The following is a 48,254-nucleotide window of genomic DNA, read 5'->3' on the forward strand; positions in this document are numbered from 1 at the left end:
ACAAAAACAACCCGAAAGCATACACCATCACCAAGAAAAAGGTAGATGCCAACACTTCGCTAACCATCGTAGCCAAAGAAGGCGGCGGATACGCAGTGAGCATCAAAGAAGTGAAGTAGGGGGGAAAGTACCCAATAAAAAAGCTGACTTTTTGGAGTCAGCTTTTTTGTATATTTCTTTAATGAGAAAATTAGACTTCACGTTCCATATTCCATTTTTCGAGATATTCGGCAACGCGTTGTACGAACATTCCTCCCAAAGCTCCATTAACTACTCGATGGTCGTAACTATGCGAAAGAATGAGTTTGTAACGAATACCCAATACATCTCCTTCGGGAGTTTCAATAACAGCAGGTACTTTCTGAATAGCTCCAATCGCCAGAATCCCGACTTCGGGTTGGTTTATTATCGGAGTTCCAAATATATTTCCAAACGAACCGATATTGGTAACAGTATAGGTGCCTCCTTTTATCTCATCAGGTTTAAGTTTGTTTTCGCGTGCTCGTTTTGCTAAGTCATTCACACTTTTGGCAAGTCCCAATAGGCTTAATTGGTCAGCATTCTTTATAACAGGGACAATCAGGTCTCCGTTAGGCAATGCTGTTGCCATTCCTATATTGATATGTTTCTTCTTGAAAATGCGCTCACCATCAGTCGAAACGTTCATCATTGGGAAATCTCTAAGCGCTTTGGCCACCGCTTCAATGAATATTGGAGTGAAAGTAAATTTTTCTCCTTCGCGCGTTTCAAATTGTTTTTTAACTTTGTTTCGCCAGTTCCAAATACGTGTTACATCAACTTCTGTAAAACTCTGTACGTGAGCAGAGATACGTTTGCTATCTACCATATATTTGGAAATAAGTTTTCCCATACGAGTCATTTCTATAACCTCTACATCGTCTATTTGTGAAGGTGTATAAGTAGGAGCTGGTTTTTCTTCGGGCTTGCTTTCCGTTGGTGTTTTGATATGAAGTTCCTTAGGCTCTTCAGCAAAAATAGGTGTAGTCTTTTCTTCCTTAACCATTTCTTGGAAGTTTCCTTCTGGGAAGATAATTTCTTTATTTACAATAGGTTGTTCGCTGTTTAGAGAAACCTCTTCGTTGGTAGCTCTCGAAGACTGCACAGACTCTTGATTTGTAGTTGGCTCAGTTTCTTGGTAGAAATTCTGTTGTTGTATATTGGGTTCAGCTTCTTGATTTGTCGTAACTGGCTCAGTTTCTTGGTAGGAATTCTGTTGTTGTATATTGGGTTCAGCTTCTTGATTTATTGTAGCTGGTTCAGGTTCTTGGTAGAATTTCTGTTGTTGTATATCGGATTCAGCTTCTTGATTTATTGTAGCTATCTCAGGTTCTTGAACAGAAATATTTTCTTCTGTTTGAGACTCGTTAGTAGCGATTTGTTGATAAGTAGGTTGTGTTTCGGGTTGTTCCCAAGTCTGCTGTTTTTCTTCTTTGAAATGAGTTTCTATTTTTGGAGAAATTTTATTACGTTGCTCTACATAAGATAGAATATCATGCTTTGTAACACGTCCTTCTAAACCGCTTCCTTGTATTTGTTCAAGTTCTTGAATTGAAATATTTTCTTGTTGAGCGATAGTTCTTACCAAAGGCGAATAAAAACGTTCTCCATTGGAAGAGCTAATAGGCTGTTGTGATGTAATATTTTGTATTTCTTTTTCAATTACGGAACTTTCAATGGATTCTTGATTTTTTGTCAAAGTAGTCTGAATTGTAACAGGTTGTTCAAAGTTTTCTGTTGAAGGTTGTATAGTTTCTGTAAGGTTTTGATTTTCATTTATGGTATTTGGCTCTGTTTCAATAATAGCCATAACTTGCCCTACCTGAACTACATCATCTTTTTTAAATAAAATGTCGGTAATTATTCCCGAAACCTCGCATGGAATTTCAGAATCGACTTTATCTGTAGCTACTTCTACTAATACATCATCAGCTTCAATGGTATCGCCTACTCCTTTAAGCCAAGAAGTTATAGTTGCTTCTGCAACGCTTTCCCCCATATGGGGCAATTTGAATTCGTATTTTGCCATTTTTTAGAAATTTAATTAAAAAAGAACCTCCCAAAGGTAAAGTTTTATTTGCAGATAAACGAATAAAAGCAAAGGAAAATTTATTTAAAATTTGTAATTTATTTATTTTCAGTTATTTATATGTTTTTGTTTTTTGAAAAAAACTATTGACTTAATGATTTTTCAAATGGAATACGATGTAAAATACTTCTTCCAAGAGTAACTTCATCGGCATATTCAAGTTCGTCTCCGACCGAAATACCTCGGGCTATGGTCGAAATAGTAACCTCATAATTTTGTAATTGTTTGAAAATGTAAAAGTTAGTCGTATCTCCTTCCATTGTATTACTCAGAGCAAAAATAATTTCTTTAATGTCTTCGTTTTTAACTTTTTCAACTAATGAATTGATATGTAGATTATTAGGTCCAATACCTTCCATAGGAGAAATTTTCCCACCCAATACATGATACACTCCTTTGAATTGTCCGGTTTGTTCAATAGCCATCACATCGCGAATGTCTTCAACAACGCAAATAACAGAGGTATTTCGGTTGTGATTGGAACAAATTTCACAAATTTCAGTATCCGAAATGTTATGACAATGTTTGCAATGCTTAACATCATAACGAAGTTCAAGTAAAGACTTCGTTAGATTTTGAGTTTGTGTTTCGGGTTGTTTGAGCAAATGCAAAGCTAATCGCAAAGCAGTTCGCTTGCCTATACCTGGAAGCTGTGATATTTCATATACAGCATTTTCTAATAATTTGGAAGAAAAATTCAAAAGAAAAACATTTTTATACAAATCAAGAAGGTTTTTTACCTTCTTGATTTTAATTATTTACTATATTATTGTCGTAATTCTGCTCCAGTTTTTGCTGAAAATTGTTCTTGTAAATTCGCTATTATTTTATCAATTTGTTTATCGGTAAGTGTTTTTGAATCATCTTGAATAGTAAAACTCATTGCATAGCTTTTCTTTCCTTTAGGCAGGTGATTTCCTTGATAAACATCAAAGAGAGAAACATTTTTGAGTAATTTTTTTTCTGTTTCAAAAGCAATTTGATATAACTCTTTGAATGAGATTTTCTCATCAATAAGCAGAGCCAAATCGCGCCGAACAGCAGGATATTTGGGTATTTCTTTCAAAATAATATTTGAAGTAATATTTTTTAAAACAATATCCCAATGAATATCAGCGAAAATAACTTCTTGTTTGATGTCAAAATATTTCAATATTGATTTTTTGACAACCCCCAAGTCAGCTAATTTTTGATTATTTATCCAAAAAGAAATTCCTTCTTGAAGAGCTTTATTATCAGTAGGTTTTTCTTGAAGATTGATAAAACCTAATCGTTCAAAAATAGATGTAACGTATCCTTTGAGAAGGAAGAAATCGGTTTTTTGCGTAGGTATATTCCACGTTTCAGTAGACTTATTTCCTGTTACAAAAAGACATAAATGTTTCTTTTCAAAATAATTACCTTCTTGTTGGTAATAACTTTTTCCAAATTCAAATAATTGTAAATCAGTTCGTTTTCTATTCAAATTATACTCTAAAGCCTCTAATCCTGAGAATAGTAAAGTTTGTCGCATAACAGCCAAGTCATTACTTAGCGGATTGAGTATTTTCACATTATTTTCCTGTACGATGTGCTCAGACAAATTTGCATATTCTACATTGGTAAGGCTATTGCTCATTATTTCGAAAAAACCTTGCGCTGTTAACTGTTGAGCAATAATATTTTGTACGTTAAAGTCATCTAACTTGGAAGAATGTGCCATTGTCGCATTGACTTTTGTTGAAAAATTGATATTATTGTATCCGTAGATGCGTAGAATTTCTTCAATAACATCAACTTCTCTTTGAACATCAACCCGATAAGAAGGTATTGTAAGTCCTAATCCACGTTCAGTAGAGCTATTTATTTGAATATCAAGAGAGCGCAAGATAGATTTTATTGTATTCTGTGGAATATGTTGTCCAATGAGTTTATCTACTTTGTCAAAAGTTAGAAAAACTTGAAAATCTTCTTGTTTTTTAGGGTAAAAATCAATTACTTCTGACGAAATTTCGCCTCCTGCAATCTTTTTAATCATAGCAGCGGCACGTAGCAATACATATTTGCAATTATTGATGTCGATGCCTCGTTCAAAACGGAATGAAGCATCGGTGTTAATACCTTGTCGCTTGGCTGTTTTGCGTATAGCAACCGGATTAAAATATGCACTTTCTAAGAAAATATGTGTTGTATTTTCAGTTATTCCAGAGTTAATTCCACCTAATACACCTGCGATACAAATTGGTTTTTGGCTATCACAGATTAGAATATCATCAGAATGTAATGTACGCTCAACATCGTCTAAGGTTTTAAATTTTTGTCCTTCGGTTGCCGTTTTCACAATAATTTTTTTATCTGAAATACGCAAAGCGTCAAAAGCGTGCAATGGTTGCCCAAATTCGTGAAGTACGTAATTGGTAATATCTATCACATTGTTTTTTGGAGTAAGACCAATAGCTCTGAGTCTATTTTGTAACCAAGTGGGCGAAGGAGCTATTTTAACATTAGAAATAGTAACTCCACAATAACGAGGAATTAGCTCTTTATTTTCTACCTGAACATCAATTTTTAAAGTACGATTGTCGATAAAAAAATCATTGACAGAAGGAGTCATAACTTCTTTATTTATTTCTTGTTGCAGTAGTCCTGCTCGCAAATCGCGTGCTACTCCGAAATGACTCATAGCATCGGCACGATTGGGAGTAAGCCCTATCTCGAAAACTTCATCAGTTTCAACGTTAAAAACTTTGCTACACGGAGTTCCAGCTTCAAGCGACTGGTCAAGAATCATAATTCCTTCGTGGCTTGAACCTAAACCAAGTTCGTCTTCGGCACAAATCATTCCGAAGCTTTCTTCGCCTCGTATTTTACCTTTTTTTATCTGCCAAGGTTTACCTTCTGAATCGAATAAAGTAGTACCAATAGTTGCAACAGGAACTTTTTGTCCTTTGGCAACATTGGGAGCTCCACAGACAATTTGAACAATATTTCCATTGCCTAAATCAACTTTGGTAACACTTAGTTTATCGGCGTTAGGATGTTTTTCGCATTCGAGTACGTGTCCAACAACGATGCCTTTAAGACCGCCACGCACACTTTCAAAAGTTTCAATTCCTTCGACTTCTAAGCCTAAATCAGTTAGAATTTCACCTACTTTTTCGGCAGGAAGGTCTAATTTGATAAAATCTTTAATCCAATTATATGAAATTTTCATATTTGTTTAATAAAAGGGGTTTTTAATAAAAAGAGTTGTATTTAAAAATAAAATATTAGGATACTTATGCTTTTTTTACAAATTCTGATTTGAGAGCCATTGCACCAAAGCCATCTATTTTGCAATCAATATTGTGGTCACTATCAAAATTTAGTCGAATATTTTTAACTTTTGTACCTGCTTTTACAGGTTTAGAAGCTCCTTTTACGGGCAAATCTTTGATAACAACAACCGAATCACCGTTTTGTAGTTCATTTCCGTTGGCGTCAACTATTTTGTTTGTTTGGCTTTCTTGTACTTCTTGGGGATTCCATTCGTAAAAGCATTGAGAACAAACCATAAGGTTTCCATTTTCGTAAGTGTATTCAGAGTTACACTTCGGGCAAAGTATGGTATCAGTCATTTTTTTGAAATTTTTGGGCAAAGATACAAAAATGATACGGATTATTAAAAATAAGTAATTTTTCTTTTCAAGAAATTGAAAAAAGATAATTTAAAAATCGGTCTCATCATCTTGAATATCTGTATTATTTGTATCGAACCAATCATCAAGGTCTCGTCTGTCTTTTTTGGTAGGGCGTCCTTCTCCTTTTTTTCGATAATAATCTTGCGAGAGCCTCATAAGTTCTACGTGTTTGAAAGCTTCTTCGGGAGTGTTGTCTATTCGATACAAATTGACCGATTTGGCTCCTACACGCGAAGTAGGAATAGCGATAATTGTAATTTCGTAGTTGATTTGGTCTTTGCGAATAGTAATCTGGTCTTGGACAAAAATTTCGCGTGAAGGTTTTGCTTCATTACCATTTATTTTGACATGTCCTTTTTTGCAGGCTTCCGTAGCGATATTTCGGGTTTTATAAAAACGAATACACCACAAATATTTGTCAATTCTCATAACTTTTTTAATTCTTCTTCAAATCAGTGTGCAAATCTACGAGAAATTTTGTAACTTGCACCGCTTTTAATTTAAAAAAGAATACACAATGATACGAACTAATATTTTTTTGTTAGCAATGCTCTTGGTAGTATTATTTTCTTGTAAAAAAAATGATTCAGCAACAATAACACTTCGTGAATATTCAGAAGTTGCGGTGGAGAATGATGTAGAAATTCAATCTTATTTGAAAACACATTTTTATACATTTAATAATACAGATGGAACGATAATGTTAGACACTATATCGGGTACAAATGCAGGAAAAACATCTCTTTTTGACCAAGTGAAAAAGAAAGTAATCAAAATTAGAGATATTCACAGCAATTATGTAAATCATACAATGTATTATTTGGTTGTCCGTGAAGGAAGTGGGACAAAAGCAACTGTGGCAGATTCTTCATTTGTTACTTATAAAGGACAAACGCTCAAAGGAGTCGTTTTTGACCAAAGTAGAAGTATAGCTCAAAGTAATTGGTTGGATTTGTTAGGCAATGGAACACAAGTTAATGCAGGTGTTGTTGTTGGGTTTAGAGAAGGTGTATCGTTATTAAAAGCTTCTGCAAAGTCTGTAACCGAAGAATCTGGTGGAATGCTTAAACTTCCCGATGATTATGGTGTAGGTCTTTTCTTTTTACCTTCGGGAATTGCATATTTTTCGGGTTCAGGAAATATTCCAGCATATAGTCCTCTTATATTTCAAATAAATCTTATTTCTACAAAAAATGCAGATCACGATGCAGATGGTATTCCTTCTATCAAAGAAATAGAATATAATGAAATAGATGGAACTATTGCATATCCCGATTGTAATGGAAATGGTATTTCAGATTATGTAGATGCTAAAAAATGCAATTAAAAAGTAAAATTTAGTCAATGGATTATGAAAAAAATTCTGATATTTCTGTCAGGAATATTCTTATGGAATTGCGATGCTCCACAGAAAAAAATGATAAATTTAGAAGAAGAAATGGATAATCCATATACTCCCGTTCCTTATGTAAAGTTACAGCATCCTGAATGGTCAAAGAATGCGACTATTTATCAAATTAATACAAGGCAATTCACAGAAGAAGGAACATTTGCAGCAGCTTAGAAACAGTTTCCGCGTCTTAAAAGAACTCGGTGTTGATATTCTTTGGCTTATGCCAATTAATACCATAGGCGAAAAAAATAGAAAAGGAACGCTCGGAAGTCCGTATTCAGTGAAAGATTATTACGGAGTTAATCCTGAATTTGGGATGTTGGAGGATTTAAAATCATTTGTAACTCAAGCACATAAGCTAGGAATGTATGTGATTTTGGATTGGGTAGCGAATCATACTTCGTGGGATAATGAGCTTACTGAGAAGCATTGATTTTTTTTAACGCTAAATTTCTAATGCCGTTTTGCGATACAGAAACTATACCTGATAAAAAGCCATTATTTATTAATTGTTTAAGGGTATTTAATTAAATGGATAGGTCAGTAAAATAAAACATAATAGGAGTTAGATAGTTTTATTTATTATTTTTTTATTCTAAAAAGGATATATAAATATTTTTTAAAGGTTGCTTTGTAATGTTTTTTTATTTTTAAGTTTGCTAAATAGATTAAGTTTTTAAATGTTTAATAAATAGCTTCTAACTCCTTATATATTATTGTATATTTTTTACACTTTTTTAGTTGATAGATAAATTTTTTGTATAATATAGTAATTATAAACTTTATACAGGATGAAATTGTTAAAAAATAACGAAAAAAGAGCTAAAAATGTAATTTTAGTATTTAAAATAATTATTGGATATTTTTTTGTTATGCCTTTTTTGAACTATTATGAATATAATTCAATAAAAAGAATAGCTCAAGGAGAAGAATTTTTAGAGGAAAGTAAATTAATTTTTGAAATTATAGATTATTCTACATTAATTATTAGTTTTATACTAACATTAATTTGTGCTATATTTTTTATTCTATGGTTTCGTAGAGCGTATTATAATTTATCTCAATTAGTTTTGAATGTATCTTATTCTGATGGTTGGGCTGCAGGAGCTTGGTTTGTTCCTATTGTGAATCTTTTTCGTCCATATAAGATAATGAAAGAGCTTTATGAGAAAACAGAAAGCCTATTTATTAAGAAAAATATCAAATTTGAATCTGATTTTAAATCAAATTCAGTATTAATATGGTGGATTTTTTGGATAGCATCATATATTACTGGAAATATAGTCTATCATTTTGAAAAATCAGATAATTATTCTATTGAAGATTTACAAAATATTCCTATTTTTTATACAATTGAAAATGTATTTACAATAATAGCAGCTGTTTTTGCTATAAAAGTAATCAAAAACTATGCTTTATCAGAACCTTTATTACATAAGATAGAAGGAGATGAGAAAGATATTGTATAAGGATTATTTTGTAATTCTAAATTTATAAATTCAAAGAGATTATTTTTATAATTTGCTTTGATTTTATTATGACAAATAATTCTTTGATATTTTGATAATAAAAAAATAAAAACGAATAATATTATGAAAAAGATAGTATTTTCTTTATTAGGATTAATATTATATGGTTGTAATAATCCTATTGAGAAAAATAATCAAAATTCTGATATGATAGATGATGTATATACTCCTGTTCCTTATGTAAAGTTACAGCATCCTGAATGGTCAAAGAATGCGACTATTTATCAAATTAACACAAGGCAATTTACAGAAGAAGGAACATTTGCATCAGCACAGAAACAGCTTCCGCGTCTTAAAGAACTCGGTGTTGATATTCTTTGGCTTATGCCAATTAATACCATAGGCGAAAAGAATAAAAAAGGAACACTTGGAAGTCCGTATTCAGTAAAAGATTATTACGGAGTGAATCCCGAATTTGGTACTTTGGAAGATTTGAAAGCCTTTGTAAAGGAAGCACATCAGCAGGGAATGTACGTAATTTTGGATTGGGTTGCCAATCATACAGCTTGGGATAACGAGCTTACTGTGAAGCACCCTGAGTGGTATCAAAGAGATTATAAGGGTGATTTTCGCCCTACACCTTGGTGGGATTGGTCAGATATAATCAATTTGGATTACAATAATTCCGAATTGAGAAAATATATGACCGAAGCTATGAAGTATTGGGTAAAAGAAGCCGATATAGATGGTTATAGATGTGATGTAGCGGGATTTGTACCTGTTGATTTTTGGAATAATGTCCGAAAAGAATTGGATGCTATCAAACCTGTATTTATGCTTGCCGAGTGGGAATCGAGGGATTTACACGCAGAAGCCTTTGATATGACCTATGCTTGGACTTGGTATGATGCAGTACATAAAATTTGCCAAAAACAAGCCGATGTAAATCAGCTATATATTTACTATTCGTGGAATGAAAGTGCTTTTCCAGAAAATAGTATGCGGATGACTTTCGTTTCTAATCACGATAAGAACGCTTGGGAAGGAACGATGTACGAAGCCTTTGGCGAAGGCTTAAAAAATGCCATTACTCTTTCAGTAATAGGGGAAGGAATGCCTCTGATATATAATGGGCAAGAAGCTGGAAATACAAAGCGATTACAATTCTTTGAAAAAGACCCAATCGTATGGAAAGAAGATGAAATAGGTATGCTTTACAAACGCCTTTTTGACCTGCAAAAACGCAGTACAGTGCTTTGGCACGCTCATTGGGGGGCAAGAATGATAAAGGTGCCGAATAATAACGAACAATCGATTTTGAGCTTTGTACGCCAGAATGAAAAGGAAAAAATATTCGCTGTATTTAATTTTTCTGACAAATTGCAAAAAATTACTTTCGGAGAAACTCTTTTTGAAGGTACGTATACTGATTTTGATACAGAGGAGTCAGTCATCTTTTCTGAATCGCATAATTCATTAGAGCTAAAGCCTTGGAGCTGTAAAGTTTTTATTAAATAATTTATTTTTTTGAAAATGAAAAAACATATACCTAATATAGTAACTCTTGGTAATCTTTTCTGTGGAATTGTCGCTATATTATGTGCTACCAATGGATTATTTCAAGCGGCTTTTTTGTGGTGTGTTGCAGGAATTGTCCTTGACTTTTTTGACGGATTCGTAGCGCGCTGGCTCGGAGTCGCCTCACCTTTGGGAGTACAATTAGATTCTTTGGCAGATATGATTACCTCAGGGCTTTTCCCTGGAATAGTTATGTTTTCACTAATGAAAAACACTACGGAAATACATACATTTTCTATTGGAGAATATTTACCTTTTTTAGGTTTCTTAATTACATTGGCTTCAGCATACAGATTGGCAAAATTTAATATTGATACGCGACAAACTACATCTTTTATTGGGTTACCAACTCCTGCTAATGCTTTGTTTATTAGTTCGTTAGCTTTAATTGTAAATGATTTTAGCTTTTTGACCAATTATTGGATATTGGCAATTATTACGCTTGTTAGTAGTTATTTGCTCAATAGCGAAATTCGATTATTTGCGCTGAAATTTAAATCTTTTTCACTGAAAAAAAATCTTCAAAAGTACGTTTTTTTGGTATTTTCGGCTGTTTTACTAATTATTTTTTGGTTTTCATCCATTCCTTTAATTATTATGGCATATATTTTGCTTTCTATTTTTTGGAAAGAAAAAAAAGAAACGATATGAAAAAAGTATTTTTAATAGCAATTTTGGTAGGACAAATAGGAATTGCGCAAGAGGCTGGAAAAATAGGCGAATTACTTCGTAATGAGGCAACTTCTGGCGAAATGTACAAACAAAAAATGGATTGGGAGTATTCTGGAAAAACCACTAGAAGATATGATTATCAGAGAGAAAGGACAACTACGCGAACCAATAATTATCGTTGGAATTTGGACTTTGGATATACCGAAATTTTCTTACGCATTCCCGAAGAAGGATATTTTACTATTAAAGTAGCAGACCAAGTAATGAGTAACGCCTCAGGGAAGTTTCGTTTTTTCGATGTAAATGCAGGAAGAGTTCCAATTTCGATTTACGAAAATGGTTTTCTCATATATCGAACTCATATTCTTGCACAGAATAATACGCGTACGGTGTTAGATTTTTTTACTGCATACGGGCTTTATCTTTTGAGTGTTTATCCTGTTGGAAATCAGCAATATGGAATAAATGATTGGAATGATATTTGGAATAATCCGTACCATAATAATCGATATATAGGCAATGTAATGCCTGATGTAGATTTTAATAATTTTGTACGAGCAATGGAAAATATTTCAGCTTTTGATGATGCAAGGATAGATTTTGTCAATCAACAGATAAATAATACTGATTTTACTTCGCATCAGATACGGATTATTTTAGATAAAATCAGTTTTGAAAAGAAAAAGTTGGCACTTGCACAGCAATTATATCCTATTTGCGTAGATAAGAATAATTTTTATATAGTGTATGATAGCTTTACTTTTGATAGTTATAAGCGTGATTTGATGAAATTTGTTTCACAATACAGATAAAAACAAGAAAATAATTTTGTAGATTATTCATAAATTTTTGAAAATGAGTTTAGTAAAAACTAAGCTCATTTTTTATGAATAATTTTCAAAAACAATATTACTTTTAGGAATAAAAAAAATGACAAATTGCCTTTTTCTATTAAAGTTCGGAAAAAATGTCAGGAAAAATAGTTACAAAAACTAATTATTTTGTACATTTGCCGATTGAAACAAAAATGGTACTATTTTTGCCGAGAAAAGTCTATATAAAATAAAAAAATAAAATTTTATGAGTTTAGTAACATCCCTTATAAAAATTTTCGTTGGTGATAAAGCCAAGAAAGATATGAAAGAGATTCGCCCAATAGTTGAAAAAATAAAATCATATCAATCTCATTTTGAATCACTTACCAATGATCAATTGCGAGCCAAAACCATAGAGTTTAAAGAACGAATAGCACAAGCACGTGCTGAATATCAAAACAAAATACAAGAGCTTAAAAATCAAGCCGATACAACTGATGAAATAGGTCAAAAAGAAGATATTTATACCGAAATAGATAAACTTACCGATGAGGCATACAAAGTAGGTGAGGCTACCCTTAATGAAATTCTCCCAGAAGCATTTGCTACAATGAAAGAAACTGCTCGCCGTTTTGCCAACAATTTAACAATTGAAGTTACTGCAACTCCTTATGATAGAGAACTTTCGGCTCTGAAAGATTATGTGACGATTCAAGAAGATAAAGCCGTTTGGAAGAATTCTTGGGATGCTGCTGGGAAAGCCATTACTTGGGATATGATTCACTACGATGTGCAACTTATCGGAGGAATTGCTCTTCATCAGGGAAAAATAGCCGAAATGCAAACCGGAGAAGGAAAAACCCTTGTAGCAACCTTGCCTGTATATCTTAATGCTTTGACAGGCAATGGTGTACATCTGGTTACAGTCAATGATTATTTGGCTCGTAGAGATAGTGCTTGGATGGGGCCTTTGTTTCAGTTCCATGGTCTCAAAGTAGAGTGCATTGATAATTATCAACCCAATTCTGAAGGAAGAAGAATGGCTTATAACGCCGATATTACTTATGGAACTAATAATGAATTTGGCTTCGATTATTTGCGTGATAATATGGCACATACTCCTGAAGAGTTGGTACAACGTCCGCATAATTTTGCCATTGTTGATGAGGTGGATTCAGTGTTAATTGATGATGCACGTACTCCACTTATCATTTCGGGACCAATGCCTCGTGGAGAATTTCACGAGTTTGATGTATTCAAACCTATTGTAGCCGATTTGGTTAGCAAACAACGTCAGTATTTGAATGGTGTGTTGGCTGAAGCTAAAAAGTTAATTTCAGAAGGAAACACCAAAGAAGGAGGTTTTTTACTGCTTCGTGTACATCGTGGACTTCCTAAAAATAAAGCACTTATCAAATTTTTGAGCGAAGAAGGCATAAAGCAAATTCTACAAAAAACAGAAAATTTCTATATGCAAGATAATAATCGTGAGATGCCAAAAGTTGATAAAGAACTTTTCTTTACGATTGATGAAAAAAATAATCAGATACAACTTACAGATAAAGGAATTGACGAAATTTCACAAGGAGACGATAAGAATTTCTTTGTAATGCCCGATATTGGTTCAGAAATAGCTAATATCGAAAATCAAAATCTTTCAAAAGAAGAAGAAGCTCAGCTCAAAGACAAATTATTCCAAGAATTTGAGGAAAAAAGTGAACGTATTCACACAATGAATCAACTTTTGAAAGCATATACTCTTTTTGAAAAAGACGTAGAATATGTTGTTATCGACAATAAAGTATTGATTGTTGATGAACAAACAGGTCGTATTATGGATGGACGCCGTTATTCAGATGGGCTACATCAGGCTATTGAAGCAAAAGAAAATGTGAAAATAGAAGCTGCTACACAAACATATGCAACAGTTACGTTGCAAAATTATTTTCGTATGTATCGAAAATTGGCGGGAATGACGGGTACAGCAATTACCGAAGCTGGCGAATTTTGGGAAATCTATAAATTAGATGTAATGGAAATTCCTACAAATCGTCCAATAGCTCGTAATGATCATAATGATTTTATTTATAGAACAAAACGTGAAAAATATAATGCGGTTATTGATGATGTTGTAAAACTTTCTCAGGCAGGTCGTCCTGTTTTGATTGGTACAACTTCGGTAGAAGTTTCTGAATTATTGAGTAGAATGCTTACTATGCGAGGCATTCATCATAATGTACTCAATGCTAAACTTCATAAAAAAGAAGCAGAAATCGTAGCAGAAGCTGGAAAACCAGGAGTTATAACCATTGCAACTAATATGGCAGGACGGGGTACTGATATTAAACTTACCGAAGAGGTCAAAAAAGCAGGTGGATTGGCTATTATTGGTACAGAAAGACACGACTCTCGCCGTGTTGATAGACAGCTTCGAGGGCGTTCGGGACGACAAGGAGATCCCGGAAGTTCACAATTCTATGTCTCTTTTGAAGATAATTTGATGCGCCTTTTTGGAGCCGAACGAACAGCTAAAATACTTGATAGCATAGGAGGTGGATTAAAAGAAGGAGAAGCTATTCAGCATTCAATGTTGACAAAATCGGTTGAAAGAGCTCAGAAGAAAGTTGAAGAAAATAATTTTGGAGTTCGTAAACGACTTTTGGAATATGATGATGTGATGAATGCTCAGCGTGAGGTAATTTACAAACGTCGTCGCCACGCACTTTATGGCGAACGCTTGCAGGTTGATTTGGCCAATATTATTTATGATACATGCGAAGTTATTATCGAAGGAAATAAAATTAGTAATGATTTTAAAAATTTTGAATACGAATGTATTAAATATTTTGCCGTAGAACCACAGATATCACAACAAGACTTTGGCAAAAAAACAACCAAAGAATTGATACAAATATTGTATCCAAAAATGTTGGAAGTTTATAAAAATAAAACGCTTCGCAATGCCGAAATAGCATTTCCTGTTATTAAAAGCGTATATGAAGACCCCAATAGCAACTATGAACGTATTGTAGTACCTTTCTCGGATGGGCAAAAAACGCTCAATATTGTTACGGATTTAAAAGAGGCTTATTTGTCCAACGGGAAAAAACTAATTCTTGATTTTGAGAAAAATATTTCGTTAGCCATTATTGATGATGCTTGGAAAACACATCTTCGAAAAATGGATGAGCTAAAACAATCAGTACAACTTGCTGTCCATGAACAGAAAGACCCGTTACTTATATTTAAGTTTGAAGCATTTGAACTTTTTAAAACAATGGTCGATAAGGTCAATAAAGAAATTGTGAATTTTTTATTCCGTGCCGAATTGCCCACACAAGAACCAGACAATATACACGAAGCTCATCAAATGCCTCGCCAACAAGAAAAATTGCAAACCAATAAAGAAGAGGTTTTTAATTCAGACGAAATGGCGCGACGACATCGTGAAGCAGGACAAACACAACAACGCCAAGTAGTTGAAACTATTGTACGTGAACAGCCGAAAATTGGACGAAATGATAGAGTAACCATTCAGAATATTCTCAATGGCGAATTGAAAGAAATGAAATACAAACAAGCTTTACCTTTTTTAGAAAAAGGAGAGTGGATTCTTAAAAGATAATACACAGAGAAACGACTTGATTTTCAGGTCGTTTTTCGCTTTTGATTTTTAAAAATGAAAATTGGTATTGTAATTCCGGCGCATAATGAGGCTGAGAATCTCTCTCTTATGCTCAATTCTCTCTTAGAGCAAACTTATCAAGCACATCAGATAGTTATTGTTGATGACAATTCTACTGATGCAACTTTTCTAATTGCATCAAAATACACAGAGCAATATCCGCAGATACAGGTTTTTAGACGAAATTCGGATATATATCGCTTGCCAGGAGCAAAAGTAGTACAAACTTTCAATGACGGACTTTCAAAACTTGCACAAGTAGATTTGATTTGTAAGTTTGATGCAGATTTAATTTTTCCTGATAATTATCTGGAAACCATTGTGCTACATTTTAGAAATAATCCCAAATTGGGTATGTGTGGCGGTTTTTGTAGTATTAAGAAAGATTCAGGTAAATGGGAAATAGAAGATTTGACAGACAAAAATCATTTACGAGGAGCTATTAAAAGTTATCGAAACGAATGTTTTGAAGCCATTGGCGATCTTAAAGAAGCAATGGGTTGGGATACAGTTGATGAACTTCTGGCTCGTTATTATGGTTGGGAAGTGAAAACAGATACATCTCTCTTGGTCAAGCATTTACGTCCTACAGGTGCAGAATATAGTGAAAAAGCGCAATATTTACAAGGAGAAATGTTTTATAGGCTTCGATATGGTTTTTGGATAAGTCTGTTTGCAAGTCTCAAATTAGCATTTAAAAAAAGAAGTATAACTTTGTTAGACAATTACTTACAAGGATATTTCAAAGCAAAAAAAGAAAAACAATCATTTATTGTAACACATGAACAGGGCGTTTGGATACGAAAATATCGTTGGGAGAATATTTTTCAGAAAATACGAAAAAGTTTTCTTTTCTCTTAAAAAAATGGTATCTTTGCTCATAAACAAAACGTTGATGAAATTAACTATTTTAGGTTGTCATAGTGCTACACCTCGTAATAATGCACGCCCTACATCGCAATTACTTGAAATACGAGGACATCTCTTTTTGATTGATTGTGGAGAGGGAACGCAAGTGGCTCTTCGCAATGTAGGAGCTAAGTTTTCTCGAATTAAGCATATTTTTATTTCGCACTTGCATGGCGATCATTTTTTCGGATTACCTGGGCTTATTTCAACGTTTCATTTGTTGGGTAGAGAGGTAGAGCTTCATATTTACGCTCCCAAAGGAGCAAAAGAAGCTATTTTACTTTTGCTCAAACTCAGTGGTTCTTGGATGCCTTTTCCGCTTATTTTCCACGAATTGGAAAGTAAAGAAAGTCAGTTAATATTTGAAGATGAGAAGGTTAGCGTACGAACAATTCCTTTACAACATCGTGTTTATACCAACGGATTTTTGTTTGAAGAAAAGCAAGGTGAACGCAAACTAAATATTGATGCAGTACAACAATGGGAAATTGATGTGTGCTACTATCAGAATATCAAAAATGGAAAAGATATTGTTTTGGACAATGGAAAAATTATTCCCAATGACCAGTTAAGTTTTCCTCCTGCAAGAGAACAAAGCTACGCTTTTTGTAGTGATACAATGTATCTTCCTGAAATAGTAGATATTATAAAAGGGACGCGTGTTATCTACCACGAGTCTACATTTTTGCAATCTAATGTCGAATTGGCAGAAAAAACAAGGCATAGTACTGCTTTGCAAGCTGCGCAAATTGCTGAAAAAGCACAGGCTGAGGCACTTATATTAGGACATTATTCATCTCGTTATGGTAATAAAAACTTATTCAAAGAAGAAGCAGAAACTATTTTTGAAAATGTTTTGCTAAGCGAAGATGGGAAAGAATTTTTATTTGAAAATTAGCTAAAAAATAAAAATTATTTCCAAAAAATAGATGGTTTTTTTGTGTTGATTTATAAATAATAAGATGGATTTAAGCAACTATAGACAGGTTTATAATCAGGGAGAACTTTTAGAGACTGAAATATCTGAAAATCCGATACAACAATTTCAATCTTGGTTTTTTCAAGCAGAACAAAGTGAAACAGAACGAGAGCCTAATGCGATGTCTGTTGCAACTATTGGTAGAGATGGATTTCCCAAGACTCGTGTAGTTTTATTGAAAAAAGTTACACACGAAGGATTTATTTTTTATACCAATTACGAAAGTGAGAAAGGTAAGGCAATAAGTGAAAATCCGAATGTATGTTTATCGTTTTTCTGGGCTGTTTTGGAGCGTCAGGTTATTATAAAAGGGATTGCTGAAAAATTGACAGAAAATCTTTCAGATGGCTATTTTGAATCTCGCCCACGAGGAAGCCAATTAGGTGCAGTTGTTTCTAAGCAAAGTGAGGTAATACCTTCTCGTAATTTCTTACAAGAAAATCTGGCACAACTTGAAAAAATATACGAAGGAAAAGAAATACTCCGCCCTGAATATTGGGGAGGTTTTCTGGTTCGTCCTGTATCTATTGAGTTTTGGCAAGGTCGCCCCAATCGCCTGCACGACCGTATTCGTTATACTTTAACAGATGATTTTGATTGGAAAATAGAACGATTAAGTCCGTAACTGATTAGAATTCTATAATTTTATATTCTTTGAATATTTGTTGTACGATTTGTTTGGTACGCTCCAAGTGGGTATCGGTTAAGAATATTTGACCAAAATTTTCTTCTGAAACAAGTTTTATGAGTTGTTCTACTCTGAGAGTGTCCAGTTTATCGAAAATATCATCTAACAATAAGATAGGAGTAACTTCTGTTTTTTTGCGAATAATATGAAATTGAGCTAACTTTAAAGCTATTAGAAATGATTTTTGTTGTCCTTGACTTGCAAATTTTTTGACCATATGTCCTTCTATTTCAAAGAGTAAATCATCTTTGTGTATGCCACAGGTTGTGTATTGCACGGCACAATCTTTGGTTTGACTTTGCAAAAGAAGGTCAGTTAATCGGTGCTTAGCCAAGGTGGTTTGATAGGTGATAGAAACTTTTTCTTTTCCGCCCGAAATAATCTGGTATTGCTCCTGAAAAACAGGTAGAAAATTATCTAAAAAAGTTTTTCTTTGCATATAAATTTCTTCGCCGAACCACGAAAGTTGTTCGTTATAAACTTGTAAAGCATTTGTATCAAAAGTTTGATTTTCAGCAAAATATTTTAATAAACTATTGCGTTGGGCTAATATTTTGTTGTAGCTAATCAATGTTGAAAGATATGACGAATTGGTCAGAGAAATAACTCCATCAAGAAAACGTCTGCGTTCCTCGCTTCCTTCAGTAACCAAATTGCGATCTGCAGGTGAGACAATTACCATCGGGAAGTTGCCTATATGGTCTGCTATGCGTTCGTATGCTTTACCATTTCGTTTTATCTGTTTTTTTTGTCCTTTTTTCACGCTACACACTATATTTTCTTCTCGTTGTTGGCGAGAGAAAAATCCTTCTAAGAGATAAAAATCTTGATTATGTGTAATGTTTTGAATGGCAAGTGTGTTGAAATAACTTTTGCCCATTCCTAGGTGATAAATAGCATCTAACAAGTTAGTTTTTCCTACGCCATTATTACCTATAAAACAATTTATATAAGGAGAAAAAGTTAATTCCTGCATTTTGATATTCTTGTAATTTAGTACTGAAAGTTTTTTCAAAAACATTGTTTAGACCTTTATTTAAGTTACTTTTCAAAAAACATCGCAAATTATTAAAAATTATTGAGAAAACTATTATTTATTACAAAATTTTTTTTTACTTTTGCCTCGCTTTAATAAAATTACATTTTATGGCTATTTATAAAAAGAACAATTACAGACCCAACAGACACAAAAAAGAAGATGTTGAAGTAGAAGAAACTCTTGAAAAATTGCAAGAAGAAAGCACTACAGCAGAAGTTTTTAACACTTTAGACCAAGGGGCTTCAAAAACCGAAGCGTGGGTTCAAAAAAATCAAAAAGCAATTATAGGAACACTTGTTGCCATTGTAGTAGTAGGATTGGGATATATGTTATACCAACAATTAGTTGCTACTCCCAAAGCAAAAGAGGCTTCTAATGAACTTTCGTATCCGTTACAAATTTTTGAGAATGCACTGAATGCTACTGAAACGAAAGCAAAAGATTCGCTATTTGCACTTTCGCTTAGTGGGACCAATGGACGTTACGGATTTTTGGATATTATCAAAAATTATAACAATACCAAAGCTGCTAATATAGCTACATATTCAGCAGGAATGGCATATTTGAATATGAACAAATATAAAGAAGCAATTGATTATTTGGACAAATTCAAATCTGATGATGAAATACTTAGTGCGTTGGCTCTTGGTAATATAGGAGATGCTTTTGCTCAACTCAAACAACCCAAAGAAGCGCTTGATTATTACGAAAAAGCATTTAAAAAGAGCAAAAATAATTATACTGCACCTATTTATTTACAAAAAGCAGGACTCGTAGCCTCAGAGTTAAAAAATTATAATAAAGCAATTGAATACTTTGAGAAAATAAAAGATGAATACCCAAAATCGGAAGAGGCTCGTACAATCGAAATACAATTAAGTCGCGTACAAGTATTAAAAGAGCAATAATGGCTACTGAAAATAAAAATCTATCGCAATACGACAAAAATTCTTTACCCAATATTCAAAATAAAAAATTTGGTATTGTTATCTCTGAGTGGAATTATTCCATTACAGAGAATATGAGAAAAGGTGCTTTGGATACGTTACTTGATTGTGGAGCAAGCCTTGACAATATACATCAATGGTACGTGCCAGGAAGTTTTGAACTTGTCAATGGAGCTAAACAGATGCTTGATAGATTTTCGTTAGATGCAATTATTGTAATTGGTTGTGTAATACAAGGAGAAACAAAACATTTTGACTTTGTTTGTCAAGGTGTTACACAAGGTATTGCACAATTGAACACAATGCAATCAACACCTGTTATATTCTGCGTATTGACAGATAATACAATTGAGCAATCAATAGCTCGTAGTGGAGGAAAACACGGTAATAAAGGCGTTGAAGCAGCAATAGCTGCAATTAAAATGACTAGTTTATAAAATTATTCATATTCATTTTATGCGGGTTCTTCAAAAGAATCCGCATATTTTTTAAGAAAAACGGACAATGCGATTTCAAATACAATCCGATTTCAGCCCAATGGGCGATCAACCCGAGGCTATAAAACAATTAGTTTCAGGAGTTACTCTTGGTGAAAAATATCAAACTCTTCTCGGAGTAACAGGTTCAGGAAAGACTTTTACGATTGCTAATGTTGTTAATCAGATACAGCGCCCAACCTTAGTTTTGGCTCATAATAAAACACTTGCAGCACAATTATATGGTGAATTCAAATCTTTTTTTCCGAATAATGCTGTCGAATATTTTGTTTCTTACTACGATTATTATCAACCGGAGGCTTATATTCCAGTTACAGGAACTTATATAGAAAAAGACCTTTCTATCAATGAAGATATTGAAAGATTACGATTAAGCACAACATCATCATTACTTTCAGGTCGACGCGATGTTCTTGTTGTGGCTTCGGTATCTTGTTTGTATGGTATCGGCAATCCGGTAGAATTTCAGAAAAATGTCATTTCTTTGAAAATTGACCAAAAAATATCTCGAACAAAACTAATGCAACGCTTAGTTCAGAGTTTGTATTCGCGAACAACTGCCGATTTTTTGCATGGAAACTTCCGAAGTAAAGGCGATGTTGTCGATATTTTCCCAGGGTATAGCGAAATTCCGATTCGAATTCATTTTTTTGGAGATGAAATAGAACGTATAGAAACTTTTGACCCGAAATCAAATCATATTATTGAACGATTTGATAGTATAAATATTTATCCTGCCAATATGTTTGTAACCTCGCCCGATGTGTTACAAAATGCAATATGGAATATACAACAAGACTTGGTAAAACAAGTTGATTTTTTCAAATCTATAGGAAAACATTTAGAAGCGAAACGATTGGAAGAACGTACCAATTTTGACCTTGAAATGATAAAAGAACTAGGATATTGCTCAGGTATTGAAAATTATTCCCGTTACTTAGATGGGAGAGAGGCAGGTAGTCGCCCTTTTTGCCTATTAGATTATTTCCCAGATGATTACCTAATGGTAATTGACGAAAGCCACGCAACAATTCCACAAGTACGCGCAATGTACGGAGGCGATAGAAGCCGGAAAGAAAATTTGGTAGAATATGGTTTTCGATTGCCTGCGGCTATGGATAATCGTCCGTTGAAGTTTGAAGAATTTGAAACTTTACAAAATCAAGTTATTTATGTAAGTGCTACACCGGCTGATTATGAGTTGCAAAAAACACAAGGGGCTTATATAGAGCAAGTTATTCGTCCTACCGGATTACTTGATCCGATTATTGAAGTTCGTCCGAGTGAAAATCAAATTGATGATTTGGTTGAAGAAATACAAAAACGTGTAGAGACCGATGAGCGGACACTTGTTACGACTTTGACCAAGCGTATGGCAGAGGAACTTACTAAGTATATGACCAAAATAGGTATTCGTTGCCGATATATTCATAGTGATATTGATACACTTGAGCGTGTTGAGATAATGCAAGACTTGCGTAAAGGATTATTTGATGTGCTTATTGGAGTGAATTTGCTTCGAGAAGGATTAGATTTGCCAGAAGTTTCACTAGTTGCCATTTTAGATGCAGACAAAGAAGGATTTTTACGTTCGCATAGGTCAATGACCCAAACTGTGGGGCGAGCAGCTCGCAATGTAAATGGAATGGCAATAATGTATGCCGATAAAATAACTCAAAGTATGCAACAAACTATTGACGATACGTCTTACCGGCGTGAAAAACAATTAAAGTTCAATAAAGAAAATGGAATTATTCCCAAACCTCTTAACAAAAAAATTGAAAATACACTAAGTAAAAGTATTATCAGCGAATTTTTTTATGATAATACGCCCAAAATTCAACCAAAAACTCAAAAAGTAGTATTCTCCTCTAAAAAAGAACTCGAAAAACAGATAAAAGAAACTCGAAAAGCAATGGAAAATGCTTCAAAAGAATTAGATTTTGTAAAAGCAGCCCAATACAGAGACGAATTGAAAAAATTGCAAGAATTACTTTCAAAGATAGATTAGGTTATTTTATCTATAAAAAAGAGGAAAAGAGAGGTGTATTTTTCAATAATATTTTTAGGTTTGTAACTAAAATTCTTTACAAAATTCGTTTTGCTTTTACAAAAGCATTTTCCCAATAAGGTTCTTTTAAGTCAGAAATGATAACCCCTTTGGTTGTTGAAGAATGAATAAACTTAACAGAATTACCCACTTCAACTATCATACCTACGTGACTAATGGCTCGTTTACGAGAAGTTTTGAAAAACAATAAATCACCGATACGAGCTTCAGAAAGTTCTATATCTGAACCTTGTAAAGCAATACCATCAGAAGACCTATTAAGTTCTATATCGGCGACAAGAAAACTGGTATACATTAGTCCCGAGCAATCCATTCCTTTGCGTGTAGTTCCTGCATACTTGTAAGGTGTTCCCAAGTATGAAAGAGCTGTATCGATAACCAATTGTGTTGTTGAAGACGCCTCTGAAATGATTTCTTCCTCTTCCTTTTTTTCAATTTTTTTATTTCTTGTTTTTGATGATGAAGTTGTCGATGTTAATGTTCTTGATTGAGTGAATGCTGTTTGAGTTCGTGTTGGCGAATTGATGATTGCCGTACTGCGCTTTCGTGTGCTGTATTTTTGCGCACATGAGGTTAATGTGAAAGATAAAATAATCAAAATAGATAAAATAATTGTTCTCATATGTAATACTTATTTTTTTATAGAATTGAAAATTAAGTTAGCTGTTTTTTCACTAGCGCCAAAATTTCCTAGTTTTTCTTCCAAAAGAGCATAATTGTCAAGGATTTTTTGACGATGTTCAGGTTGTAATATTTTTTTTAATTCGTGTTCTAAATTGCTTGTAGTAAGCTCATTTTGAATGAGTTCTGTAACTACGGGTTTGTCCATAATCAAATTGACCAGCGAAATATATTTTAGTTTTATGACTAGTTTGGCTATTTGATACGATATCCAATTTCCTTTGTAGCAAACCACTTCGGGTACTTTGAATAGGGCTGTTTCAAGAGTTGCTGTGCCACTGGTAACCAAAGCAGCGTACGAAACACTTAGTAAATCATATGTTTTCCCACTGATAAAATGAACATTTTCATTTTTGATAAAAGGTTTATACACTTCAAAGTCTTGTGAAGGAGCCCCAGCAATAACAAACTGGTACGCTGTAAATTTTTCAACAACAGAAAGCATTACCGAAAGCATTTTAGCAATTTCTTGTTTGCGACTTCCAGGCAGGAGAGCAATTATAGGACGGTTATCCAATTTGTTTTCGTTGGCAAAGATATGAAAATCTACTGATTTTCTATGATGAATTGCATCTAAAAGTGGATGTCCGACAAAATGCACAGGGAAATGATGTTTTTTCTGGTAAAAATCTTCCTCAAAAGGCAAAATCACATACATAAAATCGACATCACGTTTAATAGCCTTGATACGATTCTCTTTCCATGCCCATATTTGAGGCGAAATATAATAATGTGTAGCAAATCCTTGTTGTTTTGCCCATTTGGCAATTCGCATATTAAACCCTGGATAATCAATAAAAATGAGTACATCGGGTTGGTATGAAAGAATATCTTGTTTGCAAAAATCAATGTTTTGCAAGATGGTTCGCAGGTTGGTTAGCACTTCCCAAAATCCCATAAAGGCTAAGTCTTTGTAATGCTTGACCAAAGTTCCTGCAACTTGTTCCATGCAATTGCCTCCCCAGAAGCGAAATTCGGCATTGGGGTCTGTTTTTAAGAGGGCTTTCATTAGGTTCGAGCCGTGCAAATCGCCAGAAGCTTCACCTGCTATGATATAATATTTCATTTTTTATTAGACAAATTTATTATATTCAAAGAAATAGAATAGTACAAATTACTTAGTTTTCAAGTTCTTTTTTTACAAAGGCACGTATATCATCAAAAAAATCAAAGAATTCTTGTTCAAAAAAAGAGGTATTAGAAAACAATTCATCTGTTGCATGTTGCATTCTGGATTGAAATTCAGTACGTTTGTCCATTTGGTAAAGAATTCTGCTAATTCCTTCTACGGATTGGTAAGCTTCGAGCCAATTATCTTGAATCATATGTGAGACTAATTGCTGGGTTTGTTTGTTAAGTAATTCTTTTTTGTTTTCAAGGAGTTGATAAAAATTTTTAACATAAATTTTCAAAGGAATATCAGTATATAAGTTCCAGTTTTTTGCTAAAAAGTGGTCGTAAAATATATCGGTAATTACTCCTGCATAGTGTCCAAATTGAGGAACTAAGCGCTTTTTGCTTTGACGAAAAATAGGGTGTGAATCTGTAAAAAAATCTATTTTTCGATGTAGCAAAATCCCTTTTTGAATAGGCAAAGAATAGGTTAAATATTGCTTGCCTCTGATACTATCTGCCATAAAATTACCTATTTTAAGCAAATCATCATTTTCACCAGAGAGATAGATATGCGCTAAAAAATTCATAGTTTTTTACTTAGAATACAAATTTTTCCTCATTCTTTTCTAAAAAAATTCGAGATACATAACGATAAAAGCCGTTACAAAGACCCATAGTAACACGCCCCTTGCTCGGGTATCGAACGAACGTTTGAGAAACAAAAAGAATGCTCCCAAACTAAGTAGCGCAGCTATGGAAACAATCGCTCCTAAGTGTCCTTCTTGATAGGCTATTAGTAAAAAAGTCTCCAAATCGTTTTTTGAAAAAAGAAGCCACCAAAGGAGTACTCCCAGCGTGTTGGTGATAGTTCCCACAAGGAAACCAATACCTAAATCGATTAAAATTCGTTTTTTATTTCTTTTCATCAAAGTTCCAAGTATTTAATTGTCTGATAGCGTGATATGAAGTAAGGTCAAATTGAACAGGAACAACTGAGATATATCCGTTTTCTAATGCCCATTCGTCGGTATCTTCGCCTTTGTCTTCGTTGATAAACTTACCTGTAAGCCAGTAATAATTGCGCCCTTGCGGATTGATTCGTTTGTCAAATTCTTCGACCCAGCGTGCTTTGGCTTGTCTGCATATTTTTACACCTTTGATGTCGTTACGTTTCAGGTTAGGGATATTAACGTTGAGAACTGTTCCTTTGGGTAGTCCGTTTTGTAGAACATTCAAAGTGATTTGTTTAATGAAACTTCGTGCTTGCGAAAAATCGGCATTCCAACTGAAATCTAAAAGAGAAAAGCCAATGGCAGGAATTCCTTCGATGCCGGCTTCAACAGCAGCACTCATAGTACCAGAATAGATGACATTGATTGAAGAATTCGACCCATGATTGATGCCGCTCACACACAAATCGGGGGTTCTTTTCAAGATTTCGTGTTTGGCAATTTTGACACAATCGGCGGGCGTGCCACTACAACTATATTCGTTTTGTACTCCGTTATCGATTTTGCGAGGCGAGATATAGAGTGTTGAATCAATGGTAACGGCGTGTCCTTTTCCGCTCTGCGGCGAATCGGGAGCAACGACAACCACTTCGCCTATTTCGTTCATTATTTTGATAAGTTCGCGAATACCTGGGGCGGTTATTCCATCATCGTTTGTTATTAAGATTAAAGGTTTTTTTTCTGACATTGATTGGATATATATGTATAAAAGTCCGTAAAAGTATAGTAAAAAATTCTTTTGCGCAAACATATCTGTCAAAAAACGTATTTTTTAACAAAATGCTTTTGTTTCCGTTTCTTTCTTTCAGCAAATTTTATGCCGAAAATAAAATATATTTTGAATAAAAAACCATTGTGAAGGAAAATAGAAAAATAGAACAGACAAAAAGACGTTTTAACAATATTTGGAATGATTTTTGCTATAAAATAAATTCGTTTAAAATGATATTATAATGGATAAAATGCAATTTAAAACCAATTTCAAATGCCAAGGCTGTGTTGATAAAGTAGCTAAAGAATTCGATATGAATGAGCAAATAAAAAGCTGGAAGGTCGATTTGACCTCATCGGATAAGACCTTGGAGGTAGAGACTTCGCTTTCGGAAAGTGAAATACAGGCACTTGTGAGCAAGGCGGGATACAAAGCAGAGGTTAAATAAAAGTTAAATACGTAAATTTTTGTAACCAAAACCTTATTTGCTACGTATAAGAGTATGTAGCGTTAATTTTATTTTTAGAAAAACCAATGAGACAACTTAAAATTACCAAACAGGTAACCAACCGAGAGACTGCATCGTTAGACAAGTATTTGCAAGAGATAGGCAAGGTCGATTTGATTTCTGCTGATGAAGAAGTAGAACTGGCACAGCGTATAAAAAGCGGCGACAAGATTGCGCTGGAACGGCTAACCAAAGCGAATCTTCGCTTTGTGGTTTCGGTAGCTAAACAATACCAAAATCAAGGACTCACGCTTCCAGACCTTATCAACGAAGGCAATTTAGGACTTATCAAAGCTGCCCAACGCTTTGACGAAACACGCGGTTTCAAATTTATTTCGTATGCCGTGTGGTGGATACGTCAGTCTATCTTGCAGGCGCTTGCTGAACAGTCGCGAATTGTTCGACTACCTCTGAATAAGATTGGGTCAATTAACAAAATCAATAAGATGTATGCTTATTTGGAGCAAGCTCACGAACGCGTACCTTCCGCAGAGGAAATAGCCAGAGAGTTGGATATGTCGGTCAATGACGTAAAGGAATCGATGAAAAACTCGGGACGCCATATATCAATGGATGCTCCTTTGGTAGAGGGAGAGGATTCTAATCTTTACGATGTGTTGCGCAGCGGTGAATCGCCCAATCCTGATAAAGAGTTAATGCACGAATCGCTTAAAACCGAGATAGAACGTGCATTGGAAACACTTACTCCTCGTGAGGCTGATGTTATCCGTTTGTATTTTGGGTTGAACGGACAGCATCCGCTTACGCTTGAAGAAATAGGAGAGACGTTCGACCTTACAAGAGAGCGTGTTCGTCAAATAAAAGAGAAAGCCATTCGAAGATTAAAGCACACTTCACGAAGTAAAATCTTGAAAACCTATTTAGGCTGAATTATTTTTTTTATGTTATAAATGTAAAGCTTCTTAGTATTGTACTAAGAAGTTTTTTTATAAATAGCTATGTAGAATAGAATTATATAATGAAAAGTATTTAATATTTACTTTTCTTTTTTTATTAAAATAAATACTAAAATTATATAAATGTTTTACTAATCTAAGTCGAAGCTTTTTAAAATAAGTTGTAAATATGATTTCTTGACTTCGCTCGAAATGACAGGAGGATATCTATAAATGATAAATAGGTATTTATAAATGATAGATAGGTAATTGTAAATTACAGCATAGTTATTATAAATAAAATAAAAAATATTAAAAATTTATTTTTAATAAAAAAATAGATAAAATAATTGTATATCCGGTTAGTGTAATAAATAATTTTCATTGTGGTAATTTACCAAAAACATAAAATATAATTATCTTATTTTCAATGGTATTTTTTATTTTTGAATTCTATTTTTTGGCAAATAGATTTTTTTATTAGTGATTACGGAGATACATTAAAATAAATAATAAATATATATTTTCAATATGTTTTTTTATAATAATTAGAAGAATTAGTTATATTCTAAATGGAATGTTATTTATTCTATATAGAATACTATTTATTCAACATTGAATGTTGTTTGTTATAAGTTGAATCTTATTTATTCTATATGGAATACTATTTATTATACCTTGAATATTGTTTATTATAAGTTGAATCTTATTTATTCTATATGGAATACTATTTATTATACCTTGAATATTGTTTATTCTATATTTATTTTTATAAATTATATAATGAATTAAGATAATTTGTATTTTTTTATTTATAATTTAAAGTAGAATGCTATTTATTCTATACATACTATTTTATAATCTATATTACTTACTCCATATTGTTTAATATCTATTGCCTAATTCCTAATCTCTAAACGTTAAACGCTATTGTCTATTTATCATTCGGTATATGCAGCACATGATTTGATTAAGAAAAAAATATTTTTAGTACAAAAATTTGTTTTAGTCAAAAAAAAGAAATACATTTGCGACAAAATTTATAAATTAGTAAATAAAAAAAATAGCATGGCAAAGTCATATTCAGAGAAAATAATAGCAACTAAGCTAATGATAGACGGGATAAAAGAACATAAAGATAGTCTCCCACACGGGGTAAGCATAGATATTGCTACCAAAATGGAAGAGCTTCGCTCAAAGATAGAAACCCTCAATAGTGAGCAAGAAAGTCTAAAAGCAGAACTTAAAAGAAAAACAGATACCATAACCAAAGAGTTTCAGGAGCTTGACAAGATTTATAACGATGCAAAAAAACGCATTAAATTGGATGTAGAGCAGACACTATGGCGAAAATTTGGTATTGAAGATAAGAAATAATACGTCTTTATATCAGAAAAACCTTTCAAGTACTTAGTACTGAAAGGTTTTTTAATTAAAAATCTATGAAAAAATTTAACACTGCGAAGTAAAGACTTCAAAAAAGAAAAATTCTAACCAAAGATTGAATAAATGCAGTTGCAAAATACGTGAATTTTATTTTAATATGCAAGAAAATAAAAAAACTTTTTTGTAAAAAAATATTTTAAACAATAAAATAGTATGATTTTAGCACCTTCTATCTTAGCTGCCGATTTTGCAAACCTTCAACGCGATGTGCAGATGATAAATCAAAGCCAAGCAGATTGGTTTCATATTGATATTATGGACGGGGTTTTCGTTCCAAATATCTCGTATGGTATGCCTGTACTCGAAGCAATAAACAAGTACGCCAACAAGCCCTTAGATGTGCATTTGATGATAATTGACCCTGACCGATATATTGAAGTATTCAAAAAATTGGGTAGCGATATACTCACGGTTCATTATGAGGCGTGCAAGCACTTGCATCGAACAATTCAAGCGATAAAAAACCAAGAAATGAAGGCAGGTGTGGCGCTAAATCCGCATACACCCGTTAGCGTATTAGAAGACATTATTGCTGATGTTGATTTGGTGCTTATTATGAGCGTAAATCCGGGTTTCGGCGGGCAATCTTTCATTGAAAATACCTATAAAAAGGTGCGCCAAGCCAAAGAATTGATATATAAAAACCATTCTACGGCACTTATTGAGGTAGATGGGGGCGTAAGTAGTCAGAATGCTCGCCAACTTATTGAGGCAGGTGCAGATGTGTTAGTGGCAGGTAGTTTTGTTTTTCGTTCGGAAAATCCGACCCAAACAATTCAAGAAATGAAATCAATTGTTTTGTAAAAAATAGTTTCGTAGGAGAATTTTCTATTTTGTATCTGAAAAAAATAGAAAAATAGTATGAATATATATAATTATGGTATGAAATGAGCAGAGACAACGATATAAATTCTCTAAGTGAGCTACTCAAACGAGCAGTTCAGAAGAATAATTGGGAATATGGCATAGATAAAGTACGGGTCAAACAAGCCTGGAACAAAATAGCTGGAATGGGCGTAGAGCGATATACCCAAGCGGTTAATTTACAAGGAACTACACTAATTGTAAGTTTATCATCTGCTGCGCTTTGCCAAGAATTGAGCTACGGGAAAACCCGTATGATAGAATTGATAAACGAGGAGTTAGGCAAAGAAGTTGTTAAGGAAATCATTTTGAAATAAAAAAAAATGATGAAAAACAGAAAAAATGTTAAATAAAATTTGCTTAGTTTCGTTTTTTTTGTACTTTTGTCCCCGATTTAAATGTTTTATAACACAAAGAAGATAAATTTTAGATTGATGAAAAGAAGTAAGATTATTGCAATCGTGGGATTGTTTATGTTGCTTACACTGCAAGGGTATGCGCAACAAGAGTCGCAATACACACAATATATGTATAATCCTATCCTAATTAACCCGGGATATGCAGGGTCGAGAGGTGTACCAAGTATTTTTGGTCTGCATCGTTCACAATGGGTTGGATTAGATGGTGCACCTAAAACAAGTGCTTTAAGCTTTCATATGCCTTTTGAAAGTAAGAAAGTAGGCTTGGGCGCATCTATTTACCACGAAACTATTGGTCCGCAAACCACTAATACATTGATGATTGACTTCTCCTACACCTTACTCTTTGATAATAATTCCAAATTGGCTTTGGGACTCAAAGGAAGTGGAGGTTTTTATAATTTCGATTGGACGAAAATACATCTGGCAGACCCGAATGACTCTTGGCGTATCAATGGTCCGAATAATGTTTTCTCGCCCAACGTTGGAGTAGGAGTGTATTGGTATACAGACAATTACTACTTAGGTGTTTCTGTGCCTAACTTGCTTACCAGCAAGACTTTCAGCCGAAAAGAAAATGAAGTCTCAACCGTTGATAACATACAACATTATTATTTGATAGGAGGATACGTGTTTGACCTGTCCGAAAATGTAAAATTCAAACCCGCAGTACTTTCCAAAATCGTCAAAGGAAGCCCTTTACAGCTTGACTTGTCGGCAAACTTTATGTTCAATGAAAAATTCGTGCTTGGCGCAGCCTACCGATGGAGTGCCGCAGTGAGTTTAATGGCTGGTTTTCAGGTAAATCGCAATTGGTTTATCGGATATGCTTATGATTGGGAAACTACCGATTTGCGCAGATATAATTCGGGGTCGCACGAAATATTCTTACGATACGAATTTATGAGAGATTTGAGAAGAGTTGTCTCTCCTCGATTTTTCTAAAATATGTATAAGTTAAAATAAAAATAGTAATGGAAAAAAAGATAAAATTAGCAATTGCTTGTGTGTTTTCTTTGGTATTTACATTCGGATTCTCCCAAGAAAAAGAACAAAAAAAAGCAGACGAATTATATAAAAAGTACGCCTATGTCGATGCTATCAAAGTCTATGAGCGTATTGCCGAAAAAGGTTATGTAAATCAAGATATTCTTCAAAATTTAGGCAATGCCTATTACTTTAATGCCGATTACAAAAGCGCATTGAAGTGGTACGACCAATTATTCCAACTGGCAAAAACAGATAACAAAGTTAAACTCTCTTCCGAATATTATTATCGATATGCTCAAACCCTCAAATCGCAAGAGCGATACGATGAAGCCAATACAATAATGTCGGAATTTGTTAAAATGGCAAAAACCACAGACCAAAGAGCCAAACTCTTTGAACGTAATAAAGATTACTTGAAAGAAATAAAAGACAATTCAGGTCGCTTCACCCTAACTCCCGTTTCAATCAATACACCTTATTCCGAATACGCCACAGCCTTCTACGGAGATAACGAAGTTGTTTTCACAGCAAGTAGAAAACCAGGTTTTCTAACACGCTCAGCCGAATGGACAGGTGATAGTTATTACGATTTATATAAAACAACCCGTCAGAAAGAAAACCTAAGCGGAGAACATAAATTCTCTTCAGTACTTAATACAACTCTTAACGAGTCGACACCTGTATTTACCAAAGATTTAAAAACAATTTATTTCACGCGCAATAACTATACTGATGGTAAAAAGAAAACAGACAACGAAAATACTATCTTGCTGAAATTATACAAATCAACTCAAAAAGACAATGGCGAATGGACAGAAGCAGTTGAACTTCCTTTCAATAGTAACCAGTATAGCACTGCACACCCCGCGCTTTCTCCCGATGGTAAGTATTTGTACTTTGCTTCCGATATGAATGGAACAAAAGGCAAGTCAGATATCTTCCGAGTAACTATCAATCCTAACGGAACATATGGAAAACCAGAAAACTTAGGAGAACGTATCAATACCGAAGGACGCGAAACGTTTCCGTTTGTTTCCGATGATAATGTGTTATATTTTTCTTCTGATGGCTTACCAGGATTAGGAGGATTAGACATTTTCGGAGTGAAAATAAACGAAGATGGCTCGCTGGGACGCGTGCAAAATATCGGACGACCTGGTAATAGCCCCGATGATGACTTTGCTTTCGTTGTCAATGCACAAACTCGTCAAGGTTTCTTGACCTCAAACCGAAAAGGAGGCAAAGGAAAAGATGATATTTATGGATTTATTGAAAATCCTGCATTAGTATTTGATTGTCAAAAAGTAATAAAAGGTATTGTAAGAGACATTGACACCAAAGAAGTTTTAACAGAAGTTAAAGTAACTCTCTCAGACCAACAGCAAAGTGAAATAGCTTCTCTTACCAATGACACCAAAGGTGAATTTGATTTTGGTAAAAGAATTGTAGATTGCAATGATGATTACGTATATGTACGCGCTCAAAAAACAGATTACGCTCCCGCCGAAGAAAAAGTAAATATTGTTGAGCAAGGAGATGAAGTATATGCTGAAATTTTCTTGAAAACAACGCGTAAACCACTTACAGTAGGAGATGATTTAGCGAAGTTTTTCGATATAGAAATTATTTATTTTGATTTTGACAAATCGAATATCCGCCCCGATGCAGCGATAGATTTAGCCAAAGTAGTTGAAGTGATGAAAGAACATCCGACAATGAAAATAGCCATTAAATCGCATACAGATAGTCGAGGGTCAGATAGCTATAATATGTCACTTTCTGACCGAAGAGCCAAATCAACACGTGAATGGATGATCAAAAATGGAATATCACCTAATCGATTAACAGCAAAAGGTTATGGAGAAAGTCAATTAGTAAATGGTTGTTCTAACGGAGTTCCTTGTACAGAAGAAGAACATCAACTTAACAGACGTAGTGAATTTATTATTACTGAAATGTAGAAGTTAATAAAATAAATATATGCGAAAGCAGAAATCATATGATTTCTGCTTTTTTTCTTGAAAAAAATAGTAATTTTACACTTTCAAAAGAACGAACATGATAGACAATAGACCACTTGCAGAACGTATTCGCCCCGAGAAATTATCTGATTATATCAGCCAGGAACACTTAGTTGGGCAGAATGGTTCGCTTCGTATTCAGGTAGAAAAAGGAATCATTCCCTCACTTATTTTTTGGGGACCACCAGGAATTGGAAAAACTACGTTGGCATATATTATTGCTAAACAAAGTGGACGAACTTTTTTTACGTTGAGTGCTGTAAGTAGCGGAATAAAAGAGGTTCGTGAAGTGATAGAAAAAGCTAAAAAAGGAGAAGGTCTTTTTACAAATAAAAACCCAATTGTATTTATTGATGAAATACATCGATTTAACAAGACTCAGCAAGATTCTCTGCTGGAAGCCGTTGAACGTGGTTGGATTACACTAATGGGAGCAACGACTGAAAATCCGAGTTTTGAAGTTATTCCTGCTCTTCTATCTCGTTGTCAGGTGTATGTACTTGATAGTTTTTCCAGAGAAGATTTGCAAAAATTATTACACAGAGCTATTACGGAAGATGGCATTTTGAAAACAAAAAAAATTCGCTTGGAAGAAACTGGAGCATTGTTTCAACTCTCAGGTGGAGACGGACGTAAATTACTCAATACGTTTGAATTGCTAGTCAATGCTTTTGATAATGAAGAAGTTGTTGTTACCAATGAAAAAGTAATGCAAATTGTACAGAAAAATATTGTTTTGTATGATAAAACGGGCGAACAACATTATGATATTATTTCAGCTTTTATAAAATCAATAAGAGGAAGTGACCCTAATGCAGCAGTATATTGGCTTGCGCGAATGATAGAAGGAGGTGAAGATGTAAAATTTATTGCAAGACGTATGCTTATTTTGGCTTCTGAGGATATTGGAAACGCGAATCCAACTGCTTTGATTATAGCTAATAATGCCTTTCAAGCAGTAACTGCTTTGGGTTATCCAGAGGCAAGAATTATTTTGAGCCAATGTGCTATTTATCTAGCTTCATCGCCTAAGAGTAATGCTTCGTACAAAGCAATAAATACAGCTCAGCAGGTGGTTCGCCAAAAAGGAGATTTACCTGTACCAATTCACTTGCGTAATGCTCCGACAAAATTGATGCAAGAACTTAATTATGGACAAGATTATTTGTACTCACATGATTATCCGCAAAATTTCGTTTTTCAGGATTTTCTGCCAGGCGAAATACAAGGATACCGATTTTATGAACCTTGTGATAACCCGAAAGAAAATACTTTGCGTAATTATTTGAAAACTCTTTGGAAAGATAGATATGGGTATTAAATCAAATATTTTTGGTCAAAAAAATAATTAGTAAATTTGGGTAATTCCAAAAATAAAACTACATTTGTAATCAAATTTAAATATAAACAAAATGAAATTTTTTATAGATACAGCCAATATTGCTCAAATAAAAGAAGCACAAGATTTAGGTATATTAGACGGAGTAACAACTAATCCATCATTGATGGCAAAGGAAGGAATTACAGGCAAATCAAATATTTTACAGCATTACGAAAATATTTGCCAAATAGTTTCAGGTGATGTTTCAGCCGAAGTAATTGCTACAGATTATGAGGGAATTGTACGTGAAGGTACTGAATTGGCAGCACTTCATCCACAAATAGTTGTTAAAATACCAATGATTAAAGACGGAATAAAAGCAATAAAATATTTTACCGGCCAAGGTATACGAACCAATTGTACCTTAGTTTTTTCGGCAGGACAAGCACTTTTGGCAGCTAAAGCAGGGGCTACTTACGTATCGCCTTTTGTTGGTAGATTAGATGATATCTCTGCTGATGGTTTGTCTCTTATTGAAGAAATACGGCTTATTTATGATAATTATGGATATTCTACACAGATATTAGCAGCTTCTGTACGGCATACGATGCATATTCTCGAATGTGCAAAAATAGGAGCAGATGTGATAACAGCTCCACTCTCTGCCATCATAGGTTTGTTAAATCACCCATTGACAGATATTGGATTGGAGAAATTCCTTGCTGATTATAAAAAAGTGAATGGATAAAATAATACAAACAACCGTCCGAAAAGTTAATTTTTGTCATTTTGACACGAAATTGCTATTTCTCGGACGGCTGTTTTATTTTCTAAATTTATATCAAATCGAATAAATATTTTACAGCAGGATAACGCTCTGTGGTAAATCCTTCCGCAAAATCCACGCCAATTAGTCTGCCCAAGTCTCTAGCTCTGTAAGTTACGCTATCTAAAAAATTTTTGTTGGAAATAGGGGTGTTGGGTTCGTTACTATTGGCATCGTAAAATTGAGTTTTGTAAGCCAATACCGAAGCTAATTTTTTATCCATAAAACCCGAAATATCCACTACGAAATCAGGCTCAATATTTTTCCATTGAATGTAATGATACACCACTTTTGGACGCCAGACATCTTGTGTAACTCCCTTATATTCAGTTTCTATTTTGCGAAGTCCACTCAAAAAACAAGCATCACTGACCAATTTGCTACCTTTGCCGTGGTCGATATGGCGATCGTCAATAGCATTGCACAACACGATTTCAGGACGATATTTTCGGATTATTTTGATGATTTCTAATTGATGTGCTTGGTCGTTAACAAAAAATCCGTCAGCAAATTTTAAATTTTCACGCACTTCAACCCCTAAGATACGAGCTCCTTCGGAGGCTTCTTCCTTTCGAGTTTGAGCGTTTCCACGTGTACCTAATTCACCCTGTGTAAGGTCTATAATACCTACTTTTCTGCCGAGAGAAATCTCTTTGGCGATGGTTCCCGAGCAGCCCAATTCCACATCGTCGGGGTGAGCTCCAAAGGCTAAAATATCTAATTTCATTTTTGTAATATACTAATTTTCAATCCATTTTATGATTTCCTTATCGTCGGGTTTGGTTCGTGGCGAAATCACTTTTTCGAGTTTTCCGTCTGTCCCGATAAGATATTTTTGGAAATTCCATTGCACTTCTGAATCTTCTTTCCCATTGAGTGATTTCTGCGTAAGGAATTTGTACAGCGGATGCATATCGTTGCCTTTGACAGATATTTTTTCCATCATCGGGAAGGTTACACCATAATTTATTTCACAAAATTGAGCAATTTCTTCATTTGTTCCCGATTCCTGATTTTTGAAATTGTTGGCAGGAAATCCAATAATAACGAAATTGTGGTCTTTGTATTTTTTGTACAAAGCTTCCAACTCTTTGTATTGTGGTGTAAGCCCACACTTAGAGGCTGTATTCACGATAAGAACCTTTTTACCTTTGAGCTGGGCCAAATCAAAATCATTGCCAGTTATGTCCTTGACTGTGAATTGATAAATGGTTTGATTATGCTTTTGTTGTGCTTTTGTTGTAAAAGTAAAAAAGCATAAAAAACTAAAAAATAAAATATTTTTCATTTGTAATAAAATTTTAATTATAACTAGTTAAGTCAAATTGAATAATATTAAAGTATGTATCTCCGCTATCACTAATGAAAGAGTATATTTGCTAAAAATTAAAAGTCAGAAATAAAAAATATGATTAAAAATCAAATAGTTAGATTTCATATTTTTGACAAATCACTATAATTAAAATCATTTTTATTATACTAAACGGACATACAAATATTAAAGCTATCCAAATATCAAACTTATACATTGGGTTCTATGTTTTATTTTACGCAATTGTAAGTAGCTTGATTAGTCTTAAATTACTTGTTTTTATCGTTTAAATGAACTTTAAGAAAGAATCAAAATGAGGTAACCTTTTTTCTTTCTGTGAATTTATTTTTCAGTGATTTTATAAACATAAGACCAAAGCCTAAAAAAGCTATATCTTTTAATATGAAAAAATCTGTTATTGGAATTCCGTCTACTATACGCCATTGATTAGGTGTTGTCAGAAGAAAACTCAATGTGAAAACAAATGTAAGTATTATAAACATAGCCGTTATTTTTCTACAAACTTCAGAAAATAAGCTCATTACCAATAAAATAGCTGTTGAAATTTCTATAATACCGATAATGTTTGAAACTTCTTGTTCACTGAAAGCTGAATATAACCAAGACATCAGAAAATGATTTTCAACTAAAGGTTTTATAGCTTTGGCTTCGGTAGGAGTGAATTTAAAAATCCCTATCCAAAATAATACAATTGCAATTCCAAAAAGAGAAATATAATACCCAATTTTGTATAATAATTGTTCGGTTCGGTCAGAAAATAATCTCATTAGTAATTTTTTTATTTATGCAGTCGTATATTTTTTTAAAACATGACAAAAAAATATATTTTTTATACTATACTATATAAAACTTCTCTTTATTATTTTTGATATTATTAATTTGATATATTTTTTTGAAAATATTAAATATTCAAATGATTAAAAATAAGCAATATGCCTTTTAAGAATTTTACTAAATCTATCTTTATTGAATAATACTAATTTTTCCTATGCCAAATTTTTCTACTCGATTATTTTTCGGATTACCTTTGATGTTCAAAGTTCCAATCCCTTTGAGTTCGCCAGTAATGTTTTTTTCTGCGTATGTGGTAATACTTCCCACTCCGTGCAATGATACATTAACATTCTCAGAGATAAGATTTTCTGTATTGATACTTCCTACTCCTCTTATTTTTAAGTTACTGCTCTCGGAAGTCCCATCTAAATGAATACTTCCACTTCCTTTAAGAGAAGCTGTTAAGTTTGTGGTTTTGATAGTCAAATTCATTTTACCTGCACCATTAAGCAAACAAGTTAATTGGTCTAACACAAGCATTTTATCTGTTTTTATAATACCTGTACCTATCAAGTTCACCCCATCAATAGCTTGTGAAGGGATATATATTGTAATTTTTTTTAATTTCTGAATTTTCTTTTTGGAATCAAGATAACAATGTAACGTATTGCCTTCAAGTTTTGTATGTATCCAAGATAAAATCTCTTGATTGGCAACTACTTTTATTTCACCTTGTGCTTCATCGGTCAGAATCACTTCAAAACCACCTTCTATAAGGATTTTGCTGTATCCTTTAATGCTTCGAGTTTCTGTTTGTTCATTCGATTTTTCATTCCAATCAGAGCTATTGAAAGCATTTGTAGTACAAAAAATCACTACCAAAACTAAAAAAAATACTATTTTTTTCATTTTTATAGAAAATTAAAATTTTTAACTATTCAAATGTTTATTTCTCCAATAAGAAACAACTCCTAAAATTAGTACAATGGTCACAGAATAATAAACAAAATTAGGCGTAATTACCTTCTCTCCACTGGCGTAACTATGCAATCCTGATAGGTAGAAGTTCACTCCAAAATACGTCATTAGGATACTTGCAAAGGCAACAACACTCATAAAATTGAAAGCCCAACGTCCTCTAAGTCCTGGAACAAGTCGCATATGGATAACAAACGCATATACCATGATACTTACCAAAGCCCACGTTTCTTTTGGGTCCCAGCCCCAGTAACGTCCCCAGCTTTCGTTTGCCCACTGAGCTCCCAAGAAATTTCCAATAGTCAGCATAATGAGCCCAACGGTAAGAGCCAATTCATTTACAATAGTTATTTCTTGTAATATGTGAGAGATTTTGTCTTTGTTCTTTTGAGTTGTGAAAATTATCAGAAGCATAGCGATAATTCCTAAAATAGCTCCCAAAGTAAAAGGTCCATAACTTCCCACGATAACAGCTACGTGAATCATTAACCAATAGCTATTCAGCACAGGTTGAAGCGTACCAATGGAAGGGTCCATCCAATTCCAATGGGCAATCATTAGTATCATTGAGGTTACAAAAGCTGTGGCTGCTAGCGTAATTTCTGATCTTCGGGCAAAAGCTAATCCCGCAGCCATCGTTGCCCACGCTACATAAATAACACTTTCGTAAGCATTACTCCAAGGAGCGTATCCAGCGATATACCAACGGGAAATAAGTCCAACTGTGTGCAATAAAAAGAATATGACAATACTTACAATACAAATCGTTTTTATTATTTTCAAAATAGTTTGCAAAACACGTGTAGTAGAAAATGATTCAACAAAAATTTGTAAAATAAGTACTACAAACATAAGTGTTCCAGCATACAAATACCAGCTGAATAATGTTTTGAAAACATCGTATTTGTTGTAAATAATTTCAGCTTTTATTTTTCCTTCGGAAGGCATAATAACTGCCCCATATCGTTCTTGGTTTGTTTTGAAGGCTGCCAAAACTTTATCGGCTTCGGTGTAATCGCCTGTTTTTACAGCTTCACGCAAGTAAGTCAAGTATAAAGGTATGCCGTTGGCAATAAAATTTCCGTAAAGAGAATCTTGCACTATGGTTGGATTTTCATGGTATTCTAACGCGGAAATCCACTTGTTGTTTGTGTTATTCAAAAGAGGATAAATGCGTAAAATACTTCCTGACAAAGCCCGATTCAACAAATTGAGTTTCATATCAGCTTCTTTAAAATCTTTTTGAAACTGATTAGGCGTATTGGTCGAATAAGCTTCTGTAAGATAAGGATTTAGTTTATAATTGAATTGCTCATCAAAGAATTTGATGGCACTAACATATTTTAGTCCTTTATCTACTCCCAATATTTTATGAAGACTATCATTATCTTTTTTTACATAGAAAAAATCAACATTGTACCATATTTGCGGATTCATTAACATAGACAAGAATGCTTGATTGGCATTCATTCCTTGGAAATTATCGTGTTTACTCATTTTACGAAGCAATTCCGAAGCGAATGTATTGATGGGTTTCATACGTCCGTCATCATCTTGAATAACCAAATGCCCGAATTTATCAGCGTGGTTGGTACTTACGATTGATGCTTTCAATATAGAATCAATTTGCTGTTTGTTAGGCGCCATCGAATGTTGAGCAAATAGTTGTGATGAAATCAATAACAATAAGACACTCAGTAATTTACGTTTTTGTTGTAATTCTTTTAGTTTACGACTAAGTGTTACAAAACGCGTTTTGCCAAAAAACATACTGGCTATCAGTCCAATGTAGAGTAATGTATAACCAATGTAAGTGATTAACGTTCCCCAGAAATCGTGATTTACTGAAAGTACAGTTCCTTTTTCATCGGGGTGAAATGATGCTTGAAAAAATCGATATCCTTTGTAATTCAGAATATTATTCATAAAAATATCGTAATCGAAAGACTCTTTTTCTCCCAAAACACTTACTTTACTTTTGAAAGCAGAATAGCTTTTTTCGGTTCCAGGGTATTTGTCTGCGATAAAATCATTGAGTTTTATTTGGAAAGGAAGTTCTTTTCGAATAGAACCATAACTGATATGAAAATCAAGTCCATTAACAGAGGCTGTTGTGGGCGGATTTATAACATCACGGCGTCCCAATACGGCAACCTCTTTACTTTTTCCTCCTGAAGAAATCGTCATAATAACCGCATCTTCGGTGTTATTATTTGTTTGGTCTTGTGGTATTTTCATAACTTGCATATGTCCTCGTGTCGTTGGCTCAGGAAGCACAAATTGAATATCGCCAAAAGCATACAAAGTGAGCAAATGTAATGGTTGTAAGCTATCTTTGACAATTTGCGTTCGTTCTTGTGAAGACATTGTCATGTAAAAACCATCAAAAGGAGATTGGATAAAACTTCCCTTTTCATCAATCTGGAAGTTAATAGCTCCTTGTGTAGGTTTGTTAAGGGCGAAAAGTACGTTGTGAATATTGGCAACTTCCCCGCTTTTGATATAATGTTCGTGGCGAGAACCTGCGCTATTTTCAACGATTTTCAAATAAAAATCGCCTGAATTATCGGCAACAAAACGCTCATACGCTCCTTTGACAAATTTTTTGTACGAAATATCAAAATCAGTTCCTTTAAAGTCTGATTTCCAACGGAATGAATTGCTAGTAGGTTCAGAAAAAAGCACCGGAGATTGTTTCACTTTCCGAAGTTCTTTTCCTTGATGTTTTCCATCGACTTGTATGGTAATGTATGTTTTTTCTGAAGTATAAAAATCGGTAGTTTCTCCTTCACGTATCGACATTCGTCCTTCATCACTTATATAGCGAGTAATAAATGCTCCTACAATGATGAATATCCACGAAATATGTAACACAAAAACAGCCCAATTTTCTTTTTTTGTCAAACGATAACGCTTGATATTCCCGATGAAATTGATTACAAACAAAAGCATAATTAGTTCAAACCACCATGCGTTGTAAATCCAGATACGCGCCGTATCGGTGCTGTAATAAGTTTCAATAAAAGTTCCTATACCCAAAGCCGCTCCATAGGTTAGGAACAAAACAGCCATTAGACGAGTTGAAAAAAGAAAGCTGAAAAATTTGTTTTGCATTACGATGTTGTTTGATAATTCTGCAAATATAGAGATTTTTTACTAAAAAACAAGATTTTATTTTTTACAAAAAGAAATTTTTGAAAAAGGAAAAACAATTATATTTTTTTGCGTTTGAGAAGCAGGCTATTCGTTACGACACTTACGCTACTTAGTGCCATCGCTGCACCAGCAAGCATTGGGTTTAGTAAAAATCCGCCCAAAGGATATAATACTCCCGCAGCAATAGGGATACCTATTACGTTGTAAATGAACGCCCAAAAAAGATTTTGGCGAATGGTACGAACGGTTTGGTAAGAGAGTTTTATCGCTTGTGGAATTTTGAGCAAATCAGATGAAATAAGCGTGATTTGAGCCACACTCATCGCAATATCGCTCCCTTTGCCCATAGCGATACTCACATCGGACTGAGCAAGAGCCTGGCTATCATTGATACCATCACCAACCATTGCCACTATTTTGTTTGCTTGTTGAAGTTCTTTTACAAATGATTGTTTCTCAGCGGGTTTTACTCCCGATTTTACGTGCGAAATACCTACTTGCTCAGCTATATTTTGTGCCGATTTCTCTTCATCACCTGTAAGCATATACACGTCAATGGATTGTTTTTGAAGCAATTCGATAGCTTGCTTAGATGTTTTTTTGATGGTGTCAGAAATAGCCAAAACAGCTACGATATTTTTGTCTTCGGCAAAGAGTATCACAGTTGATTTTTCTTTCCATTGGTCTATTTTCTGTTGAATATTTTCTGGGAAAATAAAATCTAACTCTTTGAACCACAGCACGCTACCTACTCGGTATAAAAGATTGTTAGTATATGCTTGAACCCCTTGCCCTGTTTTGTTTTCAAAATCAGAGATTTCAACAAGCGGAATATTCTTCCACTGGCGTATAATTGCCTGAGCTATAGGATGTTCAGATTTGTGTTCTAAGGAATATAGAATTGGTAAATGTTTCTGTTGGTTCGTCCAAAAAGAATGAGTAACCACCGGATTTCCTTCTGTAATAGTACCTGTTTTGTCCAAAACGATGGTAGAAACTTTGCTGGCAAGTTCCAAACTTTCGGCATCTTTTATCAGAATGCCATTTTCTGCTCCTTTTCCTATTCCAACCATAATTGCCGTAGGAGTAGCCAGTCCCAATGCACACGGACAAGCAATAACCAATACTGTAACAAAAGCCTGTAATCCGTACGAAAATCCGTTTTGTTTGTCTAAAATAATCCACAAAACAAACGAAATAATAGCAATACAGATAACTGCTGGAACGAAAATTCCAGCTATTTTATCAACCAATTTTTGTACAGGAGCTTTACTTCCTTGTGCTTCTTCTACGGCTTTTACAATACTTGAAAGCAAAGTTTGGGCACCTATTTTTTCGGCTTCCATCTGAAAACTGCCTAATTGGTTGATTGTCCCTGCGAAAACTTCTTTTCCTGTTAGTTTTCGTATTGCAAGTGGCTCGCCAGTAATCATACTTTCATCAACGTAAGACTCTCCTTGGATAACCTTGCCATCAACGGCTATTTTTTGACCTGGTTTGACCAAAATAACATCTCCTTTTTGTACATCGTTTATGGGGATTTCTACCCAATCAGCATCTTTTTTTACCCAAACAGAAGTCGGTTGAAGACCCATCAATTTTTTGATAGCTTCTGATGTTTTCCCTTTGGCTTGTTCTTCTAACAATTTTCCTAACAAAATAAAAGCAATAATAACTACCGCAGCTTCAAAATACAAATGAGGTTCAATGCCTTTGCTTATCCAAAAATCAGCAAAAAAAACATTAGACCAACTATACAAAAATGCTGTTCCGGTACTGACAGCAACCAAAGTATCCATATTGGCGGACTTGTGAAGGAGCTGCTTGTATGCTCCTACAAAAAATCTTCTTCCGAAAAAGAACAATGTAATCGTTGCCAAAATACCTTGTACGTATTGGTGATATGGAAAATGTAAGTGAAACATTGAGATTATAAAAACAGGGACTGCACAAACAAGGCTTCCCCAGAAATTTTTTCGTAATTTCTGGTGCTGTTGAGCTTGTTTTTGTTCCAATTCTTCCACAGACAGATAATCGATTTCTAAGTCATAACCAGCATCAATAATCGTTTTTTTTAACTTTTCGGGTGAAGTTATTTTGGTATCAAATTCAACAGTTGCTTTTGCATTGGCATAATTGACATTGGCACTAACAACTCCTTGTTCTTTTTCTAAGGCAGTTTGTACGCTATTGGCACAAGAGGTGCACATCATATCTGTTACTGGATATATTTTTTTGACAATCATTTTCTTATTTTTTCCTGCAAAGATACGAATGTTTCAGTAAACAAAGAGCATAAAAAAACTACCTTGAAAAGGGTAGCTTTTGATTTTAAATAGAATTGATAACTATTGCTTTGTAAATATTTTTCCTTCGTGTTCTATTTGAGTATCTGATTTTTTTGTAAAGGCATATACATAAGATGAACCAGCAATTTTTATAGTTATTTCATACTTGGTATCACTGGTTGTTTGGCTGATTGTAGCTGTATTTTGGTCAACATAATATTTATAACAACTTTCTATTACGCTTGTTATTTGACAAAAGTCATCGGATTTGAAATTGAAACCAAGTCGATTGTTGGTAAGTTGTAGAGTTTCTTCATTTAACCAAGTACCTTGAATCCAAGTAGGTGGAGCGATTGTAGAGCTTGTTGTACCATTATCGCTATCTTTGCTACAAGCAGTTGTGATTATTGTTGTAATAATCAAGAAAAACAAAATTTTTTTCATTGGAATAAAAGTTAAAAAATTATGGGGCAAAAATAAGATTATTTTTTTTAAAGCAAAAAATTTTTTTGATAAAATTAGTCTTTGCGTTGGGCATATCGTTGTGCCAGAATAGCACTGATAATCAGTTGTATTTGGTGAAAAATCATCAGAGGTAAAATCATTACTCCAACCATTGCCGAAGGGAATAAAATATTTGCCATAGGTACACCATTGACCAAACTTTTCTTTGAACCACAAAAAACAACAACTATCTCGTCTTCTATTTTGAATTTTAATAGCTTAGAAAATTGATGAGAAAGAATGATAACGATTCCTAAAAGAAGAATAGATACGACGGATATAAGTACTAAATCTACGCTACCAACTCTATGCCATAATCCATCAATGATTGCCTTGCTGAATGCTGTATAAACTACAATCAGGATAGAACTTTGGTCTGTAAATTTGACCAATTTGGAATGTTTTTGTATCCAATTACCTACAAGTGGGCGAGCAAAATGTCCCAAAAAAAAAGGTAACATCAGCTGTAAGACAATGTCTTTGACCGAATCTAAAAAATCAATTGTGATAATAGCTCCTCCGTGTGTGTTGAGAAGTTGTCCAACCAAAAAAGGAGAGACAATAACCCCAAGCAAACTTGATATGGACGCTGAACATACCGCTCCGGCTACATTTCCTCTTGCCGAAGAAGTGAAAATAATTGATGACTGAACCGTTGAAGGTAATGCACACAAAAATAAAAAACCACTATAAATGGTCGGATTTAAAATATTCTCTGGAATAAATTGTAACAAAATTCCTAAAAAAGGAAAAATAATGAATGTAAGACAAAATATTAACAAATGCATTCGCCAATTGGTTATACCCGAAAGAATTGACTGGCGTGAGAGTTTTGCTCCGTGCATAAAAAACAATAAAGCAATCCCTATTTTTGCTAGATATTTCAGTAATGTTTCCCAAAGACCTTGCGCAGGAAAAAGTGTAGCCAAAATAACAGCCAAAATAATTAAGATGACAAATCGGTCAAGTTTTATCTTAGAAAATAATCGCATACAAGTAGATTGTTACATTATTCCAGAAAGACAACAGGCTCGTTGTCAAAAGAAACACTAACATGTTCTTGTAACGAAGTAGATAGCGATATACCTTTGAAATCAGCCTTTACAGGATATTTTTTATGATTTCGATTTACCAAAACTGCCGTTTTAAAATCTTTCAAAGGAACGTTCAAAAAGTGCTTGATTCCATAAATAAGCGTGCTACCAGAGTTCAGTACGTCATCAACCAAAACTACCGAAAGATTTGTATATTGGTCTACCGATAGTGAGGTTTTTACTTCATCTAATGGGTTTTTCTTATTTACAGAAACTTTGCATAGTTTGATTCGGATAGAACATACTGATGTGAGTTCCTGGTAAAGTTTTTCAGCGAAAATATATCCATTCTTTTCAATTCCTGCCAAGATAAATTCTGTTTCGCCAAGGTTAGCTTCGTAAATCTGATAGGCAATTCGGCGGATTTTATGTTGTATTTGTTTGCTGTTTAATATAATTGTCATACTAATTTTGGTTTTGAGTTAAAAAAATCAAATAGAAAAAGCATTGAAAACAATCAATGCCTTTCAGGTTAGTATCTTGTGGAGAATACGGGATTCGAACCCGTGACCTTTTGACTGCCAGTCAAACGCGCTAGCCAACTGCGCCAATCCCCCAAAATTTTTGCAAAGGTATAAAAATAAAATAAACTATCAAGTATTTTTACAAAGTTATTTTTGTGAAAATCATAATTTTCCTACTATGATATGTTGCAAACACACAGACTACGATTGTTACATCAAAAATATTTTGTACTTTTGGCAAAATTTTTAATAATGATGCAAGTTAAAATTCATTCTACACCCAATCCGGCTATTATTAAACTTGAAGCCGACCAGTTCTTGGTACGAGGCAGTTATGAGTACAAGAATATTGATGAGGCAAAAAATTCACCTCTGGCACAACAACTTTTTTATTTACCATTTGTCAAAACCATATATATATCGGGTAATTTTATTGCTTTGGAACGCTATTCGATTGTAGAATGGGCTGATGTGGAGCAAGAAGTTGCCCAACAAGTTAGTACGTATCTTGCCAGCGGAAATCCTATTGTTATTGAGCAAGAAACTCCAAAGAAACAACCTATTACAATTTATGCCGAAAGTACTCCCAATCCGGCGGTAATGAAATTTGTAGCTAATAAACGCTTAGTTGATAAAATCTACGAATTTCGCTCCATTGATGAGGCTAAAATATCACCTTTGGCAACCGCTTTGTTCCATTTTCCGTATGTGAAAGAGGTTTTTATGGACAATAATTATGTCTCGGTGATGAAATACGATATTGCAAACTGGGACGAAGTGCTGATGGAAATTCGCGAATTTGTTCGAGACCATATAGCTACGGGCAAAGAAATACTCTCTATGCAAGCTCAAGTAACTCCCCAAGAATTGCCAAATCTTGATATATTTTCACAGAAAATAGTGAGTATTCTGGACGAATATGTGCGCCCTGCGGTAGCTTCCGATGGAGGAAATATTCAGTTTTTGAGCTATGACAATCATACCAAAGTGGTCAAAGTGGTTTTGCAAGGTGCGTGTAGTGGGTGTCCTTCTTCTAAAATGACCTTAAAAAATGGTATTGAAAATATACTACGACAGTTACTTGAACAACCCGATATTCTGGTAGAAGCGGTTAATGAATAATCAGTTTAATTTAGGAAATACTAAAAAACCATATAGCTTTTCAATTGAAAACTATATGGTTTTTTTATTTTTATAGGTCTTTGAATAAAAAAGTTACTTCAACGAAGCCAAGTAACGTTCTGCATCGAGGGCGGCCATAGCCCCGCTTCCTGCGGCAATTACCGCTTGTCTGTACTGCTTATCGGATGCATCACCCGCCACGAAAACCCCTTCTACATTGGTTTTGGTACTGCCAGGAACGTTTTTAATATAGCCTTCGCTATCGGTCTCGACATAGTCTTTGAAAATTGCTGTATTGGGTGTATGTCCGATAGCTACGAAAAATCCGGTAATAGGTATTTCATAGATATGGTTTGTTCGATTGTTGCGAACTCTTACACCACTTACTAATTGTCCATCTCCTAAGATTTCTTGGGTTTCTGTATTGAATAAAATCTCAATATTGGGTGTTTTTCTAACTCGTTCTTCCATGATTTTGGAGGCACGGAATACATCACTACGGATAAGCATGGTTACTTTTTGGCAAATATTGGACAGATAAACCGCTTCTTCACAAGCCGAATCGCCTGCTCCTACAATGGCTACCTCTTGATTGCGATAGAAAAAACCATCGCAAACAGCGCAAGCAGAGACCCCTCCACCTGTTTGTGCATAATGTTGTTCGGAAGGAAGTCCTAAAAACTTCGCCGAAGCTCCCGTTGAGATAATCACCGTATCGGCGTGAATTTCCTTATCTTCAACCCAAACTTTGTGGGGTTTTGCCGAAAAATCAACTTTCGTTACCCACCCAGTGCGAATATCTGCATTGAAGCGACGAGCTTGTGCCTCCAATTGCATCATCATTTCGGTTCCTGTAATTCCTTCGGGATAGCCTGGGAAATTTTCAACTTCGTTGGTAGTGGTAAGTTGTCCACCGGGTTGTTGTCCTTGGTATAATACCGGATTTAGATTGGCTCTTGAAGCATAAATCGCTGCTGTATACCCCGCAGGTCCTGAACCTATTATCAAACATTTTATTTTTTCTACTGACATATGTTATATATTTTTTTGCAAAGATACGATTTTTTTGATAAAACGATTGTATCTTATTTTTTATGATAAATAAGAAAAGAGGAGGGCTATTTTTTGTTCTAAAAAAGACAAAAACACTTTTAATAGGGTTACAACCTGCTCGGTAGGGGGTTACAACCTGCTCGGTAGAGGGTTACAACCTGCTTGATAGG

The 48,254-nt window shown here is 34.1% G+C and carries 46 protein-coding genes and 1 tRNA gene (1 of these 47 running past the window's edge); 25 read left to right on the top strand and 22 right to left on the bottom strand.

Annotation, left to right across the window (positions count from 1 at the left end; all coding sequences use genetic code 11):
• Positions 1 to 119, top strand: the final stretch of a protein-coding gene (locus OO775_RS05130; protein WP_264845966.1) for a glycoside hydrolase family 97 protein. The gene continues 1,987 nt to the left of window position 1, outside the view; 119 of the gene's 2,106 nt are visible here — the last part of the coding sequence; its start codon lies beyond the left edge, outside the window; the stop codon is at positions 117 to 119.
• 71 nt (positions 120 to 190) lie between these two features.
• Here the strand turns inward: OO775_RS05130 and OO775_RS14130 are convergent, their stop codons facing one another.
• The 5 genes from OO775_RS14130 to OO775_RS05160 form a co-directional block, all read right to left on the bottom strand.
• Positions 191 to 2,047 (bottom strand): dihydrolipoamide acetyltransferase family protein, encoded by a 1,857-nt coding sequence (locus tag OO775_RS14130; protein WP_373874548.1) that lies wholly within the window; start codon positions 2,045 to 2,047, stop codon positions 191 to 193.
• A 143-nt stretch (positions 2,048 to 2,190) separates the two neighbouring features.
• Positions 2,191 to 2,808 carry a recombination mediator RecR gene (gene recR / locus OO775_RS05145; protein WP_264845967.1) on the bottom strand — a complete coding sequence of 206 codons (618 nt, stop codon included), beginning with the start codon at positions 2,806 to 2,808 and terminating at the stop codon, positions 2,191 to 2,193.
• A gap of 65 nt (positions 2,809 to 2,873) precedes the next feature.
• Positions 2,874 to 5,300, bottom strand: coding sequence for a phenylalanine--tRNA ligase subunit beta (gene pheT, locus OO775_RS05150; protein WP_264845968.1), 2,427 nt, complete (start codon positions 5,298 to 5,300; stop codon positions 2,874 to 2,876).
• A gap of 64 nt (positions 5,301 to 5,364) precedes the next feature.
• On the bottom strand, positions 5,365 to 5,703 hold the full coding sequence (locus OO775_RS05155; protein WP_264845969.1) for a zinc ribbon domain-containing protein YjdM: 339 nt from the start codon (positions 5,701 to 5,703) through the stop codon (positions 5,365 to 5,367).
• A 90-nt stretch (positions 5,704 to 5,793) separates the two neighbouring features.
• On the bottom strand, positions 5,794 to 6,195 hold the full coding sequence (locus OO775_RS05160; RefSeq protein ID WP_264845970.1) for an RNA-binding S4 domain-containing protein: 402 nt from the start codon (positions 6,193 to 6,195) through the stop codon (positions 5,794 to 5,796).
• Positions 6,196 to 6,283: 88 nt separating this feature from the next.
• Between OO775_RS05160 and OO775_RS05165 the strand changes: the two genes are divergently transcribed.
• The 11 genes from OO775_RS05165 to pdxH all read left to right on the top strand — a co-directional run bounded on the left by OO775_RS05165 (position 6,284) and on the right by pdxH (position 17,891).
• A complete protein-coding gene (locus OO775_RS05165) occupies positions 6,284 to 7,093 on the top strand; it encodes an FKBP-type peptidyl-prolyl cis-trans isomerase (RefSeq protein WP_264845971.1) in 810 nt (269 codons plus the stop codon).
• Between the two features lie 24 nt (positions 7,094 to 7,117).
• Positions 7,118 to 7,330 carry a hypothetical protein gene (locus OO775_RS05170; protein WP_264845972.1) on the top strand — a complete coding sequence of 71 codons (213 nt, stop codon included), beginning with the start codon at positions 7,118 to 7,120 and terminating at the stop codon, positions 7,328 to 7,330.
• The gene (locus OO775_RS05175; protein WP_264845973.1) at positions 7,317 to 7,592 is read left to right on the top strand and encodes an alpha-amylase family glycosyl hydrolase; all 276 of its coding nucleotides are present in this window, start codon (positions 7,317 to 7,319) and stop codon (positions 7,590 to 7,592) included. The genes OO775_RS05170 and OO775_RS05175 overlap by 14 nt, the downstream gene beginning before the upstream one ends.
• A gap of 358 nt (positions 7,593 to 7,950) precedes the next feature.
• Positions 7,951 to 8,628 carry a DUF4328 domain-containing protein gene (locus tag OO775_RS05180; protein ID WP_264845974.1) on the top strand — a complete coding sequence of 226 codons (678 nt, stop codon included), beginning with the start codon at positions 7,951 to 7,953 and terminating at the stop codon, positions 8,626 to 8,628.
• A gap of 123 nt (positions 8,629 to 8,751) precedes the next feature.
• On the top strand, positions 8,752 to 10,146 hold the full coding sequence (locus OO775_RS05185; RefSeq protein ID WP_264845975.1) for an alpha-amylase family glycosyl hydrolase: 1,395 nt from the start codon (positions 8,752 to 8,754) through the stop codon (positions 10,144 to 10,146).
• Positions 10,147 to 10,161: 15 nt separating this feature from the next.
• The gene (pssA, locus tag OO775_RS05190; protein ID WP_264845976.1) at positions 10,162 to 10,857 is read left to right on the top strand and encodes a CDP-diacylglycerol--serine O-phosphatidyltransferase; all 696 of its coding nucleotides are present in this window, start codon (positions 10,162 to 10,164) and stop codon (positions 10,855 to 10,857) included.
• Positions 10,854 to 11,690 (top strand): proline and serine-rich protein 1 family protein, encoded by an 837-nt coding sequence (locus tag OO775_RS05195; protein WP_264845977.1) that lies wholly within the window; start codon positions 10,854 to 10,856, stop codon positions 11,688 to 11,690. Before pssA ends, OO775_RS05195 begins: the two co-directional genes overlap by 4 nt.
• A 268-nt stretch (positions 11,691 to 11,958) precedes the next feature.
• Positions 11,959 to 15,318: a preprotein translocase subunit SecA gene (gene secA / locus OO775_RS05200; protein WP_264845978.1), complete on the top strand. Its 3,360-nt coding sequence runs from the start codon at positions 11,959 to 11,961 to the stop codon at positions 15,316 to 15,318.
• A gap of 54 nt (positions 15,319 to 15,372) precedes the next feature.
• Positions 15,373 to 16,239 carry a glycosyltransferase family 2 protein gene (locus OO775_RS05205; protein WP_264845979.1) on the top strand — a complete coding sequence of 289 codons (867 nt, stop codon included), beginning with the start codon at positions 15,373 to 15,375 and terminating at the stop codon, positions 16,237 to 16,239.
• A 34-nt stretch (positions 16,240 to 16,273) separates the two neighbouring features.
• Positions 16,274 to 17,185, top strand: a complete 912-nt coding sequence (locus tag OO775_RS05210) for a ribonuclease Z (RefSeq protein ID WP_264845980.1) — start codon at positions 16,274 to 16,276, stop codon at positions 17,183 to 17,185.
• A 64-nt stretch (positions 17,186 to 17,249) separates the two neighbouring features.
• Entirely contained in the window at positions 17,250 to 17,891 is a 642-nt protein-coding gene (gene pdxH / locus OO775_RS05215) for a pyridoxamine 5'-phosphate oxidase (RefSeq protein ID WP_264845981.1), read from the top strand.
• A gap of 4 nt (positions 17,892 to 17,895) precedes the next feature.
• Here pdxH and recF read toward each other — a convergent pair whose 3' ends face one another.
• Positions 17,896 to 18,975 (bottom strand): DNA replication/repair protein RecF, encoded by a 1,080-nt coding sequence (gene recF, locus OO775_RS05220; protein WP_264845982.1) that lies wholly within the window; start codon positions 18,973 to 18,975, stop codon positions 17,896 to 17,898.
• A 125-nt stretch (positions 18,976 to 19,100) separates the two neighbouring features.
• On the opposite strand from recF, the gene OO775_RS05225 reads away from it, so the two are divergent.
• The 3 genes from OO775_RS05225 to uvrB all read left to right on the top strand — a co-directional run bounded on the left by OO775_RS05225 (position 19,101) and on the right by uvrB (position 22,448).
• The gene (locus tag OO775_RS05225) at positions 19,101 to 19,901 is read left to right on the top strand and encodes a tetratricopeptide repeat protein (protein WP_264845983.1); all 801 of its coding nucleotides are present in this window, start codon (positions 19,101 to 19,103) and stop codon (positions 19,899 to 19,901) included.
• On the top strand, positions 19,901 to 20,377 hold the full coding sequence (ribH, locus tag OO775_RS05230; RefSeq protein ID WP_264845984.1) for a 6,7-dimethyl-8-ribityllumazine synthase: 477 nt from the start codon (positions 19,901 to 19,903) through the stop codon (positions 20,375 to 20,377). Before OO775_RS05225 ends, ribH begins: the two co-directional genes overlap by 1 nt.
• Positions 20,378 to 20,444: 67 nt before the next feature.
• Entirely contained in the window at positions 20,445 to 22,448 is a 2,004-nt protein-coding gene (gene uvrB / locus OO775_RS05235; protein ID WP_264845985.1) for an excinuclease ABC subunit UvrB, read from the top strand.
• Between the two features lie 76 nt (positions 22,449 to 22,524).
• Here the strand turns inward: uvrB and OO775_RS05240 are convergent, their stop codons facing one another.
• The 5 genes from OO775_RS05240 to surE are packed head-to-tail and all read right to left on the bottom strand — an operon-like array spanning position 22,525 to position 26,003.
• Positions 22,525 to 23,130 carry a C40 family peptidase gene (locus OO775_RS05240; protein ID WP_264845986.1) on the bottom strand — a complete coding sequence of 202 codons (606 nt, stop codon included), beginning with the start codon at positions 23,128 to 23,130 and terminating at the stop codon, positions 22,525 to 22,527.
• 9 nt (positions 23,131 to 23,139) lie between these two features.
• Entirely contained in the window at positions 23,140 to 24,255 is a 1,116-nt protein-coding gene (lpxB, locus tag OO775_RS05245) for a lipid-A-disaccharide synthase (RefSeq protein WP_264845987.1), read from the bottom strand.
• A gap of 52 nt (positions 24,256 to 24,307) precedes the next feature.
• Positions 24,308 to 24,892, bottom strand: coding sequence for an acyl carrier protein phosphodiesterase (locus OO775_RS05250; protein WP_264845988.1), 585 nt, complete (start codon positions 24,890 to 24,892; stop codon positions 24,308 to 24,310).
• 39 nt (positions 24,893 to 24,931) lie between these two features.
• Entirely contained in the window at positions 24,932 to 25,231 is a 300-nt protein-coding gene (locus OO775_RS05255) for a hypothetical protein (RefSeq protein ID WP_264845989.1), read from the bottom strand.
• Entirely contained in the window at positions 25,218 to 26,003 is a 786-nt protein-coding gene (surE, locus tag OO775_RS05260; protein ID WP_264845990.1) for a 5'/3'-nucleotidase SurE, read from the bottom strand. The genes OO775_RS05255 and surE overlap by 14 nt, the downstream gene beginning before the upstream one ends.
• 265 nt (positions 26,004 to 26,268) lie before the next feature.
• Between surE and OO775_RS05265 the strand changes: the two genes are divergently transcribed.
• From OO775_RS05265 to fsa, 9 genes are all read left to right on the top strand, one after another.
• A complete protein-coding gene (locus tag OO775_RS05265; protein WP_264845991.1) occupies positions 26,269 to 26,475 on the top strand; it encodes a heavy-metal-associated domain-containing protein in 207 nt (68 codons plus the stop codon).
• A gap of 86 nt (positions 26,476 to 26,561) precedes the next feature.
• On the top strand, positions 26,562 to 27,425 hold the full coding sequence (locus tag OO775_RS05270; RefSeq protein WP_264845992.1) for a sigma-70 family RNA polymerase sigma factor: 864 nt from the start codon (positions 26,562 to 26,564) through the stop codon (positions 27,423 to 27,425).
• Between the two features lie 1,074 nt (positions 27,426 to 28,499).
• Positions 28,500 to 28,808 (top strand): membrane-binding protein, encoded by a 309-nt coding sequence (locus tag OO775_RS05275; RefSeq protein ID WP_264845993.1) that lies wholly within the window; start codon positions 28,500 to 28,502, stop codon positions 28,806 to 28,808.
• A gap of 222 nt (positions 28,809 to 29,030) precedes the next feature.
• On the top strand, positions 29,031 to 29,681 hold the full coding sequence (gene rpe, locus OO775_RS05280; protein ID WP_264845994.1) for a ribulose-phosphate 3-epimerase: 651 nt from the start codon (positions 29,031 to 29,033) through the stop codon (positions 29,679 to 29,681).
• Between the two features lie 83 nt (positions 29,682 to 29,764).
• Positions 29,765 to 30,058: a DciA family protein gene (locus OO775_RS05285; protein WP_264845996.1), complete on the top strand. Its 294-nt coding sequence runs from the start codon at positions 29,765 to 29,767 to the stop codon at positions 30,056 to 30,058.
• A 114-nt stretch (positions 30,059 to 30,172) separates the two neighbouring features.
• On the top strand, positions 30,173 to 31,105 hold the full coding sequence (locus OO775_RS05290; RefSeq protein ID WP_264845997.1) for a PorP/SprF family type IX secretion system membrane protein: 933 nt from the start codon (positions 30,173 to 30,175) through the stop codon (positions 31,103 to 31,105).
• A 29-nt stretch (positions 31,106 to 31,134) separates the two neighbouring features.
• Positions 31,135 to 33,111 carry an OmpA family protein gene (locus OO775_RS05295; protein ID WP_264845998.1) on the top strand — a complete coding sequence of 659 codons (1,977 nt, stop codon included), beginning with the start codon at positions 31,135 to 31,137 and terminating at the stop codon, positions 33,109 to 33,111.
• Between the two features lie 97 nt (positions 33,112 to 33,208).
• Positions 33,209 to 34,492, top strand: coding sequence for a replication-associated recombination protein A (locus tag OO775_RS05300; protein WP_264846000.1), 1,284 nt, complete (start codon positions 33,209 to 33,211; stop codon positions 34,490 to 34,492).
• A gap of 91 nt (positions 34,493 to 34,583) precedes the next feature.
• Positions 34,584 to 35,240 carry a fructose-6-phosphate aldolase gene (gene fsa, locus OO775_RS05305; protein ID WP_264846001.1) on the top strand — a complete coding sequence of 219 codons (657 nt, stop codon included), beginning with the start codon at positions 34,584 to 34,586 and terminating at the stop codon, positions 35,238 to 35,240.
• A gap of 88 nt (positions 35,241 to 35,328) precedes the next feature.
• On the opposite strand, the gene bshB1 is transcribed toward fsa, so the two are convergent.
• The 10 genes from bshB1 to OO775_RS05355 all read right to left on the bottom strand — a co-directional run bounded on the left by bshB1 (position 35,329) and on the right by OO775_RS05355 (position 46,002).
• A complete protein-coding gene (gene bshB1, locus OO775_RS05310) occupies positions 35,329 to 36,045 on the bottom strand; it encodes a bacillithiol biosynthesis deacetylase BshB1 (RefSeq protein ID WP_264846002.1) in 717 nt (238 codons plus the stop codon).
• 12 nt (positions 36,046 to 36,057) lie between these two features.
• Entirely contained in the window at positions 36,058 to 36,606 is a 549-nt protein-coding gene (locus tag OO775_RS05315; RefSeq protein WP_264846003.1) for a glutathione peroxidase, read from the bottom strand.
• Positions 36,607 to 36,938: 332 nt separating this feature from the next.
• Positions 36,939 to 37,418 (bottom strand): DUF417 family protein, encoded by a 480-nt coding sequence (locus tag OO775_RS05320; RefSeq protein WP_264846004.1) that lies wholly within the window; start codon positions 37,416 to 37,418, stop codon positions 36,939 to 36,941.
• 196 nt (positions 37,419 to 37,614) lie between these two features.
• Positions 37,615 to 38,334 (bottom strand): GIN domain-containing protein, encoded by a 720-nt coding sequence (locus tag OO775_RS05325; protein WP_264846005.1) that lies wholly within the window; start codon positions 38,332 to 38,334, stop codon positions 37,615 to 37,617.
• Between the two features lie 21 nt (positions 38,335 to 38,355).
• Positions 38,356 to 41,517, bottom strand: coding sequence for a cytochrome c biogenesis protein (locus OO775_RS05330; RefSeq protein WP_264846006.1), 3,162 nt, complete (start codon positions 41,515 to 41,517; stop codon positions 38,356 to 38,358).
• 98 nt (positions 41,518 to 41,615) lie between these two features.
• Complete coding sequence (locus OO775_RS05335; RefSeq protein WP_264846007.1) at positions 41,616 to 43,805, bottom strand: heavy metal translocating P-type ATPase; 2,190 nt, start codon at positions 43,803 to 43,805, stop codon at positions 41,616 to 41,618.
• A gap of 102 nt (positions 43,806 to 43,907) precedes the next feature.
• Entirely contained in the window at positions 43,908 to 44,291 is a 384-nt protein-coding gene (locus OO775_RS05340) for a hypothetical protein (RefSeq protein ID WP_264846008.1), read from the bottom strand.
• Between the two features lie 74 nt (positions 44,292 to 44,365).
• Positions 44,366 to 45,343, bottom strand: a complete 978-nt coding sequence (locus tag OO775_RS05345; protein WP_264846009.1) for a bile acid:sodium symporter family protein — start codon at positions 45,341 to 45,343, stop codon at positions 44,366 to 44,368.
• Between the two features lie 17 nt (positions 45,344 to 45,360).
• The gene (locus OO775_RS05350) at positions 45,361 to 45,849 is read right to left on the bottom strand and encodes a phosphoribosyltransferase family protein (RefSeq protein ID WP_264846010.1); all 489 of its coding nucleotides are present in this window, start codon (positions 45,847 to 45,849) and stop codon (positions 45,361 to 45,363) included.
• Positions 45,850 to 45,928: 79 nt separating this feature from the next.
• Positions 45,929 to 46,002, bottom strand: a tRNA-Ala gene (locus OO775_RS05355).
• 159 nt (positions 46,003 to 46,161) lie between these two features.
• Here OO775_RS05355 and OO775_RS05360 point away from each other — a divergent pair.
• Entirely contained in the window at positions 46,162 to 47,031 is an 870-nt protein-coding gene (locus OO775_RS05360) for a NifU family protein (protein ID WP_264846011.1), read from the top strand.
• Positions 47,032 to 47,124: 93 nt separating this feature from the next.
• Here the strand turns inward: OO775_RS05360 and trxB are convergent, their stop codons facing one another.
• A complete protein-coding gene (gene trxB, locus OO775_RS05365; protein WP_264846012.1) occupies positions 47,125 to 48,063 on the bottom strand; it encodes a thioredoxin-disulfide reductase in 939 nt (312 codons plus the stop codon).
• Between the last annotated feature and the right edge of the window lie 191 nt (positions 48,064 to 48,254).

The organism is Capnocytophaga catalasegens (assembly GCF_026005215.1).
Classification (GTDB): Bacteria; Bacteroidota; Bacteroidia; order Flavobacteriales; family Flavobacteriaceae; genus Capnocytophaga; species Capnocytophaga catalasegens.

Coding starts and splice junctions, on each gene's coding strand:
- OO775_RS14130 (WP_373874548.1), bottom strand. CDS start 2,047: ATGGCAAAATACGAATTCAAATTGCCCCATATGGGGGAAAGCGTTGCA.
- pheT (WP_264845968.1), bottom strand. CDS start 5,300: ATGAAAATTTCATATAATTGGATTAAAGATTTTATCAAATTAGACCTT.
- OO775_RS05155 (WP_264845969.1), bottom strand. CDS start 5,703: ATGACTGATACCATACTTTGCCCGAAGTGTAACTCTGAATACACTTAC.
- OO775_RS05160 (WP_264845970.1), bottom strand. CDS start 6,195: ATGAGAATTGACAAATATTTGTGGTGTATTCGTTTTTATAAAACCCGA.
- OO775_RS05165 (WP_264845971.1), top strand. CDS start 6,284: ATGATACGAACTAATATTTTTTTGTTAGCAATGCTCTTGGTAGTATTA.
- OO775_RS05170 (WP_264845972.1), top strand. CDS start 7,118: ATGAAAAAAATTCTGATATTTCTGTCAGGAATATTCTTATGGAATTGC.
- OO775_RS05180 (WP_264845974.1), top strand. CDS start 7,951: ATGAAATTGTTAAAAAATAACGAAAAAAGAGCTAAAAATGTAATTTTA.
- OO775_RS05185 (WP_264845975.1), top strand. CDS start 8,752: ATGAAAAAGATAGTATTTTCTTTATTAGGATTAATATTATATGGTTGT.
- pssA (WP_264845976.1), top strand. CDS start 10,162: ATGAAAAAACATATACCTAATATAGTAACTCTTGGTAATCTTTTCTGT.
- OO775_RS05195 (WP_264845977.1), top strand. CDS start 10,854: ATGAAAAAAGTATTTTTAATAGCAATTTTGGTAGGACAAATAGGAATT.
- secA (WP_264845978.1), top strand. CDS start 11,959: ATGAGTTTAGTAACATCCCTTATAAAAATTTTCGTTGGTGATAAAGCC.
- OO775_RS05205 (WP_264845979.1), top strand. CDS start 15,373: ATGAAAATTGGTATTGTAATTCCGGCGCATAATGAGGCTGAGAATCTC.
- OO775_RS05210 (WP_264845980.1), top strand. CDS start 16,274: ATGAAATTAACTATTTTAGGTTGTCATAGTGCTACACCTCGTAATAAT.
- pdxH (WP_264845981.1), top strand. CDS start 17,250: ATGGATTTAAGCAACTATAGACAGGTTTATAATCAGGGAGAACTTTTA.
- recF (WP_264845982.1), bottom strand. CDS start 18,975: ATGTTTTTGAAAAAACTTTCAGTACTAAATTACAAGAATATCAAAATG.
- OO775_RS05225 (WP_264845983.1), top strand. CDS start 19,101: ATGGCTATTTATAAAAAGAACAATTACAGACCCAACAGACACAAAAAA.
- ribH (WP_264845984.1), top strand. CDS start 19,901: ATGGCTACTGAAAATAAAAATCTATCGCAATACGACAAAAATTCTTTA.
- uvrB (WP_264845985.1), top strand. CDS start 20,445: ATGCGATTTCAAATACAATCCGATTTCAGCCCAATGGGCGATCAACCC.
- OO775_RS05240 (WP_264845986.1), bottom strand. CDS start 23,130: ATGAGAACAATTATTTTATCTATTTTGATTATTTTATCTTTCACATTA.
- lpxB (WP_264845987.1), bottom strand. CDS start 24,255: ATGAAATATTATATCATAGCAGGTGAAGCTTCTGGCGATTTGCACGGC.
- OO775_RS05250 (WP_264845988.1), bottom strand. CDS start 24,892: ATGAATTTTTTAGCGCATATCTATCTCTCTGGTGAAAATGATGATTTG.
- OO775_RS05255 (WP_264845989.1), bottom strand. CDS start 25,231: ATGAAAAGAAATAAAAAACGAATTTTAATCGATTTAGGTATTGGTTTC.
- surE (WP_264845990.1), bottom strand. CDS start 26,003: ATGTCAGAAAAAAAACCTTTAATCTTAATAACAAACGATGATGGAATA.
- OO775_RS05265 (WP_264845991.1), top strand. CDS start 26,269: ATGGATAAAATGCAATTTAAAACCAATTTCAAATGCCAAGGCTGTGTT.
- OO775_RS05270 (WP_264845992.1), top strand. CDS start 26,562: ATGAGACAACTTAAAATTACCAAACAGGTAACCAACCGAGAGACTGCA.
- OO775_RS05275 (WP_264845993.1), top strand. CDS start 28,500: ATGGCAAAGTCATATTCAGAGAAAATAATAGCAACTAAGCTAATGATA.
- rpe (WP_264845994.1), top strand. CDS start 29,031: ATGATTTTAGCACCTTCTATCTTAGCTGCCGATTTTGCAAACCTTCAA.
- OO775_RS05285 (WP_264845996.1), top strand. CDS start 29,765: ATGAGCAGAGACAACGATATAAATTCTCTAAGTGAGCTACTCAAACGA.
- OO775_RS05295 (WP_264845998.1), top strand. CDS start 31,135: ATGGAAAAAAAGATAAAATTAGCAATTGCTTGTGTGTTTTCTTTGGTA.
- OO775_RS05300 (WP_264846000.1), top strand. CDS start 33,209: ATGATAGACAATAGACCACTTGCAGAACGTATTCGCCCCGAGAAATTA.
- fsa (WP_264846001.1), top strand. CDS start 34,584: ATGAAATTTTTTATAGATACAGCCAATATTGCTCAAATAAAAGAAGCA.
- bshB1 (WP_264846002.1), bottom strand. CDS start 36,045: ATGAAATTAGATATTTTAGCCTTTGGAGCTCACCCCGACGATGTGGAA.
- OO775_RS05315 (WP_264846003.1), bottom strand. CDS start 36,606: ATGAAAAATATTTTATTTTTTAGTTTTTTATGCTTTTTTACTTTTACA.
- OO775_RS05320 (WP_264846004.1), bottom strand. CDS start 37,418: ATGAGATTATTTTCTGACCGAACCGAACAATTATTATACAAAATTGGG.
- OO775_RS05325 (WP_264846005.1), bottom strand. CDS start 38,334: ATGAAAAAAATAGTATTTTTTTTAGTTTTGGTAGTGATTTTTTGTACT.
- OO775_RS05330 (WP_264846006.1), bottom strand. CDS start 41,517: ATGCAAAACAAATTTTTCAGCTTTCTTTTTTCAACTCGTCTAATGGCT.
- OO775_RS05335 (WP_264846007.1), bottom strand. CDS start 43,805: ATGATTGTCAAAAAAATATATCCAGTAACAGATATGATGTGCACCTCT.
- OO775_RS05340 (WP_264846008.1), bottom strand. CDS start 44,291: ATGAAAAAAATTTTGTTTTTCTTGATTATTACAACAATAATCACAACT.
- OO775_RS05345 (WP_264846009.1), bottom strand. CDS start 45,343: ATGCGATTATTTTCTAAGATAAAACTTGACCGATTTGTCATCTTAATT.
- OO775_RS05350 (WP_264846010.1), bottom strand. CDS start 45,849: ATGACAATTATATTAAACAGCAAACAAATACAACATAAAATCCGCCGA.
- OO775_RS05360 (WP_264846011.1), top strand. CDS start 46,162: ATGATGCAAGTTAAAATTCATTCTACACCCAATCCGGCTATTATTAAA.
- trxB (WP_264846012.1), bottom strand. CDS start 48,063: ATGTCAGTAGAAAAAATAAAATGTTTGATAATAGGTTCAGGACCTGCG.